We start from the raw sequence: 55,555 nt of genomic DNA on the forward strand, positions 1-55,555 counted from the left end.
TCGACGCCATCACGGCCAGCAGCACCTGGGCCGTGCAGATGTTCGAGGTGGCCTTCTCGCGGCGGATGTGCTGCTCGCGCGTCTGCAGCGCGAGCCGGTAGGCGGGCCGCCCCTCGGCATCCACCGAGACGCCGACCAGGCGCCCGGGGAGCTGGCGTTCGAGGCCCGTGCGCACGGCCATGTAGCCGGCGTGCGGGCCGCCGAAGCCGAGCGGCACGCCGAAGCGCTGCGTGGATCCCACGACGACGTCGGCGCCCAGCGATCCGGGCGACGCGATGAGGGTCAGGGCCATGAGGTCCGCCGCGACGACCGCCTGGCCGCCCGCGACGTGCACGGCGTCGATCACGCCCGACGGGTCCCAGACCCGGCCGGAGGCCCCGGGGTACTGGATGAGCGCGCCGAAGATCCCCTCCGGAAGAGCGGCGCCGCCCGCGAGGTCGAGCTCGACGAGCTCGATGCCGACGGCCTCGGCCCGGACGGCGAGCACTGCCTTGGTCTGCGGCAGCGCGTCGGCGTCGACGACGAAGACGTCGCCGCCGCCCCGCACCGCGCGGCGGGCCAGGAGCATGCCCTCGACGCCGGCGGTCGCCTCGTCGAGCATCGACGCGTTCGCGACGGGCAGCCCGGTGAGGTCGCCCACCATGGTCTGGAAGTTCAGCAGCGCCTCCAGGCGCCCCTGCGAGATCTCCGGCTGGTACGGCGTGTAGGCGGTGTACCAGGACGAGTTCTCGAGCACGTTGCGCTGGATCACCGACGGCGTGAGCGTGTCGCTGTAGCCCAGGCCGATCATGGGCGTGAGCACGCGGTTCTTCGCGGCCAGGATGCGCAGCTCGGCGAGCGCCTCGGCCTCCGAGACGCCCTCCTCCGGCAGCCGCCCCTCGCCCCTCGGCGACCCGGTGCGGATGACGGGCGGCACCGCCACGTCCATGAAGCGCTCGAGCGCGCGGCGGCGATCCGACCGGACGCCGATCGCCGCGGCCATCGCGTCGTGGTCGGCGGCCGACGTGCCGATGTGCCGCGCGGCGTAGTCGGTGCTCACTGGGCGTCGCCGCCCGTCAGCGCGACGTACGCCTCGCGGTCGAGCAGGTCCGAGGGCTCGGCCGTGATGCGCACGCGGACGAGCCACGCCGCGAACGCGTCGGCGTTCACGAGCGCGGGGTCGGCGTCCACGTCGCCGTTGACCTCGATGACCTCGCCGTCGACCGGCGCGTACAGCTCGGAGACCGACTTGGTCGACTCGATCTCGCCGAAGACCTGCCCGGCGGTGACGATCGTGCCGACGGCCGGCACGTCGACGTACACGACGTCGCCCAGCTGATCCGCGGCGAAGTCCGTGATCCCGACCGTGGCGACGTCGCCGTCCACGGCGATCCACTCGTGCTCGGCGGTGTACTTGAGGGCGTTGAGATCGGTCATGAGTTCCTCCGGTAGAAGGGCAGGGCGGCCACGGACGCCGGGATGCGCGTGCCGCGGATGTCGATGGTCAGGTCGGTGGCGTCGGCCGCGCTCGGCTCGACGAACGCCATGGCGACGGGATGCCCGAGCGTCGGGCTGAGCGCGCCGCTCGTGATCTCGCCGACGAGCTCGTCGCCGCGGTGCACGCCGTAGCCGGCGCGGCCCGCGCGGCGTCCCTCGGCGGTCAGGCCGATCAGGACGCGGGCGTCGGGACGCGGCTCGTGGGCGCCCACGAACCCGGTCTTGCCCGGGGGGATCACCCGCCCGAGCCCGGCCTGGGCGGGCACGATGTCCCGCGAGAGCTCGTGGCCGTACAGCGGCATGCCGGCCTCCAGGCGCAGCGTGTCGCGCGCGGCGAGGCCCGCGGGCACGAGGCCGTGCGGCTCGCCCGCCGCGAGCACCGCGCGCCACAGCGCGACGGCCCGTCCGACGGGCAGGAGCAGCTCGAAGCCGTCCTCGCCCGTGTAGCCCGTGCGGGCGATCAGCAGCGGCTCGCCCTCGAAGAACGCCGATCCCCATGCGTAGCTGCGGATGCCGTCGAGCGACGGCGACTGGTCGGAGACGCCCGCGACGGCGCCGAGGATCCGCTCGGCCGCCGGCCCCTGCAGCGCGATCAGCGCGTAGTCGTCGCTCTGGTCCTCGACCGTCGCGTCGAAGCCCGCGACGCGATGCGTCAGCTCGCGCGCGACCGTCTCGCGGTTGCCGGCGTTCGCGATCACGAGGAACACCTCGTCCTGCAGCCGGTACACGATGAGGTCGTCCACGATGCCGCCGTCGGGCGCGAGGATCATCGTGTACTTCGCCTTCCCGACGGGCACGGCCGAGATCGCGCCGGCGAGCGCGTGGTCGAGGAACTCCCCTGCCGCGGCGCCCTCCACGAGGATCTCGCCCATGTGCGAGATGTCGAACAGGCCGGCGGCCTGGCGCACGGCGTGGTGCTCGGCGAGGTCCGACGTGTAGCGGACCGGCATCAGCCAGCCGCCGAAGTCCGTGAACGAGGCGCCGAGGGCCTCGTGCTCGGCGCGCAACGGCGACTCGCGCGGCTCCTCCGCCGGATGGGTGTCGAGGGCGTCCATGAGTTCTCCTGTGCCCCGGATCTCGGATGAGACCCGGGAGAACTCCCCCTCTGTCATGGACCTGAGAGTTTCGGCGGCCGCACGCGGGAGCGCGCTGTCGTCTTTCACCGTCGGCGGGAGCATGGGCTCCGCTTTTCAGAGTGGCCCGATCCGCGCGGTACATGCACCTGAGAGATTGGCGGGGAGGCTTGCTCCTTCGGTGTCGCCGCGTCCGGATCCGTCTGGATCCGTCCGGCGACTCTCCCGCGCGGGTCATGGGGCCGTATTCGGTTGTGCCGCGCCGAGGGATGCGCGCGTGATGGGGTCAGCATATCGCGCGGGGCCCTCGCGCCACGGGGCACGGCGCGCCGCGGAGACGCGGACGGCCCCTCGCACGATGCGAGGGGCCGTCCGGATGACTCAGTCCTGCAGGTGGTGCGCCGACTGCGAGAGCCTGCCGAGCAGGCGCGTGAGGGTGGCGATGTCGGCGTCGTCCCACTCTCGGAACACGCGCCGATAACCCGCCCGCGCCGCCCGCTTCATGGCCGCCTGGCGCTCGAGCGCCTCGGCCGTCGGCTCCACGAGGAAGACCCGCGCATCCGAGTCCGAGCGTCGCAGCGTGACGAAGCCGTGCTCCTTCAGGTCGCGCAGCTGCCGCGAGACGACGGACTTGTCCAGCTGCGTCTCGGCGATGATCTCCGACACCGGAACCGGAGCGGCGGCTTTCCCCTGCGCCGAGGGCAGGACCGTGCGAAGCACGAGCCAGGCCCCCGGCCGCAGGTCGGGATGGAAGGAGGACGCGACCGAGTTGCGCCACGCCTTGATCAACGGCCCGAGCGACGCGAACGCCACCTCGAGCTCGTCGATCGACGCCTCAGCGCTCATTCTCCGGCGCCGTGGGCTCGTCGCCCTCGGGCTCCGCGGACGCTCCCGGCAGGCCGGTCAGCGCATCCATCGTGTCGTCGTGCCGGCGCTGTGCGGCGTCGAGCACGTCGCGGGCGTGCTCGGCCTGGCGACGGACCGCATCCTGCGTGCGCCGGTCGTACTCGGCGAGCTGGGACGCCGCCGCGGTGACCTGTCCCTCGACGTCGGCGAACGCGGCACGCGCACGCTCCAGCGCCGCCTGGGTGTCCGCCACGGCGAGCCGCGCGGAGGCCGCGGTGTCGGCGAGCGCATCGGCGGGACGATCCCCCGCGTCCACGCGCTCGGCGACCGCGACGGCCGAGTGGGCCGGCTCCTGCGCGTAGCGGTGGTCCGCGCGGCGCGTCCGGCGGGCACCGGTCTGCTCCTCGGGGGGCAGCACGATCGCACCGGTCTCGACCAGCTCGCGGAAGCCCGCGCCGCCCTTCTCGGCCGGCTCGAGCGCCGACAGCTCGGCGCCCAGCTCCTCCTCGATCTGCTGCGCGGCGGTCTTGCGCGACAGCGGCTTGTTCGGCAGGAAGATGACGCAGATCAGCGTGACCACCGCGAGCGGCACGACCAGGAAGAACAGGTTCGCGATCGAGTCGCCGTAGCCGCTCTCCACGACGGTGCGGACGGGCTCGCACAGGGCCGCGATGTCGGGCAGGTTGCCCGACTGCATCTGCTGCAGGCTGTCGGCGCACTCGGGGTTGTCCGCCAGCAGCTGCGGGACACCCAGGGTCGGGTCCATCTTCGCGACGAGCTGCTCGAGCCCGGTCTTGATCTTGTCGCCGACCTGGGTTCCCAGGATGGATCCGAGCACCGTCACGCCGACCGTGCCGCCGAGGCTGCGGAAGAACGTCACCGCGCCGCTGCCCGCGCCGAGCTGCGTGGCCGGGAGCGAGTTCTGCGTGACGAGCACGAGGTTCTGCATCAGGACGCCGGATCCGAGACCCAGCAGGAACATGTAGGCCCAGACGTCCCAGATGTTCGTGTCGTAGTGGATGGTCGACATGCCGGCGAGGCCCGCAGTCAGGACGACCGCGCCGATGATCACGAAGACCTTCCACTTGCCCGTGCGGGAGATCAGCTGGCCGACGACGACCGCGCCGGCCATGGATCCGATCACCATGGGAATGGTCGCGAGGCCCGCGTCCGTCGGCGTGAAGCCGCGCGCGTACTGCAGGTACTGGGCGAGGAACACCGAGGTGCCGAACATCGTGACACCGACCGAGACCGAGGCGATCGAGGCGAGGGCGAACGTGCGCTGCGCGAACAGGCGCAGCGGGATGATCGGCTCCTTCACGACGAACTCGGTGACGATCGCGAAGATCGTGAAGAGCGCGCCGGCGCCGCCCATGACGTAGCTGTCGATCGAATCCCACGCGAAACCGCCGGCATCCTCCGACTTCCCGGCCAGGCTGATCCAGATCAGGATCAGGCTGATGCCCGCGACGACGAAAGCCGCGCCGACGAGGTCGAGCTTGACCTCGCGACCCTGCCCGGGCGCCGGCTCGGGCGACGCCTTGGAGCGGAACTCGGTCACGATCGCGGCGAGGGAGAAGAACACGCCGAGGCCCACGACCATGTAGCTGGTCCAGGAGTCCCAGGCGAAGCCGCCCTCCTCGGGCCGGCCGCCGAAGAAGATCCACATCAGGATCAGGCCGATGCTCACCATCACGAAGCCGATGCCGAGGAAGTCGACGCGGACGGGACGACGGTGGTCGGAGACGCGCAGCGTCGCCTGCATCAGGATGAACGCGACCACGGCGATCGGGACGCCGACGAAGAAGCACCACTCCCAGCCCCAGGAGTCGGCGATCACGCCGCCGAGCAGCGGGCCGGCGATCTGGCCGACCGCCATCACGGCGCCCATGATGCCCATGTACTTGCCGCGCTCGCGCGGGGCGATGATGTCGGCGATGACCACCTGGCCGAGGGCCATGAGGCCACCGGTTCCCACCGCCTGCACGAAGCGCCAGCCGATCAGCCAGGACGCGCCGCCCTCGTCGAAGTTGCCCGCGAAGCCGGCGGCGACCGTGGCGATCACGAAGATCGCCAGGGCGATCTGCAGCAGCACCTTGCGGTTGAAGATGTCGGAGAGCTTGCCCCAGATGGGCGTCGTCACCGTCATGGTGAGGAACGCCGCGACGAGCACCCACGTGTACTCGGTGTTCGTGCCGCCCAGGTCGGCCATGATCTTCGGCATCGGCGTGGCGACGACCGTCGAGGAGATGAGGACGACGAACATCGCGGCCATCAGGCCGGAGATCGCCTGGATGACCTGCGCAGGGCGCATGACTGGATTGGACTGGGTATCGAGAGCCCCGGCATCAGTTGACATGCGTCAACGATCTCACAATCGTTGACTCAGGTCAAATTGTTGGGGACGGCGAACCCCTCGCGGCGCCCGGGCGCGGATGACGCGCGAAGTAGTCTCGAGGGCGTGAGCGACATCACCGGCCGGCCGCAGGACGAGATCCGCGTGGCGGTGTCGACCGTGATCTTCTCGCTGCGGCAGGATCCCGAGTCCGACCGGCTGATGATCCCGCTCGTGAAGCGCACGCGCGAGCCGCACGAGGGCATCTGGGCGCTGCCGGGCGGCTGGCTCGGCACGGCGGAGGGGCTGCACGGCGCGGCGTCCCGCACGCTCGCCGAGACCACCGCGCTCACGCCCAGCTTCCTCGAGCAGCTGTACACGTTCGGCGACGTCGACCGCTCCCCCACGCGCGTCGTCTCGGTCGTCTACTGGGCGCTGCTGCGCTCCGACCTCGTCGACGCGCAGCGCGCGGTCGCCGGCGCCCCCGAGAACGTCGAGTGGTTCGACGTCGACGCGCTGCCGCCACTCGCGTTCGACCACAACCGCATCGCGGAGTACGCGCTGTGGCGCCTGCGCAACAAGGTCGGCTACAGCCGGATCGCGGCGGGCCTGCTGCCCGACGAGTTCACGCTGACGGAGCTGCGCGAGGTGTACGAGACGGTGCTCGGGCGCCGACTGGATCCCTCGAACTTCCGCCGCCTGCTGGAGGGCTCGGAGGCGCTCGTGCCGACCGAGTCGTTCCGCACCGGGAAGCACCGTCCCGCCCGCCTGTTCCGCTACAACGCGGAGGCCGAGGGAGTCGGGCCGGAGCAGCCGACGGGCTGAGGCCGGCCCTCCCGATCCGGTCATAGGATCGCCAGGTGCCCGCCTCTGCGCTCGTGTCCGTCATCGTGCCGGGATGGAACGTCGCGGAGTACGCCGCGGAGGCGCTGACGTCCGTGCGGGCCCAGACGCTCGAACGGTGGCGCGCGATCCTGATCGACGACGGATCCGCGGACGGCACGAGCGACGTCTTCGCGGACTTCGCACGCACCGATCGGCGATTCACGCACGTGACGCATCCGGCGCAGCGCGGTCTCGGGGCGGCGCGCAACACCGGGCTCGAGCTCGTCGACACGCCCTACGTCGGATTCCTCGACGCCGACGACGTGATGCTGCCGCGCGCGCTCGAGCTGCTGGTCGGCTCGCTCGAGCGGACCGGGAGCGACGTCGCGGTGGGCCAGTACACGCGGCTCCGGCCCGCCGGCGACGGCTACGCGTCGTCGCCGGTGCAGCCCTGGGTCGTCGCCTCGACCGCACCCGCCCGCGCGGGAGTCACCCTGGCGGAGCACCCCGAGGTGACGGGCAACATCGTCGCGTGGTCGAAGGTCAGCCGCGCGTCGCTGTGGCGCGACCTGCGCTTCCCGCAGGGCTTGTACGAGGACCAGGCCGTCACGCAGACGCTGTACACCCGGGCGCGCGCGATCGACACCGTCGCCGAGCCGGTCGTGCACTGGCGCGTCCGCGCCGACGGCACCTCGATCACGCAGCACGAGGCCGATCCGCTCGTCCTGGCCGCCTGCCTCGACGCGCTGCGCGACGGTCTCGCCATCCTGCGTCGCGACGCCCCCGACGTCGCCCTGCGCGCCCGCATCCGCCAGATCCTCGAGATGGACCTCCCGCGCCTGCGCGCCCTCGACCTGCCCCCCGAGTCCCGCGCCGCGGTCGAGGAGCTCGCCGCCGAGCTCGCCGAGCGTCGACTTGCCTCGAACTGACGGCTTCTCGCCCGGATAGGCGTCAGTTCGCGGCAAGTGCCGCCCGCTGGCGCAGGATCGCGGCGCACAGGTCCGCCAGCAGCCGAGTGGGATCGTCGAGATCCGCCTGGGTGACGGTGATGTAGACCCAGCCGAGCGCCTCGAGGCGCCGCCGGCGCTGCAGGTCCTTCCGCCACTGGTCCTTGTCGCGGTGGTGATCGCCCTCGTACTCGATGTCGATCTTCAGGGCGCGCAGGATGAGGTCCCCGCGCGCCACGAACGTCCCCTCGTCGTCGCGGATCACGCCGTTCGCTTCCAGCCCGTCAACGCCGTGGTCGTGCAGGAGGACGCGCAGCTCGGACTCCTTGGGCGACTCGGCCCGGGGATCGAGCCGTGCCAGCGCGGCGCGCAGCAGGGCACGACGCTGCCGCCGGGGATACCGCTCGATCGCCGCCTCGATCTCCCGACGCATCCGGTCCGCTCCCCAGCGCCGCAGCATGTGATCGCCGACGCCGATCAGCTCGGACACGGTCAGCAGATCCGCCAGATCGCAGAACGTCCGTCCTCGCGAGGTGCAGCGCACTCCCGACCACGTCATGACGTCCTCGGCCGCCAGCCCGCGCTGGTGGCCGATGACACCGCGTCCGCGCCGGGCGCGGGTGCCGACGGGGCTCGTGAGGTGGATGTCCGCCCCCTCCTTGAGTCGGCGGGGCAACGGGATCTTCATCAGCAGACCCGCCGTGCCGTGGCTGTACACGGTGCCGGAGGGAAGCATCAGCGCGCGAGCGCGGAGCTCGGACACGAGATCGGTCGCCTCCGACGGAAGGCGGGTGCCATAGGCCGGACGCCGGAGATCTGCGCCCCGGCGGCGCCTCGCGGAGAGCCCCGAGTCCGCCACACGGAAGGCCCGGCGGCGGAGGTGCTCAGGAAGAGGAAGGTGCGGCATCTGCCGAGCATCCCGCCGCGCGTCCCCGTCCAGCGCGTCATCCCCAGCCCTCACGTCGCCCGCACCAAGTCCTGACCCTGTGGACGAGCCACCCAGCACGGACTTGCCTCTCACTGACGCCGCTGAGGCCCGATCGACGTCACTTAGGGGCAAGCGACCCGAGACCTCAGGCCTCCGGCACCCCCGGCACGGGCCCCTCGACCAGCACGGCCGGGGCCACCGGCAGGGGGCGGTCGTCGACCGGCGGGCGGTCGGCGCGGCGCGTGCGCAGCTCGGGGTCCTCGTCCGCGGGCACCTCGGCCTCCAGCACCCGCGAGGCCGCCAGCTGCTCCTCTGCCAGCTCCGCGTACAGCCCGCCGAGGGCCAGCAGCTCGGAGTGCGTGCCTGACTCGACGATCCGGCCCGCGTCGATCACGTGGATCACGTCGGCGTCGATCACGGTCGACAGGCGGTGCGCGATCGACAGCGTCGTGCGGCCCGCGGCGGCGGTCTCGAGCGCCTCCTGCACGATCCGCTCCGACACCGTGTCGAGCGCGCTGGTCGCCTCGTCCAGCAGCAGGACGGGCGGGTCCTTCAGCAGCACGCGCGCGATGGCGACCCGCTGCTTCTCCCCGCCCGAGAGCCGGTAGCCGCGCTCGCCCACGACCGTGTCGTAGCCGTCCTCGAAGCCCGCGATGATGTGGTGGATGTTGGCCTTGCGGCAGGCGTCCTCGATCTCGGCGTCGCTCGCCTCGGGCTTGGCGTAGCGGAGGTTCTCGCGGATCGTCGCGTGGAACAGGTACGTCTCCTGCGACACGATCCCGACGTGGTCGATGATCGACTCGTGCGTCAGGCGACGCACGTCCTCCCCCGCGAACAGCACCTCGCCCGCCGAGGCCTCGTACAGCCGGGGCGTCAGGTACAGCACGGTCGTCTTGCCCGCGCCCGAGGGGCCGACGAACGCGATCTGCTGGCCGGGCTCGGCGACGAAGGACACGCCCTGCAGCGTCGGCCGGGTCCCGGCGGACGCGTCCGGGTACTTGAACGACACGTCGCGGAACTCGATGCGCCCGACCGGACCGGGCGCATCCGCCACCGACACCGCATCCGGCGCGTCCTGGATCGCGGGCTTCAGGTCGAGGTACTCGAAGATGCGGGCGAACAGCGCGGCGGACGTCTGCACGTCGAGCGCGACGCGCATCAGCCCGATGAGCGGCTGCAGCAGCCGCGCCTGCACCGTGGTGAAGGCCACGACGGTGCCGGCCGTGATGATGCCCGGGTCGTTCACCAGCAGGATGCCCGCGAACAGGTAGATGACCGCGGGGACGCTCGCCATCAGCACCATCACGACCGCGAAGAAGCCCTGGCCGCTCATCGCCTGGCGCACCTGCAGCCGGATCTGGTTCGCGTTCTCGTCCGCATAGCGCGCCGACTCCGTGCGCTGCCGGTTGAACGACTTCGACAGCAGGATGCCCGACACGCTCAGCGTCTCCTGCGTGATGGCGGTCAGCTCCGACAGGGACTGCTGCGTCTCGGCCGCGATCTTCGCGCGCACCTGCCCGACCTTCCGCTGCACGAGCACGAGGATCGGCATCAGCACGACCGCGATCAGCGTGAGCCGCCAGTCGATCAGGATCATCGCCACGAGCGAGGCGACCACGGTCACGGTGTTGCCCAGGATGCTCGCGACCGTGTTCGTCAGGACGCCCGAGACCCCGCCCACGTCGTTCTGCAGGCGGGACTGGATCACGCCGGTCTTCGTGCGCGTGAAGAAGCCGAGCTCCATCGCCTGCAGGTGCTCGAACATCCGCACCCGCAGGTCGCCCGTGACCCGGTTGCCGACGTTCGACGTGAACCACGTCTGCGCGACGCCCACCAGGGCGCTGACGATGTACAGCCCGACGATCAGCAGCACGAGCCGCACCAGCAGGTCCAGCTGCACGGCGCCGACGACGCCCGTGCTCCGGTCGGTGGGGAACAGCGCGTCGTCGAAGATGCGCTGGATCACCAGAGGCGGGATCGCGCCGAGCGCGGCCGCCACGACGACCAGCAGCCCGGTGACGACGATCCGCCTCAGGTACGGACGGAACAGCGCGACGACGCGCCGACGCAGGTCCGGGATCCGAGGGGCCTCGGCGTTCTGCCGGCGCAGGGCGTCCTCGTCGACCGCCCGGCCGCCGCCGCGGGCGCCGCCGCCCCGCATCCCCATGCTCACTTCGACTCACTCCGTCCGTTCAGCACACCGCACGACGCCTCACTCCGTCCGCTCAGCACACCGCACGCCGACTCACTTCGTCGCTCGGTGCACCGCATGCCGCCAGCCTAATGACGGCCCGCACGCGCGCCGCCCGTCCGCGGCGCGGATGAATCCGGGATGAATGTGCGCCGGATCGGGAATGCCGTGTCGGATGGCGCGGTTAGGCTGAGATGTCGGCGCGCAGACTCCTGCCCTCTGCCGGCCGACCCGCCTCTCTGCAGCAGCTCCGGCCGATGACGCTCCCGGGTGCTTCGCCCTTCCCGTCTCGAGGAGACCGATGACAGCCACCGACTCCAGCCCCCGCACGGGCTCCCAGCCGACGACCGCCGCGCCCGAGCTCGACAAGCCCGAGATCGACCCCAGGGGCATGCGCGTCGTCTGGCTGCTGCTGATCGCCGCGTTCGTCGCGATCCTCAACGAGACGACGATGAGCATCGCGATCCCGCATCTGAACGTCGACCTGGGCGTGCCGCCCGAGCTCGGCCAGTGGCTGACGAGCGCGTTCATGCTGACGATGGCCGTGGTCATCCCGACCACGGGCTTCCTGCTGCAGCGCCTCACCACGCGCCAGGCCTTCATCCTCGCGATGTCGCTGTTCACGGCGGGCACTCTGCTGTGCCTCGTGGCGCCCGGCTTCGAGGTGCTCCTGGGCGGCCGCATCGTGCAGGCCGCCGGAACCGCCATCGTCATGCCGCTGCTGATGACCACGGTCATGACCGTCGTTCCCGCGCACGCCCGCGGGCGCATCATGGGCCGCGTCGGCATCGTCATCTCGCTGGCCCCCGCCATCGGCCCGACCCTCGCCGGCGTGCTGCTCGACATCGCGAACTGGCGCTGGATCTTCGGCGTCGTGCTGCCGATCGCGATCGTCGCGCTCGCGGTGGGCGCGAAGCTCATGACGAACCTCGGCGAGACCCGCCGCGCGCCGCTCGACATCCTCTCGGTCGTGCTGTCGGCGCTCGCCTTCGGCGGTCTCGTGTTCGGCCTGAGCCAGGCCGGTGGATCGCACGGTGCCGACGCGACCGCCGCGATGCCGGCCGGCATGGCGATCGGCATCATCGTCGGCTCGGTCGTCGTGCTCGGCCTGTTCATCTGGCGTCAGCTGTCGCTGCAGAAGGTCGACGACGCGCTGCTGGACCTGCGCGTGTTCACCTCGCGCAACTTCACGTTCGCGATCGTCGTGATGGGCATCCTGTCGCTCGCGATGTTCGGGACGTTCACGGCGCTGCCGCTCTACATGCAGGATGTCGCGCAGCTCACCGCGACCGAGTCGGGCCTGGTCGTCCTGCCCGGCGCGGTCATGATGGGTCTGCTCGGACCGGTCATCGGCCGGATCTACGACGCGCGCGGCGCGCGCATCCTGCTGATCCCGGGCACCGCCCTCGTGGCCGCCGTGATGATCTTCTACGCGACGGCGCTGACGGAGTCGACGTCGGTGTGGGCGCTCGTGATCGCCCAGATCGCGATGTCGATCGGCATGGCGATGTCGTTCACGCCGCTGTTCTCGGCGTCGCTGGGCTCGCTGCAGCCGCGCCTGTACTCGCACGGCTCGGCCGTGCTGAACACGCTGCAGCAGGTCGCGGGCGCCGCCGGTGTCGCGGTGCTGATCACGACCATGGCGTCGGTGTCCGCGTCGCAGGAGGCCGCGGGCGTCGCGGAGCTCGCCGCGGGGGCCGTGGGCGCGCGCGCCGCGTTCCTGTTCTCCGCGATCGTCGCGGTGATCGCGGTCGTCGCCGCGTTCTTCGTCCGCAAGCCCGAGGACCAGCCCGAGGGATTCCACGGCGGTCACTGATCCCGCGGCCGGGCAGCCGGTCACGGACGAGTGACGCCGGGCGGGATCAGGTTCCGGGGAGGCGGCAGACGCCGTCGACGCAGATCGCCGCGTCCGGCTCGCCGAGCGCGACGAGCGGCAGCGGCGCCGGCGCGGCCTGAGCGTCGGCCGCGGTGTCGGCGGGGTGCGCGTCCTGCTGCGGTGCGTGCGAAGTCACGCGGGCCATCGTACGCCTGGGTCGGCCGCATGAGGGCCGTACGCGCGCCCCGGCCGGGCTGTCAAGGGACGTGCCCGCCGGCATCGTCGCCCGTAGCGTCGCGGATGCCGCCGCATCCGGAGAGAGGACGCCCCATGCCCACCGTCGTCGATCAGATCGTCCAGCGCCTCGCCGACTGGGGCGTGGGCCGCGTGTTCGGGTACAGCGGGGACGGGATCAACGGGGTGCTCGATGCGCTCCGCCGCTCGGACGCCGGGATCGAGTTCGTCCAGGCTCGCCACGAGGAGAACGCGGCCTTCATGGCCGTGGGCCAGGCGAAGTACGACGGCGGCGCCGGGGTCGTGATCTCGACGCAGGGCCCGGGCGCGATCCATCTGCTCAACGCGCTGTACGACGCCAAGCTCGACCACGTGCCGGTCGTCGCGCTGATCGGCCAGCAGCACCGCAGCACGCTCGGCTCGGGATACATGCAGGAGGTCGACCTGCACACCCTGTTCGCCGACGTCGCATCGGCGTACATCACGCAGGTCGTCGCGCCCGAGCAGGTGCCGCTCGCGATCGACCGCGCATTCCGCAACGCGCTCACCTCGCACGCGCCCGCCGTGGTGATCCTGCCGCACGACGTGCAGAGCGCGGAGGCCTCCGACGTCGACCAGTCGCACGGCGTCGTCCGCACGGGCGCCGTGTTCGAGCCGCCGATCGTCATGCCGTCACCGGATCGCCTCGACGAGGCCGCGGAGCTGCTCGCGCGCGCCCGGAAGCCGATGATCCTCGCCGGGCGCGGCGCCGCCGCCTGCGGCGACGAGCTCGCGGAGCTGGCGCGGCGGGTCCGCGCGGGTGTCGTCACGAGCCTGCTCGGCAAGCCGTACGTCGACGAGTCGCTGCCCCACGCGGCCGGCACCATGGGACACCTCGGCACCACGGCGAGCGCCGAGCTGCTCACCGCCTGCGACCTGCTGCTCATCGTCGGCTCGAACGACCCGTGGACCGAGTACTACCCCGCGCCGGGCCAGGCGGAGGTCGTCCAGATCGACCTGGATCCGCGGATGATCGGCAATCGCCTGCCGGTGGACGTCGGGATCGTCGGCGATGCCGGAGCCGCGGTGCGCGGCCTCGTGGAGCGCGTGGAGGATCGGCCCGAGGACGAGTGGTGGGCCACCGTGCTCGACGCGGTCGGGCGCTGGAGGGAGACCGCCGAGCGACGCGCGGCCGTGCCGGCCGAGCCGCTGAACCCCGAGGCCGCCGTACGGGCACTGAACGCCCACCTGCCGGCCGACGCCCGCGTCGCGATCGACGTGGGCAGCGTCGTGTACTGGTACGCCCGCCAGCTGCGCCTGCCGCGCGGCGTGCCCGCGCACGTGTCGGGCACCCTCGCGACCATGGGCTGCGGCGTGCCGTACGGCCTCGCGGCGAAGCTCGGCGCGCCCGCGCGCCCGGTCGTGGTGCTCGCGGGCGACGGCGGCACGCAGATGACCGGCGTCGCCGAGCTCATCACGGTGGCGGACCGCTGGCGCTCGTGGGCCGATCCGCGGTTCGTCGTCGCGGTCTTCGACAACGGCGACCTCGCCGAGGTGAGCTGGGAGCAGCGCGAGATGGAGGGCGCGCCGCGCTTTCCCGCCACGCAGGATCTGCCGGGCTTCCCGTATGCGGACTACGCGCGCCTGCTGGGCCTCGACGGAGAGACCGTGGCGTCGCCGGAGGAGCTGGACGCCGCGTGGGGCCGTGCGTTCGCGAGCGACCGCCCGTACGTGCTGCACCTGCGCACCGACCCGGCGGTGCCGCTGCTGCCGCCGGCGTCGTCGACGCCCGACGCGGCCGAGACCATGCGCACGGCACTCCGTGCCGAGGCCGCGGAGGGCGGCGAGCAGGCCGAGCGCGCGCTGCGGCTGATCGACGCGTACCTCGACATGCCCGCCACCTGAGCGGGACGCTGCGCCCGCGATCAGGAGGCCGGCGGCGGCGGATACGGCGCATCCTGCAGCAGCCGCGCGAGGTGCACCGCGTGGCGCGCGAGCGTGGCCGTCGTGCTCGCGACCTTCTCGGGCGTCTGGGTCAGGTCCTTGTAGTCGGTCGTCTGCATCGCCTCGCCGTTCCAGTACACGCCGCCCTGCGACGGGATCGTGAAGCCCACGTCGACGAGCGCCTGGTAGAGGTCGGCCGTGATGCCGTGCGCGCCGTCCTCGTTGCCGACGACGACCGTCACGGCGACCTTGCCCGCCAGGATCGGCCGGCCCGCGTCATCCGTCACGGACAGCTCGTTGTCGAGGCGCTCCAGCACGCGCTGCGCGACGCTCGACATGTGGCCCATCCACGTGGGCGTGCCGAACACGAGGATGCCGGCGTCGAGCACCTTCCGGCGCAGGGCCGGCCACTCGTCGCCGTTCCCCATGTCGTCGAGCACGCCGGGCCGGACGTCGTGATCCACGACCCGCACCTGCTCGCCCGTCACCCCGTGAGATGCGAGCGCCTCCAGCACCTGGCTGTTCAGCAGCGCGGTGCTGGACGGCTCGGGCGACGGCGTGAGCGTGCAGTTGAACGCGAGAGCGCGCATGCGGCTCCTCCTTCTTCGCGGGCGAGTGCCGATGCCTCATTCAATGCGTCGCGCCCCTCCCGCGCCCGGGGCTTGACACGCCGCGCTCGCGGCGCGCCGCGGGCGGCTCAGGGTCCCGGCAGGTTCGTCGCGACAGGATGGGTGGATGCGCACCCGCCGGATCGTGATCGCCGCCGCCGCGGCCGCCGTGCTCGCCGCCGGCGCCGCGGTCGCCGTCGTGTCGATCACGCGTGCGACGGCGGAGCCGCCCGGGTGCGACGACATCCGCGCGTACCAGGAGCGCTACGGCGAGATCGAGACGCTCGGCCACGGGCCGCGCGAGCTCACGGTGCTGGGCGACTCGTACTCGGCCGGCGACGCGCTGACCGACCGCGGCCAGCGGTGGACCGACTGGCTCGTCCAGCTCGACCCCGAGCTGACGGTCAGGCTCGACGCGATCCCGTTCACGGGCTTCGTGAACCGGGGCGCGTGCGGACCGAACGCCTTTCCCGACCGGATCGCGCGCGCGGTCGAGGCGGCCGACGACATCCTGATCGTCCAGGGCGGGCTGAACGACGTGTACGCCGAGCCCGAGAACGTCGCGCGGGCCGCCCGCGAGGTGCTCAAGGCGGCCGAGGGCGTGGATCACGTGGTCGTCGTCGGGCCGATCGACGCCCCCGGCCGGGAGGGCGAGCGCGAGGTGGACACCGTGCTCCAGCGCGAGGCCGCGGCGCGCGGGCTGACCTACGTCTCGACCCTGGACTGGGAGCTGCCGTTCGGCCGCGACCGGGTGCACCCGACGGCCGAGGGGCACCGGATCTACGCGCAGAAGGTGCTCGACGCCCTGGCCGGGGCCGAGATCCTCTGATCGGGCTGCGCCGTCACATCCAGCGGCGCCACTTGAAGATGCCGTACAGGCCGACGGCGGTCAGGGCCATGAGGCCGATCGCCATCGGGTAGCCCCACGCCCACGACAGCTCGGGCATGTGGTGGAAGTTCATGCCGTAGACGCCGGCGACGAGGCTGGGCCCGAACAGGACGGCGGCCCATCCGGAGATCGTCTTGACCTGCTCGTTCTGCGCGAGCGCCGTCTCGGTCTGACGCTGCGTCACGAGCGTCGAGTTCACGGTCAGCGCGTTGTCGAGGATCACGCGGAAGGCGCCGAGCTTGTCGGAGATCCGGATCGTGTGGTCCAGCACGTCGCGCAGCGAGCGCTGCAGCTCGATGTGGACGCCGTACCGGTCGGCGCCGCGCAGCAGCCCCTCGAGCATGGAGCTGAGCGGATCGACCGCGCGCTGGAAGCCGATGACCTCGCGCGAGAGCAGATAGATGCGCTGCGAGAGCTCCGCGCCCTCCGAGCCGAACAGCGCGTCCTCGATCTCGTCGATGTCGTTCTGCAGGCCCGCGACCACGGGCTCGTACTCGTCGACCACCTCGTCGAGCACGGCGTACAGCACCGCCTCCGGCCCATAGCCGAGCAGCTCCTGCTGGCCCTCCATCCGGCGGCGCACGCGGGCCAGATCCGGGGACTCCGCGTGGCGGATCGTCACGACGAAGTCCGGGCCGACGAAGACGTGCAGCTCGCCGAACTCGACCGTCTCCTCCCGCTCGAGGTAGCGCGCCGGCAGCAGCACGGCGAACAGCGTGTCTCCGTAGCGCTCGAGCTTGGCGCGCTGGTGGCCCTGGAGGGCGTCCTCGACGGCCAGGGTGTGCAGCGAGAACTCCGCGGAGACCTTGTCGATCTCCTCCCGCGTCGGCCGGAACAGCCCGATCCAGGCCATGCCGCCCTTGGCCCGCATGTACTCGAAGGTCTCCTCGAGGCTCGCGGGGTTCTCGATCCGGCGGCCGCCGACGTACACGGCGTTGTCGATGATGGGCACGGCTTCATTGTGGTCGCGGTCGGTCGCCGCGCCGGGCAGGCGCGCGCCTCTCGCCGCGATAGCGAGCCGCGCCGGAGAGCGCAAGCGGGGTGACGGCGGATGCTCCGGTTCGTACCGTGGAAGCCGACCCCGTAGAAGCAACGAAGGAGATATCGATGTCCGAACTCACCGGCAAGCGCGTCGCATTCCTGCTGACCGACGGATTCGAGGACAGCGAGCTCACGAGCCCCTGGGAGGCCGTGACCGCGGCCGGCGCCGAGGCCGTGCTGGTCTCGCCCGCCGACGGCGAGGTCACGGGCAAGAACGGCCACAAGCAGTCCGTCGACCTCGCGGCGTCCGCCGCGGCGAGCGCCGACTTCGACGGCCTCGTCCTGCCGGGCGGCGTCGTGAACGCCGACCACCTGCGCATGGACGGCGCCTCGGTCGAGCTGGCGCGGTCGTTCTTCGCCGAGCACAAGCCCGTGTCGGTGATCTGCCACGGCGCGTGGATCCTGATCGAGGCCGACGTCGTGCGCGACCGCAAGCTCACGAGCTACCCCAGCCTGAAGACGGACCTGCGCAACGCCGGCGCCGACTGGGTCGACGAGGAGGTCGTGGTGGACGCGGGCCTCGTCTCGAGCCGCACCCCCGATGACCTGCCCGCCTTCAATGCCAAGACCGTCGAGGAGCTCGCCGAGGGCAAGCACGCCGAGCAGCACGCCTGAGCGATCGCCTTCGGGAACCGGCCGCCGCTGAGCCGCGGCCCCGCTGTCGGCGAGCGACGGCGGGGCCGCGGCTCAGCGCGCGCCGGGGATAATCGAGCGATGGACGGATCGCGCTTCGCCCGCGCCGCGCTGGCGGCGACGCTCGCCGTGGGTGTCGTGCTGTCCGCCACGGGGTGCGGTGCCGCATCCGCCGCCGCCTCGCGTCCGCTCGTCGTCGTGTCCCTCGGGCAGTCGAACGCCGTGGGGACGAACGCCGACTGGGACCCCGACGCTGACGCCCCGGACCCGCACGTGAAGGTGTGGGGGACGAATCCGGAGGCCGCCGCGTACCACGAGCTCGTCCCGAGCTCCGCGGCACCCGGCGGCATGCGCAGCACCGCGACCGCCCTCGACGGTCTGCCCGCGAGCCTCGGCCTCGCGAACCGGATCGCCGAGGAGACCGGACGCGATGTGATCGTCGTCCCCGCCGCGGTCGCGGGAGCGGGCTTCCGCTCCTGGACCGCGTTCCCCGCCGCCTGGGACGTCGACGGCGTGGGCGGCGCGCTGAACCTGGCGGAGCAGGCGATCTCCGAGGTGGAGGCCGCCCTCGCCGCTTCGGGCGGCGAGCTGCACGCGCTCGTGTGGCAGCAGGGCGAGACCGACGCGATCGCCGGCATGAGCAGCGCCGAGTACACGGCCGAGCTCACGGCGCTGGTCGCGCGCGTGCAGGAGCGCATCCCGGGCGCGCGCGATGCGCGCTGGCTCTTCACGAGCCTCATCCCCGAGTCGCACGCGCGCCTTCCCGGGGCCGCCGCGATCGACGCCGCGCTCGCGGACATGCCGGCGCACGTCGACGGCTCCGCCTACGTGCCGATCCCGCCGGGCCACAACGCGTCGGGCGACGGCCTGCACCTGGACGCGTCCGGCGCGCGGCTCGTCGGCGCCCTGCTGGCCGACGCGGCCGAGCTGGCATCGCCCGAGACCTGACGCGCCGGCGCCCTGTCATCAGCCCAGGTCGATCCAGTACCGGCGCAGCACGTCGTCGCCGTTGCGGCGGATGTCCTCGAGGACGCCGCCGTTCTTCTCGATCGTGCGGGCCGAGGCGGCGTTGTGATCGTGGCAGACGACGAGCACGCGGGGATATCCCCGCTCGCGCGCGAGATCGAGCGTGCGGGCCAGCGCCCACGTGGCGAGGCCGCGGCGTCTCGCCGACGGGCGGATGCCGTAGCCGATGTGCCCGCCGAAGTTCCGCAGGTAGTCGGTGAGCTCGTGCCGGAACGAGATGGATCCGAGGTACTCGTCTCCCTCGACGATCCAGCGGTAGGTGTCGGTGACGAGCCCCGCCCGGCGCGGGGTCGTCTCGGCTGCCACGAGGGAGGCGACGAAGCGCCCGAAGCCGTCGGGCGTGATCACGTCGTCTCCCTCGTGGATGCCCGCGCCGTCCTGCACCGCTCCCGCCCACTCCGCGTTCGAGGCGACGAAGGACGCGTGGAACCGGGCGTGAGGTGCGACGAGCTCGGGCACCCCCCGATGATGCCATGGGCATTGCACCGGCTCCGCGGCGCCGCTAGACACGAGGCATGACCCGAGCACAGGACTGGCTGGACGGCTACATCCGCGCGTGGCGCTCCTACGACGAGGCGGACGTCCGCGCGATCTTCGCGGACGACGCCGAGTACTGGTTCCGCCCGAACGACCCGCAGCCGACGCGTGGCATCGACGCGATCCTCGAGATGTGGGACTCGGACCGCGACGACGACCCGCAGCACGAGCTCGAGGTGCTGATCGAGGACGACCGGCTCGCGATCATCAAGGGGCACGTCAGCTACGACGACAAGCACTACTCGAACATCTGGGAGGTCTGGTTCGCCCCGGACGGTCGCGCCCAGAAGTTCGTCGAGTGGTGGATGCTCCCCCGCAAGCGCGACGCCGGCTGATCCGGATCACCAGGGCGCGGGACGGTCCGGATCGCGCGTCGCGTCGTCGGGGAGGTGCGGCAGCTGCTCGCCGCCCGCCCGGATGCAGAACCAGCGCATCGGCTCCGGGCTGTCGGGCAGCGCGCGCCAGGTGCGCCAGACGCCCTGCCCGACGCGCACCGCGGATCCGGGACCGACGTCCACGACCTCGTCGTCCAGGCCCATCTGCCCGCGGCCGGTGAGGAAGACGTAGAGCTCCTCGACCTTCGCGTGGCTGTGCCAGTAGCCGGCCTCCTCGCCGGGCTCGAACACGTTCGCGGTCATGCCGATGTACTGCATGGTCAGCTCGTGGTCCACGACCCGGCGCCCGTCACGCGACGTCTCCGGGCGGAATCCGCCGTAGTGGTCGCGCCATTCGTCGAACGCGCCCAGCTGAGTCACCTCGTAGTCGCTCATGTCACCACACGCTAGCGACCGCGGGAGGGATCGCCGCACGTGTCGCACGGTCATGCCAGGATGACGACGTGCTCCCCGCTTCTCCCGCGCGACGGTCCCGCTCCCCTCGATTCGGCGCCGGCGTCGCGCTGCTCGCGCTCCTGCTGCCGCTGTCCGCCTGCACCGACGCGAGCGAGGAGGCGACCCGCACGCTCGCGGACGACCTCGCCGCGGCCCTCTCCACCCACTCGCTCGGGAGCGTCGCCCTGACCGACCCCTCCGCCGCCGCGGCGTTCGAGGAGCAGGCCGCGCCGCTGGCCGACTACGACGTGAAGGTCACGGCGGACGAGGTCGAGCGGGAGGACGGGAAGGGGACCGTCGTCCTGCACTGGGCCTGGGATGTCGAGGGCCACGAGTGGGCGTACGACACGACCGCGGCGCTCGTCGAGGGCCCTTCTGGAGACGGCGGCGAGCAGGAGTGGGCGGTCGACTGGACGCCCGCGACGTTCCTCCCCGAGCTCGGCGCGGACGAGCGGATCGAGATCCAGCGCGAGTACGGGCCGCGCGCCGACGTGGTCGACACCGCAGACCGGCCGATCGTGACGCAGCGCCCGGTGGGACGGTACGGCCTCGACAAGGCGAACACCCCGCCGGATCAGGTCGGCGCGTCGGCGGAGGCGATCGCCACGGCGGTCGGGATCGACCCGGCCGCCTTCCGCGCAACGGCGGAGGCCGCCGGCGCGGAGGCCTTCGTGGAGGCGCTCGCCATCCGGCAGGGCGAGGAGGCGCAGCACGTCACGGGCGACTTCGCGAGCATCCCCGGGGCGCTCATCGTCTCCGACGAGATGACGCTCGCGCCGACCCGGGCCTTCGCGCGCGAGATCCTCGGCTACGTCGGCGAGGCGACCGCCGAGGTCGTCGAGAAGTCGGAGGGCGCCATCCGTCCGGGCGACCAGGTCGGGCTCGCCGGTCTGCTCGCGACGTACGACGGCGAGCTGCGCGGCACGCCGACCCTGCGGATCGACGCGGTCGGCCCCGACGACGCCCGCCGCACGATCCAGGAGTGGGCCGGCGAGCCGGGCACGCCCCTCGCGCTGACCCTCGATCAGGAGATGCAGCTCGAGGCCGAGCGGATCCTGTCGCAGTTCGCGGGCGACGGCGCACCGGCGAGCGCGATCGTCGCGATCCGGCCCTCGAGCGGGGAGATCCTCGCGGCCGCGAACGGTCCGGCAAACGGGGGCATGAACGCGGCCACCGCCGGGATGTACGCGCCGGGATCGACCTTCAAGCTCGTCACGTCGCTCGCGCTCCTGCGCTCGGGCGCCACGCTCGACGACATCCTGACCTGCCCGGAGACGCTCGACGTGGATGGCTACACGTTCCACAACTTCGACGACTACCCGGCCTCCGCGCTCGGCGACGTGACGTTCCGCACGGCCGTCGCCAACTCCTGCAACACGGCGCTCATCGGCGCGCGCGACCGGATCGACGAGGGCGCGCTCGCGTCGGCGGCCCAGACGCTGGGCCTCGGCGCCGAGCTCGACCTCGGATACCCCGCGGCGCTCGGCACGGTGCCGGATCCCGAGAGCGAGACCGAGAAGGCCGCGGACCTGATCGGCCAGGGCCGCGTCGAGGCCTCGCCCCTCGGCATGGCGACGGTCGCCGCCTCGATCCAGGCCGGGCACACGGTCGTGCCGCACCTGATCGCGGATCGTGCGGGTGAGGCCGCGCCGGATCAGCCACTCACCGAGGAGGAGGCTGCCGCGCTGCGCGAGCTGATGCGGGCCGTCGTGACCGAGGGTTCCGCCACGTTCCTGGGTGCGATCCCGGGCGAGCCCGTCGGCGCCAAGACCGGCACGGCCGAGTACGGCGAGCGCGGCGCGGACGGCTACCCCAAGCACAGCTGGATGATCGGCACGCACGGCGACCTCGCGGTCGCGGTCTTCGTCGAGACGGGCACGTCGGGCGCGATCACGGCCGGCCCGCTGCTGCAGGCGATGTTCGAGAAGTGGTGACCGCATGGCGTGGGAGTTCGAGGCCGAGCTGATCGAGTGGCGCGGGCCCGCGCCGTTCGTCTTCGCTCCCCTGCCGGTCGAGCTCTTCGCCGAGGTCAAGGAGGCCGCGCGCGGCCTCATGTACTGGGGTCAGATCCCGGTGATCGCGACGATCGGCGGCACCGAGTTCGACACCGCGATGTGGCCGAAGGACGGCCGCTTCCTGCTGCCGATCAAGGTCGCCGTGCAGCGCGCCGAGCGCATCGACGTCGGCGACGTCGTCATCGCGCGGGTGCGGCTGCCGGACGAGCGCGACTGATCCGGATCCGCCCTAGGCCGACGCGCCCCCGCTGCCGAACAGCGGATAAGCCGAGACCGTGACCGCGATCACTGCGGCGGCGGCCACGATGAGCAGGATCTCGATCGCGGCCGGCCGTCGACGGACGAGCTGCACGACGACGGCCGCCCCGACGATCGTGGCCCACACCACGAGCACCCAGCCGAGGATGAATCCCAGTGTCACGAGCTCATCGGCGTTCGCGTGGAGATTCAGGACGTTCGCGATCGTGAGCGACAGCGCGGCGCCCGTGGCGAGTGCGAGCGCGGCCCAGCCGGCGACCGCGGTCGACTCCGGCTCCGTGCGCACGGTCTCCATGACGCGAACGCTAGACCCGGCGGTCGCGGCGAGCAACGCCCGGGGCAGCCGGCGTGTGATCAGCTTCGCTCGATCGGCAGCCACAGTTCACACGTCGCCGTGCGGAACTCGTCCGAGAGGTCGAGGACCGCGACGATGGACGGGCCGGGGCGCAGCCGCCAGGAGTTGGACGGGAGCCACTAGGTCGCCGTCGCCGCCCACTCGGACGGTCCGATGCGATCGGATCCCGTCATCCCAGCAGGCGGCGACTCTCGTTCGCTCGGATATCCGAGCCAGGCTTCTCTGTGATGCGCGAGGCGATGATCCTCAACCCAGCGCGTCGAGGAGCGCCTGAGCGAGGCTGCGTGACGATCGAGGGTTCTGTCCCGTGTAGAGGTTGCCGTCGACGACGACGTACGGCAGCAGCGGGATCGGGCCCTTGCTGTAGTCGACGCCGATCTCCCTGAGCTTGTCCTCGAGCAGCCACGGGGCCTTGCGAGCGAAGGCGTTGAGCCGCTCCTCGCGGTTGGACAGTCCGGTCATCCTCCTCCCCGCGAAGACGGAGCGGCCGGCCTCATCGACCGTCGCGGCGATCGCGGCCGGAGCGTGGCACAGAAGCGCGAGCGGCCTGCCCGACTCGAGGCGCTGGGCGAGCAGCCTGCCGGAGAACCGGTCGTAGGCGAGGTCTTCCATGGGGCCGTGGCCGCCCGGATAGAACACGAGGTCGTACTCGTCGGCGTCGGCGTCGTACAGGTCGCCCGGGTTCTCGATCACCGCGCGGAGGCTCTGCAGCCGGGCGCGCAGCTGCTTCGTCGTGCGAGGCAGGCCACCCGCGAGGCCGAGGCTGAGCTCATCGACGACCGGCACACGGCCGCCTGGCGTGACCACCGTAACCTCCCATCCCGCGTCGACGAAGGCCGTGTACGGCACGACGAACTCCTCGGCCCAGAACCCCGTGGGGTGTTCCGTCCCGTCGTCGAGGGTCCACACGCGCGCGGCGGTGAGGACCATGAGAACCCTGGTCATCGGGATCCTTCCTGTCGGTGGCCGAGCGCGAGGAGCGCCGCGACGGACGAGCGCACGCGTTCGACGACTTCGGCGACGGGCTCGGACGGGTAGTTGCCGTCCAGGTGCAGGAAGGCGAGGCCGTGTGCGACGCCCCACAGGGCCCGCGACAGGGCCGGGGAGGACGCCCCGGGGAACAGCCCATCGAGGACCTCGCCCAGCACGTCGTGCAGTTGCTGCGACGCCTGCACCCGATCGTCGTCGGACTCGCCGCCGTACTCCTCGCCGAACATCAGCCGGAACACGGCCGGACGACGCAACGCGAACAGGACGTAGGCGATCCCGAGTTCCGAGAGCACCTCCGTCGAGTTCCCGGTGGGTACGCGACGGAGAGCCTCGGCGAGCGCCCTCCGAAGATCCTCGAAGCCCCCGACCGCCACCGCGGTGTCCAACCTGCCGCGATCGGCGAAGTGCCGATACGGCGCGGCCGGCGAGACGCCGGCCCGGCGGGCCACCGCGCGCAGCGAGTACGCGTCGCCCTCTTCGAGGATCTCGTTCGCCGCCGCCACGAGGGCGGCCCGCAGGTCGCCGTGGTGGTACGCCCTCGTCGATGTTGACGCCGTCAACTTCGCCTCCTACGCTTGATGTGAACACTGTAAACATACCGCGCGGAGAGGCGGACGTCGAGCATGCAGACCATCCTGGGAGCGAACGGCCAGATCGCGACCGAGCTGGCCCGGGAACTGAGCCACGCGCACACCCGTGAGCTGCGCCTCGTCAGCCGGAATCCACGCAAGGTCAACGACACGGATGTGCTCGCGCGCGCCGATCTTCTCGACGCCGAACAGACGCGGGAGGCGGTCGAGGGCAGCGAGGTCGTGTACTTCACCGCCGGGCTGCCCGCCGACACCGCCCTCTGGGAGGAGCGGTTCCCACAGATGCTCCGCAATGCGCTGGATGCCGCGAGGGCCGCGAGGGCGAAGTTCGCGTACTTCGACAACACCTACATGTATCCGCAGGACGGCCGAGTTCAGACGGAGGAGACGCCGTTCGAGCCGGTCGGACGCAAAGGCCGGGTGCGGTCGGCGATGGCCTCGATGGTGCTCGAGGAGATGGCACGAGGCGACATCCCCGTCCTGATCGCCCGGGCACCGGAGTTCTACGGCCCGGGCCGCACTCAGAGCTTCACGAACGCCCTGGTCATCGACAGGCTCACCGCGGGCCGCAGGCCCCTCGTCCCGGTCCGGGACGACCGACGGCGCACGCTCATCTGGACCCCGGATGCGAGCCGCGCACTGGCCGCCCTGGGCAACGCGCCGGATGCCTTCGGTCAGACATGGCACCTGCCCGTGGACGGCGACCGTCCGACCTACCGCGACTTCGTGGCCATGGCCGGGGCGGCCTTCGGCCGGGACGCCCGCTACACCGTCGTCCCCAAGTGGGCGCTGACCGCCGCGGGCGTGGTCTCACCGCAGGTGCGCGAGCTCAGGGAACTGCTCCCGCGCTACGAGCACGACAACCTCTTCGACTCCGCGAAGTTCACGGACGCCTTCCCCGACTTCGATGTGACGACGTACCGCGCCGGGCTCGACGACATCCGTCGCGCAGCGGGAGCCCCGCCCGTCACAAGGTGAAGCGGCGCTCCACCGCGTTCCGCGGCCGATCGGCCTCTGATGCGAGATCTGCGCGGAGTTCGTCGTGCGTATCGTTCAACGCGTGCCGCTCGTCTCGCCAGTGGTCCGGTGAGCACTTGTATCCCGCGTCACGGCACCAGTCTGGCGGTTCACGGGGCACGAACTCCGGAGATCTCGCCTTCTCAGGAGCGAATCGAGCGGATCGATCCGGAGAACGCGGAATCTCCGGAGAACCCGTGGAAAGAGGTCGTTGAAGCGGAACTCCACCACTCCGTACCTCTCCGTGCCGTGTGGGATGAGCGAGGACAAACAGCTTCTGAGCGACCGCGCCGCCTCCTCTCTTCATCGAGCGAGAATCGAGCGACGCTCTTCACGGATCGCATCTTCGAATGCGTGCAACCAGGCAATGGCGGCCCTGCGCCGTTCATCGACTCGAGCCGTCTCGTTCATGAGACGCGACAAGAACAGAACGCCGACGGTGACTCCGACGATGATGGCCGCGGCGGTGAGAACGCCTGGAGGAAGGGCCGCAAGCATCGCAGTGAACAGCGCGACGAAGATGGCAGCAACTGCCCAAAAGGAGTTCAACTCGACGACGGCGTAACGCCGGAGCCCGGTCAAGACAGCCAGGCGCAAATCGGGTCGTCGACGCGTGCTCCGGAGGAAGCGGCTCACCTCCGGTGTTGTCGGCCATCGTCCGAGATCCGGCCAATAGTGGATCGCTCCCCGAGGAAGATCGGCGGGCACCTCCGTCGATGGTCGTCTCTTCACTTGCGGTTCCTCTCAAGCGCTGGTCGCAGCGACAGGTTAGACCGCGTCTCCGACATCACGACTCAGGTGGGCCAAGACCTGGCGCCCGAGTCGGTCGCTACGGACACGCGAACCCCGCGCCCACGAGACCATCCGCCAGCCCGCCCAAGCGTCGCTCTGGTACTCGAACACGTGATCGTTTCGGTACACAACGCCGAAGGCATCTCGAAGCCAACAGCCCGCTTGGCCAGTCGTGCCTCTAACCTGCGGCTGCACCAATTGGTTCCGTCTGATCACCGTCGCCGATGTTCAATGTCGGTGGCCGACGACACACTCCAAGCACAGCGTTCAAGCACAGAACCGAGGAGATGGACATGCCCCAGCCCGACCGTTACGTCAGCGTAAAGATCGAGTGCAGTTCTGGCCATCTCCACGACATCTGCGTCGAAATCGACCGTCAGGTTCCGCCTGAACTCCGCTGCGAGCCCACTTCGGGACCGGGGTACTCGAAAGGCGGTGGGGGAACCTGCACCATCCCCTCACCCGGCGAGCTCGCAGAAGCGACAAAGCGGGAACTTCGGGACAACTTCCAGGAGTCCAAGCGTCGCGGGCACGTACTCGTTCGTCGTTGAAGCCGGGAGCAGCGTACCGCCGCGCAATCCGCGAGAGTTTCGGTCGCCGTACGCCGCGCGGGCCGGCGTCACACGTTGAAGCGGAACTCCACCACGTCGCCGTCGGCCATGACGTAGTCCTTGCCCTCGATGCGGACGCGGCCCTTCGACTTCGCGTCGGCCATCGATCCGGCCTCGTCGAGATCGGCGAACGAGACGACCTCGGCCTTGATGAAGCCGCGCTCGAAGTCCGAGTGGATGACGCCGGCGGCCTGCGGGGCCGTCCAGCCCTTGCGGATCGTCCAGGCGCGGGACTCCTTCGGGCCCGCCGTGAGGTAGGTCTGCAACCCCAGCGTCTCGAAGCCGACGCGGGCGAGCTGGTCGAGGCCCGACTCCTGCTGGCCGAGCGACTGCAGCAGCTCGAGCGCCTCGTCGGGGTCGAGGTCGATGAGCTCCGACTCGACCTTCGCGTCCAGGAACACGGCCTTGGCCGGCGCGACGAGCGCGGCGAGCTCATCCATCCGCTCCGGGGAGGTCAGCACGCCTTCGTCCACGTTGAACACGAACAGCGTCGGCTTGGCGGTCAGCAGTCCGAGCTCGCGGATCGGCGAGATGTCGAAGCCGGCCTGGAACAGCGTCTTGCCCGAGTCGAGCACCGCCTTCGCGTCCTGCGCGGCCGCGAGCACACCGGCATCCGCCTTCTTGCCCTTGACCTCCTTCTCGAGGCGCGGGATCGCCTTCTCGAGGGTCTGCAGGTCGGCGAGGATCAGCTCGGTGTTGATCGTCTCCATGTCGGACGCGGGGTCGACCTTGCCGTCGACATGCACGACGTCCGCGTCGGCGAAGCCGCGCACGACCTGCGCGATCGCGTCGGCCTCGCGGATGTTCGCGAGGAACTGGTTGCCGAGGCCCTCGCCCTCGCTCGCGCCGCGGACGATGCCGGCGATGTCGACGAACGACACGGGAGCGGGAAGGATCCGCGCGGATCCGAAGATCTCCGCCAGCCGGTTCAGCCGCGGGTCGGGCAGCTCCACCACGCCCACGTTGGGCTCGATCGTCGCGAACGGGTAGTTCGCGGCGAGCACCGTGTTCTTGGTCAGGGCGTTGAAGAGGGTCGACTTGCCGACATTGGGAAGGCCGACGATTCCGATGGTAAGAGCCACGGGAGTCCAGTCTACGCGGGCCGGATCGGGCGGCTCGGATCAAGGCTTCCGTTCGAGCGTGCTGCGGAGTTGCGCCAACTCGTCGGCGAGGCGTGCAGTCTCGTCGGTCTTCTGCTGCTCACCGACCTTCTCGACGATCCACGAGGCGAGAGTCGCCGTGACGACGCCGATCAGCGCGATGCCGCCGATCATGAGGCCTGCGGCGACGGCCCTTCCGACGAGAGTCACCGGGAAATAATCGCCGTATCCGACCGTGGTGACGGTCACCAGCGCCCACCAGAGCGCATCTCCAAACGTGCTGATCGGTCCGCCCTGCCCTCGTTCGGCATCGAGGACGGCGAGCGCGGCGACGTAGATCAGCAGAATCGACGCGCCCGAGACGTAGATGATGATCCGGCCGCGAAGAGCAGTCCCGGCGGTGCGCTGCAGAACCGCCAAGATCGTCACGAGTCGGAGCAGCCGCAGCGGGCGCAGCATTGGCAACACCACGATCAGCAGGTCGAAGAGATGCCGCGCGAACCACCTTCCCCGGTTCGCTGCGAGGTACAGGTTCGCCACGTAGTCCACCAGGAACAAGCCCCACGTGGCCCAGATCACGGTCTCGGCGACGATGCCGGCCGCGTCCGTCGGGTTGGCGAGAACCTCCATGGAGTACGCGACGAGGTAGGCGAGGGCGGCGATCGTGAGCGGCCAGTCGGCGAGCCTCGCCCAGCGCTCGGTGGTCATGCGCGAGAGTATGGCAGAAGCCCCGGGCGCGATGGGCCGATGGTCTTGCGACCGCTGACGGCACCGTGACCTCGTCCCGGCCCGCCCCCTGTCCTTGCACCGGGGATCCCGAGTAACGCGCTGACGAGCGGGCACAGTGCGCGTCGTGAAGAGAATGCGCGGCGCATCTCCACCGCCAACACACGATTCGAGACGGCGCCCGTCCCTCCGCCCCCTTCTTGGCGATCTCGTCCCGATTGTGCGACCTACGGTCGAGCGGCGACGCCGGGCGGTGCGCCTGCCAAGCGCCCTGCGGCTCCGAGGATCCGTGGAGGTGAGGATGCGACGCTGGAATGATGACCTCCGCACCACCCGAGACGACAGCGACCCCCTCCGCCGACCGGCGGTTCTTCGGACACCCCCTCGGGCTGCTGACGCTCTTCACGACCGAGATGTGGGAGCGCTTCAGCTTCTACGGCATGCGCGCCATCCTGCTGCTCTTCCTCACGGCCGAGCTCGCGGAGGGCGGCCTCGCGCTCGACGAGACCACCGGCCAGGCGCTCGTCGCGATCTACGGCACCGGCGTCTACCTGCTGACGATCGTCGGCGGCTGGCTCGCCGACCGGATCATGGGATCCCGCCGCGCCACGCTCTACGGCGGCATCGTGATCGCCGCGGGTCACGTGAGCCTCGCCCTCCCGGGCGGCGCGTTCACGTACCTCGGCATGATCCTGGTCGCCGTCGGCACGGGCCTGCTGAAGTCGAACGTGTCGACCATGGTCGGCGACCTCTACGCCCGCGACGACGCCCGCCGCCAGTCGGCGTTCTCCATCTTCTACATGGGCATCAACCTCGGCTCGTTCTTCTCGCCGCTGATCATCGCCCTGGTGCGCATGGCGTTCGGCTTCCACGCCGGCTTCCTGGTCGCCGCGATAGGCATGGCCTTCGCGGTCGTCTTCTTCATCGGCGGCCGCCGCCTGCTCTCCGCCGAGGGCGATGTCGTGGCGAACCCGATCCCGCGCGACGAGCTGCCGAAGGTGATCCGGATGATCGCCCTCGTCCTCGCGGGCGTCGCGGTGATCGCGCTCATCGCCTCGCTGCTGCAGGGCGGCTGGGGTATGGACGCGATGATCGACACGCTCAGCTACGTCGGCCTGATCGCGCCGGTGGTCGCGTTCGTCCTGATGTACCGCTCCCCCAAGGTCACGGCGCCCGAGCGCAGCCGCCTGCTGGCCTACATCCCGCTGTTCATCGCGGCCATGCTGTTCTGGATGATCCTGGACCAGGCGGCGACCACCATGACGACGTTCGCCGATCAGCGCACCGACCTGAACGTGTTCGGTCTGCAGATCGGCGCCGAGATGTTCCAGTCGATCAACCCGTTCGTGATCTTCGTGTTCGCGCCCGTGTTCGCGTGGATCTGGGTCAAGACCGACGACCGCCCCGCCGTGCCGTACAAGTTCGCGATCGGCCTGTCGCTCGCGGCCGTGTCGTTCGTGGTGCTGGCGGGCGGCGCGTGGCTCGCGGGCGACGGCAAGGCGCCCGCCGTCCTGCTGATCGCGGTCTACGTGATCCAGACGATCGGCGAGCTGTTCCTCTCCCCCGTGGGCCTCGCGGCCACCACGCTGCTGGCGCCGAGGGCGTTCCGCGGCCAGGCGATGGGCCTGTGGTTCCTCGCGCCGGCGGCCGGATCCGCCATCACGGCGCAGGTCGTGCAGGCGACCGAGGGCGCCTCGGATGTGGCGTACTTCGGCTGGACCGGAGTGGTCGCGGCGGTCTTCGCGGTCGCGCTGTTCGCGGTGAGCCCGTGGGTGCGCCGCCTCATCCACCAGGCCGACCAGGCCGAGGGCGTGCACACCTCCGGCGACTGACGCCCCTCTCGATCGAAGCCCCGGCGGCGCGCCTGCCGGGGCTTCGTCGTGCCGCCGCGGAGACTCGATCCGTGGCTCTGGACTTCACGGCGATCGACTTCGAGACGGCGAACGGATCGCGCGCCTCGGCGTGCCAGGTCGGGCTCACGAAGGTGCGGGACGGCAAGGTCGTCGAGACGGCCGGATGGCTCATCCGCCCGCCCGCCGGACACGACGCGTTCCTGGAGTGGAACACCCGGATCCACGGCATCACGGAAGAGGACGTCGTCGACGCCCTCGGCTGGGACGAGCAGATCGAGGATCTGATCGGATTCGCGGGCGAAGACGTGCTCGTCGCGCACAACGCGAGCTTCGACATGGGCGTGCTGCGCGCCGCGTGCGAGGTCACGCGCTACGACCTGCCCGCGTACCGCTACGCGTGCACGCTGCAGGTCGCCCGCAAGGTGTATCGCCTGCCGTCCTACCGGCTCCCGGTCGCCGCGGAGGCCGCGGGCTTCTCCGGCTTCGCCCACCACGACGCGATCGCCGACGCGCTCGCGTGCGCGCACATCCTGATCGACGCCGCGCGCCGCTCGGGCGCCGACGACGTCGACGCCCTCGCCGGCCTGATCGGCACCCGGATCGGCCGGATCGCGCCGGCGGTCATCGCGGCCTGACGCCGCGCGGCGCCGACGTCCCCGACACGACGCAGGACCGGATCCGCGCACCGGGCACGTCGCCCTCGGCAACACGCGGATCGGCCGCGCGGAGCGGCCGGTGGTTCCTGCGTTGTGCACGCGCCGAGCGCCGCGCGCGGCGATGTCGGTGGCCCCGGCGATGATCGGCGCATGGACGCACTCGCCCTTCTGCTCATGATCGTCGCCCTCGCCGCGGGCGCGGCGATCGGCTGGTTCGCGCGCGCCACGCGATCGGCCCGCGACACCACCGCGCTCGCTGCTCGCGAGGCCGAGGTCGCCGGGCTGCGCGAGGCGCTCGAGCGGGAGCAGGATCTGCGACACGACGCGATCGCGCACGCGCAGGCCGAGCGCGCCGAGGCCGACGAGCGCGCGCGGCGCGAGAGCGCGGTGCTCACCGCCCTCTCCCCCGTGCGCGAGAGCCTGCACCGCATGCAGCAGCGCGTGGACGAGATGGAGCGCGAGCGGCACAGCCAGTTCGGCACGATCGCCGAGCAGCTGCGCCGCGCACAGGCGTCCGACGAGGCGCTGCGGACCACGACCGAGTCGCTCGCGGGAGCGCTGCGCTCGACGACCGCGCGCGGCGTGTGGGGCGAGACGCAGCTGCGCCGCGTCGTGGAGTCGGCGGGGCTCGTCCGGCACGTCGACTTCGACACGCAGGCCACCCTGACCGGCGACGACGTCTCGGGCCGCCCGGACATGGTCGTGCGCCTGCCCGGCGACAAGGCCATCGCGATCGATGCCAAGGCGCCCCTCGACGCGTTCCTCGACGCCGCCGCGATCCCGGACTCCGCGGCGGGCGACGACGCGCGGCGCCGCCGCGAGCTGCTGAAGCAGCACGTCAAGGCCGTTCGCGGCCACGTCGACGCGCTGGCCCGCAAGGCGTACTGGACCGGGCTCGCCTCGAGCCCCGAGTTCGTCGTGTGCTTCCTGCCGAGCGAGTCGATCCTCGCCGTGGCTCTCGACGAGGACCCGACGCTGCTGGAGTACGCGTTCTCGAAGCGCGTCGCCCTGGCCTCCCCCGTCAACCTCTGGGCGGTGCTGAAGACCGTCGCCTACGCGTGGACGCAGCAGGAGGTCTCCGACGAGGCGCGCACGCTGTTCACGCTCGGCAACCAGCTGTACGAGCGGCTCGGCACGCTCGCCCAGCACGCCGACAGCCTGCGCCGCGCGATCGAGCGCACGGTCGACAGCTACAACAGGTTCGCCGGATCGCTCGAGTCGCGTGTGCTGGTCACGGCGCGTCAGTTCCCGGGGATCGACGAGACGAAGCTCGCCGCCACCCCCGAACCGCGCCCGCTGCACGCGACCACGCGGCGCATGGCGGCGCCCGAGCTCATCGGCGCGCTCGAAGACGCGCCCGTGACCGAGTCGATCGCGACGCGCCTGGATCAGTCGCGCCTGGCACCCGTGGATGCCGACGAGGAGGCGATCAGCCGGGGATGAAGCTCAGCAGCGCCGTGACGGCGCCGGAGAACCCCACGAAGGCGCCGACGAACCACCACGCGCTGGGTTCCTGACCGGGTGCGCGACGCACGCGCAGAAGCACATCCGGACGACGTGCCGGGTCGGTGAACACCGGCTGCGGAGCGCTCTGGTCCGAGACGTGCTGAACCGGCGCGTGCTGTACTGACATGCCTTCGCCCCCTGCTGTGTCGGACATTCCGCCTCGCCCATTCTTCCAGACGCAACCTCGGAAGACGGTCACAGCTCCATCACGCGCGCCGCGCGCCGCGGGATCAGGTGCGGATCAGAGCCACTTCGAGACGGGGTGGTCCGAAGAGATCCGGCGCAGCGTGCCCGAGTGGCTGCGCAGCACGACGCTCTCCGTGTACACGAAGTCCCCCTCGCGGCGCACACCCGCGACCAGCTGGCCGTCGGTGACGCCCGTCGCGACGAACAGCGTGTTGTTGCCGGCGACGAGCTCATCGGCCTCGTAGACGTAGTCCATCTTGAGCCCCGCATCCAGGCCCTTCTGGCGCTCCTCGTCGTCGCGCGGCCACAGTCGGCCCTGGATGTGGCCGCCGAGCGCCTTGATGGCGCACGCCGTGACGATGCCCTCGGGACTGCCGCCCACGCCCACGCACATGTCGGTGCGCGCATCGTGGCGTGCCGCGTTGATGCCGCCGGCGACATCGCCGTCGCTCATGAGGCGGGTTCCAGCGCCCGCCTCGCGGATCTCGTCGATGAGCTTCTCGTGGCGCGGGCGGTTCAGCACCGACACGACCATCTCGTCGACGGGCTTGCCGAGCGCCTTCGCCAGGCGGTGGATGTTCTCCGCGATGGGGAGGCGGATGTCGACGACGCCCACGCCGGCGGGGCCCGTCACGAGCTTGTCCATGTAGAACACGCTCGACGCATCCAGCATCGTGCCGCGGTCGGACATGGCGATCACGGACAGCGCGTTCTGGCGACCGGCGGCCGTGAGCGACGTGCCGTCGATCGGGTCCACCGCGATGTCGTACGAGCGCCCGTTGCCGGTCCCCACGTGCTCGCCGTTGAACAGCATCGGGGCGTTGTCCTTCTCGCCCTCGCCGATCACCACGACGCCGTCGAAGTCGACCGTCGACAGGAACGCCCGCATGCCGTCGACGGCGGCGCCGTCCGCCGCCTCCTTCGCCCCGCGACCGATGAACGGCACGGCTCGGATCGCGGCGGCCTCCGTGGCGCGCACGAGCTCGAGGGCGATGTTCCGGTCGGGGTGGAGGGGAGACATGTCGGAGGTCTGCATGCTCCGAGCGTATTGGGATGCCGTCTCGGATTTCCGGCGCGTCGCGCCGGAGGAAGCCGAGTTCTTTCGAAAACCGCAAAGGTGCACGCTCCGCGCGCCGGCCCGACGGCATGAACCGATGACTTTCCCTAGACTGGCGGCGAATCATCGCCCACTTCCAAGGAGCAGATATGGCCTTCGCCACCCCGGATCAGTACGCAGAGATGCTCGACCGCGCGAAGGCCGGCGGCTTCGCGTATCCGGCGATCAACGTCTCGAGCTCGCAGACGATCAACGCGGTGCTCCAGGGCCTCCAGGAGGCCGGCAGCGACGGCATCCTGCAGGTGACCACGGGCGGTGCCGACTACTTCGCGGGCCACACGATCAAGAACCGTGCGATCGGCGCCATCGCCATGGCCGAGTACGTCAAGCGCGTCGCCGCGTCGTACGACATCACCGTCGCCGTGCACACCGACCACTGCCCGAAGGACGCGCTCGACAGCTTCCTGCTGCCGATCCTGGCGGCCTCGGAGGAGCAGGTGAGGGCCGGCGGCGCGCCCATCTTCCACTCGCACATGTGGGACGGATCGGCCGTGCCGCTGGACGAGAACATCCAGATCGCGAGCGAGCTGCTCCCCCGCCTGCACAACATCAACGCGATCCTCGAGATCGAGGTCGGTGTGGTCGGCGGCGAGGAGGACGGCGTCAAGCACGAGGGCTCCAACGAGGCGCTGTACACGACCGTCGCCGACGTCGCGAAGGCCGTCGAGACGCTCGGCCTGGGCGAGAAGGGCCGCTACATCTCGGCCCTCACGTTCGGCAACGTGCACGGCGTCTACAAGCCGGGCAACGTCAAGCTCCGCCCCGAGCTGCTCGGCGAGATCCAGGAGGGCATCAAGGCGCAGTTCGGCACCGGCGACAAGCCGCTCGACCTCGTGTTCCACGGCGGCAGCGGCTCGACCGACGAGGAGATCGCCACGGCGGTGTCCAACGGCGTCATCAAGATGAACATCGACACCGATACGCAGTACGCCTTCACACGCTCGGTCGCCGGCTACATGCTCGGCAACTACGAGGGCGTCCTGAAGATCGACGGCGAGGTCGGCAACAAGAAGCAGTACGACCCGCGCGCGTGGGGCAAGGTCGCCGAGACGGCGATGGCCGCCCGCGTCGTCGAGGCCACCAAGCAGCTCGGCTCGGCGGGCCGGTCGCAGAAGGCCTGAGTCCCGTACTCCACGAACCGCCTCGGCGCCGCTCCCGCGGGCCGGGGCGGTTCGCGCGTTCCGGGCCGGGGCGGGGTCGGCGGGTCAGCCCGCCGCGGTGAGCTGCGCCGCGACCGCGTCGTACAGCGCGCGCGACGCGACGAATCGCGCCTCGTCATCCGCCTGCGACAGCACGACCGCGTACACGCGCACGGTCCTGTCGCCGACGACGATGTCCTTGGCCGACAGCAGGTTGCTGCCGTCGAGCGTGCCGGTCTTGATCCCGACCACGCCCGGATCCGCCAGCAGGTCGTTCGTGTTCTCCACGTGTCCCGCGCCGGGAAGCTCCACCTCGGACGTGGCGACGATCTCGGCGATCACCCGGTCCTCGAGCGCCTGTCGCCCGAGTTCGATGAGCGCCGACGGCGTGGCCGTGTTCGTGGGGTCGATGCCGGTGGGCTCGACCACCGAGATGCCGTCCAGGCCGCGCGCAGCGAGGAACTCCCCCGCGGCCTGCGCATAGGCGGCGTCGTCGCCCCAGATGTCGGTCACCAGGATGTCCGCGTAGTTGCACGCCGAGCCGAGCAGCATGCCCTGCAGCAGCTGGTACTGCGTGAGCGAGCCGCCCACCGGGACCGGCAGCGCCGACTCGTCGCGGTAGAGGTCTCCTCGTACGAGTCGTTCCACTTCTCCACGAAGTGGTAGTCGGGCCCGGACTCGCCGGCCGCGAGGGGCTTGGCCTCGAGCACCATCATCGCCGTGAGCAGCTTCGTGACGCTCGCCATGGCGTGCGGCTCGTCCGACGGCGTGAGCGTCTCGCCGTCCCCGATCGCGACAGCGGCCGCCCCCTCGCGAGGCCAGGGGATGTCGGAGGCGTCGAGCGCGGGAAGCGCCGCCGCCTCCGCGGCCGCCTGCTCCTCGGCCACGGCGCGGGGCGCGTCGCGCGCTCCCACGGCGGAGTCGGCGAAAGTCGTGATGCCCGCGCCGAGTCCGACGGCCAACGCGACGAACAGCCCGAAGCGCGCGAGGCGCAGGCGTCGTTTCCGGCTGAGGGGGCTCATCGCCCCTCAGTCTGACCCACGCGGCGGCGCTTTCTCGGCAGACCCGCCCCGGATTCCTACCCTGATCCGCCCCTGACCGGACCCGGACCGGCGTCAGCCGCCGGCCTGGCGCAGCACCGCGTCGAAGATCGCGGGGTCCGACAGCAGGGCGAACGTCACGAGCGCGCCGGAGATCGCGTTGAACACGACGCCGCCCGCCAGCGGGACCCAGAATAGGATCCATCCGCGCCGGTGCGCAAGCCACGTCAGCCAGGCGGTGACGATCCACCCGACGACGAGCACGACGGCCGCCGCGATGCCCCATCCGCCCACGCTCGTGACGTCGAAGTCGTCCGCGTCGAGGCCCAGCGCGGTCAGCAGGGACGCCGGCTCCAGGATCGCGGGGATCGCGTTCACGAAGCTCAGCAACCCGTAGACGAGCAGCGCGACGGCCGTGGCCCGGTCGAGGATCCGGCCCGGCGACAGGGCCGCGCGCGCCACGGCGGCGGTCGCCGGCGCGGCTTCCGACCGCGCGACGGGCGGCGGCACGGGAAGCGGGTGGCGGATGCGGGCGGCCTGCTCCTCCGGCGTCGCGTACTCGCCGTACTGAGGGCGCGGGCGGTCGCCCGGGACGGCGTCGGTCACGCGCGTCCCCGGCCGCCGATCGCGCGGGCGTCGCGGCGGCCGGTGGCGTCCTGGCGAAGCTCCTTCGGCAGCGAGAACATCAGGTCCTCCTCGGCCGTGCGCACCTCCTCGACGTCGCGGTAGCCGGCACCGGAGAGCTCGGAGAGCACCTCCTGCACCAGGACCTCGGGCACCGAGGCGCCGCTCGTGACGCCGACGGTCTCGACGCCGTCGAGCCACTCCTGGCGCACCTCGTCGGCGTAGTCGACGCGGTACGCGGCCTTGGCGCCGTGCTCGAGCGCGACCTCGACCAGGCGGACGCTGTTGGACGAGTTCGCGGATCCGACCACGATCACGAGGTCGGCGCCCTTCGCGACCTTCTTGATCGCCACCTGGCGGTTCTGCGTGGCGTAACAGATGTCGTCGGACGGCGGATCCTGCAGCTCGGGGAAGCGCACGCGCAGGCGCCGCACGGTCTCCATGGTCTCGTCGACCGAGAGCGTGGTCTGCGAGAGCCACACGACCCTGCTGGGGTCGGCGACGTCGACGGTGTCGGCCTCCTCCGGCGAGTTCACGATCGTGACGTGATCGGGAGCCTCTCCCGCGGTGCCCTCGACCTCCTCGTGACCGGCGTGGCCGATCAGCAGGATGTGCCGGTCGTCGCGGGCGAAGCGGACGGCCTCGCGGTGCACCTTCGTCACGAGCGGGCACGTGGCGTCGATCGCCTGCAGCCCGCGATCGGCCGCGGCGTTCACGACCGCCGGCGAGACGCCGTGCGCGCTGAACACGACGTGCGCGCCCGGAGGCACCTCGTCGACTTCGTCGACGAAGATCGCGCCCTTGGCCTCGAGCTCGGTCACGACGTGGATGTTGTGCACGATCTGCTTGCGCACGTACACGGGCGAGCCGTAGCGCTCGAGGGCCTTCTCGACGGCGATGACCGCGCGGTCGACGCCCGCGCAGTATCCGCGGGGGGCCGCCAGCAGCACCCGCTTGTGTCCGGGCACCGGGATATCCTGAAGGGGCTCGGTTCGGACCTGCGCACGACGCGCCGGAACGGCGGGCACGGGCAGCGAGATGGCGGTGGCGCTCACGTCTCGAGTCTACGGTGGGCCCCCTGGATGCGGCCCGAGCGCCGCCAGGAAGCAGGGATCGCCTGCGGCCCATGACCGACCGAAGGGAGCCGAGGTGACGTCGTTCCAGCCCGTCGCGGTGCCGGGCGACGCTCCGCCGCCCGACAGCGTGGCTCCCCGCGACTCGACGCCCGACGCCCCCACGTCGATCCACCGCCTGAATCAGACCATCAAGGGCTTCATCGAGCGCTGGGGCTCGGTCTGGGTCGAGGGCGAGATCACGTCGTGGAACGTGCGCGCCGGCGCCGTGTACGCGCGACTGAAGGACGTCCAGGGGGACGCGCAGATCTCCATCCGGATCTGGTCGAGCGCCCGGAACCGGATGCCCGCAGACCTGAAGGTCGGCGACCACGTCGTCGCGTGCGTCAAGGCCGACTTCTATCCGCGCGGCGGCGACTTCTCCTTCCAGGTCTCCGCGATGCGGCACGTCGGCCTCGGCGAGCAGCTGGAGCGGCTGGAGCGGCTGCGCGCGCAGCTGCGGTCGGAGGGACTGTTCGACGCCGCGCGCAAGAAGGCGCTGCCGTTTCTGCCCCACTGCATCGGCCTGATCACGGGCGAGCGCAGCGACGCCGAGAAGGACGTGCACCGCAACGCCGAGCTGCGCTGGCCGCAGGTGCGCTTCCGCACCGAGTACGCGGCCGTGCAGGGCGACCGGTGCGTGCCGGAGACGCTCGCGGCGCTGCAGCGGCTGGATGCCGATCCCGAGGTCGACGTGATCGTGATCGCGCGCGGCGGCGGCGATCCGCAGACCCTGCTGGGCTTCAGCGACGAGCGCCTGCTGCGTGCGGTCGCGGCGGCGCGGACGCCGATCGTGAGCGCGATCGGGCACGAGAACGACCATCCGCTGCTGGACGACGTCGCCGACCTGCGCGCCTCGACGCCCACGGACGCCGCCAAGCGGGTGGTGCCCGACGTGGGCGAGCAGCGCGCGATCGTCGCGCAGCTGCGCTCGCGGCTGACGATGCGCCTCACGCAGCGCATCTCGCACGACATGGCCCAGCTCGAGCAGCTGCGCTCGCGTCCCGCCCTGCGCTCCCCCGAGCACCTCATCCGGACCCGCACGCAGGACGTGTGGCAGCTCGTGACCCGCGGCCGCGACCTCGCCGAGCGACGCGTCGAGCAGGGTCAGCGGCGCACCGCCGAGCTGCGCGCCTCGCTGCGCGCCCTGTCCCCCGCGGCGACGCTCGCGCGCGGCTACGCGATCGCGCACGCGGACGGCGGCGTGATCCTGCGCGACGCCGCGCAGGCGCCGTCGGGCACCCGGATCGTCGTGACGCTGGAGCGCGGATCGGTGGGAGCCACGTCCACGGGCGAGCTCCCGGAGGGGCCGACGACCGCCGCGTCCGAGACGTCGGACCCCGGAAAGTAGGATGGATCCCGTGACTTCGGACACCGCCCTCGACGGAGCAGCACTCCCGGACGTCGCGACGCTCTCGTTCGAGCAGGCGCGCGACGAGCTGGTGCGCGTGGTCGGCGAGCTCGAGCAGGGCGCGCCCACGCTCGAGCACTCGCTCGCCCTGTGGGAGCGCGGCGAGGCCCTCGCGGCGCGCTGCGACGAGTGGCTGCGCGGGGCCAAGCGCCGGCTCGAGGCGGCCCAGGCCGCGGGCGACGCCGGAGACGACGCCTGATGGCCCGCGAGCCCCGCATCGTCGCCGAGCTCGGACGTCCGGAGACGTCCGAGGAGACGGCGGTCCGCAAGGCGGCCAACACCAGGGCCTACCGCGAGAGCCAGAACTTCCGGAACCTGATCGTCGCGCTGCTCGCGACGCTCGCGATCGTCGTGGTGATCTTCCTGGTCGTGCCGCGCGGCGGGCCCGGCGCGCACCGCAGCATCGATCCGGCCGCCGCCGCGCAGGCCGCCGAGGGGGCGTACGGCCGCAGCGTGATCGTGCCGCACGTGCCCGAACCCGAGGGCGATCGGGGCAACGGCTGGTTCGTGAACGACGCGCGCGTCGTGGACGGCGAGATCGCACAGTGGGAGGTGCTCTACGTCCCCGGAGACAGCAGCTTCCTCCGGTTCGTGCAGGGCTTCGACGGCGACGCGACGTGGGCCGCGCAGCAGCTCGGTGGCACGGCCCCGTCGGGCGAGGTCGAGATCGCGGGTGTCGTGTGGCAGACGTACGACGTCGATCCCTCCGCCAACAAGAACGTGACCTACGCGCTCGGCACGCAGGCCGGCGCCGATCACCTCCTGCTGTACGGCACGTCCAGCCCCGACAAGACCGCGGAGGTCGCGGAGATGATCGCGCCGCAGGTGCGTGCGCTGACCGAGGAGAGCGAATGACGCATGTGACCCCCGACGAGGCCTGGGCGAGCATGGTCGCGGGCAACGCCCGGTTCGTCGCCGGCGAGCCCGAGCACCCGCACCAGGACGTCCAGCGTCGCAGCGAGATCGCCGCCGCGCAGACGCCGCGCGCCGCGCTGTTCGGCTGCTCCGACTCCCGCCTCTCCGCCGAGATCATCTTCGACATGGGCCTGGGCGACCTGTTCGTCGTGCGCAACGCGGGCCAGGTGGCGGGCGACTCGATCGTCGGCAGCCTCGAGTACGCCGTCGAGGTGCTGAAGGTGCCGCTGATCGTGGTGCTCGGCCACGACGAGTGCGGCGCCGTGCGCGCCGCGATCGAGAGCACGCACGCGGATGCGCCCGTCCTGCCGCCGACGATCTGGCGCCTGATCGCTCCGATCGTCCCCGCCGTGCGCCGCGTCCTGCGCGCCGGCGCCGACGCGGGCGTCACGCCGGAGACCGTCGACGCCGACCGCGTCGGCCGCGAGCACCTGCGCGACACCGTCACGGCGCTGCTGCAGCGCTCCGAGCTGATCAGCACGGCCGTCGCCGAGCGCCGCCTGGCGATCGTGGGCGCGAACTACCGGCTCGCGGAGGGCACCGTGGTGCCCGACGTCATCCTGGGCACGCAGCAGCACGACGCCGCCTGACCAGGCCCCCACCCGAACCCGATCCCAACCGGAGGAACGACGAAGTGACCGAGATCGAGTACCGCATCGAGCACGACACCATGGGCGAGGTGCGGGTCCCCGCGTCCGCGCTGTACCGGGCGCAGACGCAGCGCGCCGTGGAGAACTTCCCGATCTCGGGCAAGGGCCTGGAGTCGTCGCAGATCGCCGCGCTCGCGCGCATCAAGAAGGCCGCCGCGCTCGCCAACAAGGAGCTCGGCACGCTCGACGGCGCCATCGCCGATGCGATCGCCGCCGCCGCGGACGAGGTCGTCACGGGCGCGCACGACGCGCACTTCCCCGTCGACACGTACCAGACCGGATCCGGCACGTCGTCGAACATGAACATGAATGAGGTGCTCGCCACCCTCGCAACGCAGAAGCTCGGCGCGGACGTGCACCCCAACGACCACGTCAACGCGTCGCAGTCCTCCAACGACGTGTTCCCGACGTCGGTGCACGTCGCCGTGACGCAGGCCCTCATCGAGGACCTCGTGCCCGCACTCGACCACCTCGCGAAGGCGTTCGAGGCGAAGGCCGAGCTGTGGAAGGACGCCGTCAAGTCGGGCCGCACGCACCTGATGGACGCCACGCCCGTCACGCTCGGCCAGGAGTTCGGCGGCTACGCCCGCCAGATGCGCCTCGGCATCGAGCGCGTCGAGGCGGCGCTGCCCCGCGTGGCCGAGGTGCCGCTCGGCGGCACCGCCGTCGGCACGGGCATCAACACGCCCCTCGGCTTCCCGCAGAAGGTCATCGAGCTGCTCGCGGCCGAGACCGGCCTGCCGATCACCGAGGCGAAGGACCACTTCGAGGCGCAGGCCAACCGCGACGGTCTCGTCGAGGCCTCCGGCGCGCTGCGCACGATCGCGGTGTCGCTCACCAAGATCAACAACGACCTGCGCTGGATGGGCTCGGGCCCGAACACGGGCCTCGGGGAGCTGCACATCCCCGACCTGCAGCCCGGCTCCTCGATCATGCCCGGCAAGGTCAACCCGGTCGTGCCCGAGGCCGTGCTGATGGTCTCCGCGCGCGTGATCGGCAACGACGCCACGGTCGCCTGGGCCGGCGCGTCGGGCGCGTTCGAGCTGAACGTGGCGATCCCAGTGATGGGCACCGCGCTGCTCGAGTCGATCCGCCTGCTCGCGAATGCCACGCGCGTGCTCGCCGACAAGACGGTCGACGGCCTGCAGGCCAACCTCGAGCGCGCTGCGGCCTTCGCCGGCATGAGCCCGTCGATCGTCACGCCGCTGAACAAGCTGATCGGCTACGAGGCCGCGGCGAAGATCGCCAAGCACTCGGTCGCCAAGGGCATCACGGTGCGCGAGGCCGTGATCGACCTCGGCTACGTCGAGCGCGGCGAGCTCACCGAGGCGCAGCTCGACGAGAAGCTCGACCTGCTCTCGATGACGCACGCGGGCTGATCCGGCCGCACGCGACAGAGGTCCGGGGGACGTCGTCCCCCGGACCTCTGTCGCGTCTCCCCCGGACCGGCGGCCGTGAAGCCCTCATCGGACGTTCTCCCGCTCGTCACCCTGACGCTCTAACGTCGGTGCTCCGCGTACGACGACGTCACAGAGGAGCACCGATGCCCTTGCGCCCCCACACCCGCGGCCTGATCGCGGCCGCCGCGGCCGCCGCTCTCGCCCTCGGCACCGCCACGCCGGCGCTGGCGAGCCCGCCCGCGTCCGCGTCCCGCCACGAGGAGGGACGCGGCCACGGTCAGGACCACGGCCGCCAGGACGACCGGCGCCACGACCGCGGCGGCAGCCTGCGGGTCGCGACGTACAACCTGTCGCTCAACCGCCTCGCGGCCGGGCAGCTGGTGACCGACCTGTCCACCGGCGCCGATACGCAGGCGCGCACGGTCGCCGAGGTCATCCAGCGCGCCGCGCCCGATGTCGTGCTGCTCAACGAGTTCGACTACGTCGAGGGCAACGTCGCGGCCGACCTGTTCCGCGAGAACTACCTCGAGGTCAGCCAGAACGGCGCGCCCGCCGCCGAGTACCCCTACGCCTTCGTCGCGCCGTCGAACACGGGCGTCCCCAGCGGATTCGACCTCAACAACAACGGCGCCGTCGGCGGTGGCGACGACGCGCTGGGCTTCGGCGACTTCCCCGGGCAGTACGGCATGCTCGTGCTCTCCAAGTACCCGATCGCGACCGGCCAGGCGCGCACCTTCCAGCACTTCCTGTGGAAGGACATGCCGGGCGCGCTGCTGCCCGACGATCCGGCCACGGCCGCGCCCGCCGACTGGTACACGCCGGACGAGCTCGCGGTGTTCCCGCTGTCGAGCAAGTCGCACTGGGACGTGCCCGTGCGCGTCGGCCGCGAGACCGTGCACGTGCTGGCCGCGCATCCCACGCCTCCGACGTTCGACGGCGCCGAGGACCGCAACGGCACGCGCAACCACGACGAGATCCGCTTCTGGGCCGACTACGTCACGCCCGGCGCCGGACGCTACATCTACGACGACAAGGGACGCCGCGGCGGTCTCTCGCCGTCCGAGTCGTTCGTGATCGTCGGCGACCAGAACGCTGATCCCCTCGACGGCGACTCCGTCGCCGCGGCGATCGACCAGCTGCTCGACAACCGCCGCGTCCAGGATCCGAAGCCGACGTCGAAGGGCGCCGTCGAGGCGGCCGCGCTGCAGGCCGGCGCGAACACGAGCCACCGCGGCGACCCGCGCTACGACACGGCCGACTTCGCCGACACCGCGCCGGGCAATCTCCGCGCCGACTACGTGCTGCCCTCGCGCGACCTCCGCGTGACCGGCTCGGGCGTGTTCTGGCCGGTGCAGGCCGACCCCTTGTCGCGACTGACCGGGGTCTACCCGTTCCCGTCCAGCGACCACCGACTGGTCTGGGTCGACCTCGCCCTGAAGCACGCGAAGCGCTGACCCCGGAGCCGGAGGGGCTGGGAGGGACGATCCTCCCGGCCCCTCCGCTCCGGTCGCTCACCAGGGCAGCGATCCGTCCTCGTCCTGGTAGGTGCCCGTGGGGCCGTCGGCGCCGAGCGTCGCGAAGCGCGCGACGAACCGCGCGCTCTCCGCCGCCGGTCGGCCGATGCCGTACGCGGCCGTGAAGTCCGTCGCCGTGGCGCCCGGCTCCACCGCGTTGAACCGGATCGTCGGATGCGTCTTGGCGTACTGCACGGTGATCATGGTCGCCGCCGCCTTGGACGCGGAGTACAGCATCAGGCTCATGCCGGACTCGGGGCGCTCGGGGTCGTTCACGATCGCGAACGACCCCAGGCTGCTCGAGACGTTGACGACGCGCGGGTCCTCCGACTCGCGCAGCAGCGGCAGCGCCGCCTCCGTGACGCGCACGATGCCCACCGCGTTGGTGTCGAATGCCCGCAGGGCCGCCGGTCCGTCGACGACCCCGTCGGCCAGGATGCCCGCGTTGTTCACCAGCACGTCCAGCCGGCCCTCCGCAGCCGCGATCGTCCCGAGAGCGCTCGCCACCGACGCGTCGTCGGTCACGTCGAGCTGCACGAAGCGCGCGCCGAGCTCGGCCGCCGCCTTCTCGCCTCGCCCGGCGTGGCGCGCGCCGAGGTACACGTCGTGGCCCCGGGCGATCAGCTGGCGGGCGGTCTCGTAGCCGATGCCCTTGTTGGCGCCGGTGATCAATGTGACGGTCATGCGTCCCTCTCTCGAATAGAAAGCCCGAGTGGGCCGTTGAAGGACGCTATGGACGTCCGGACCCCGCACCCAGAGCCCTCTCGAGCCAGGGGTGCGGCAGAGCCCCCTCTCGCCGGATACGCCGCCGGCACCGCGGCCTACGGTCGTCCCATGGCAGAAGCGGCGAACTCCCTGGGCGCCTTCCTGCGCGCCCGCCGCGAGCTGGTGACCCCCGCCGAGGCGGGCGTCCCCGAGTACGGGGTGCGGCGCGTCCCGGGACTGCGGCGCGAGGAGGTGGCGCTGCTCGCCGGCATCAGCGCCGACTACTACCTGCGCCTCGAGCGCGGCCGCGACCGACGGCCGTCCGTGCAGGTGCTGGAGTCCATCGCGCGCGTGCTGCGCCTCGACGACGAGCACCTTGCCCACCTGCTGTCGCTCGCGGCGGACGCTCCGCGCCGGCGCCGGGCCCGCCCGCGCCGGGAGACGGTGCCGGCGCGTCTGCGGACGCTCGTGGACTCGCTCGCTCAGCCCGCCTTCGTGGAGGGGCGGTACTTCGACGTGCTCGCCTCCAACCGCCTGGGTCGGGCGCTGTCGCCCGGCATGACCCCCGGCCGCAACCAGCTGCGAGACCTGTTCCTGGACCCGGTCGCACGGGACCTGCATCCGGACTGGGAGGCGATGACCGAGTGCTTCGTCGCGAGCCTGCGCCAGGTCGTGGGCGCGGACGTGGACGATCCGCGGTTCATCGACCTCATCGGGGAGCTGTGCCTGGCGAGCCCGCGGTTCAGCCGGCTCTGGGGGCGGCACGAGGTGCGCGGCCAGTACGGCACGCCGATCCGGTTCGATCATCCGCAGGTCGGGCCGCTGACGCTGAACCGCGAGCGGATGGCCGTCGGCGGCGCGGACGGTCTCATGCTCGTCGTGTACCACGCGGATCCCGGATCGGCGGACGCCGACCGGCTCGCGATGCTCGCGTCCGCCGACCTTCCGTCGGCCGCCCTCGCGGAGACCCGCGCATGACGACCATCGGCGTCCTGGGCGCCGGTCAGACCGGTACGACGATCGCGCGCGCCGCGATCGCGCGGGGCCACGACGTCGTGATCGCCAGCACCCGCGATCCCCGGTCCCTCGCGGGCCTCGTCGACGACCTCGGCCCGCGGGCGCGGGCGGCGACCGCCGGGGACGCCGCCGAGGCGGGCGACTTCGCGATCCTCGCGTTCCGTTACACGCCCGCCGACGTGCTGCCCGTCGAACAGCTGTCAGGCAAGGTCGTCCTCGACACGAACAACTACATGCCGTGGCGGGACGGCATCTACCCCGAGGTCGCGTCCGGGCGGCGGACCGTGCACGAGCTGCGCCAGCGGCAGCTGCCGCGCTCGATGATCGCCAAGGCCTTCACGCACATCCAGCATCACGCGCGCCCCGAGATCCGTGTGCCCAGCGACGCGCTTCCGGGGCTGTTCCGCCTCGCGCGGCCCGCTGGCGCGCCGGACCGGAGGGCGCTGGTCGTCTCGAGCGACCATCCCGAGGCCGTGGACCTCGTCACGCGCCTCTACGACGAGCTGGGCTTCGACACGGTCGACAACAGCCCGCTGAGCGAGTCGTGGCGCAGCGCCCCGGGCACGCCCATGTGGCGCCACTCCACCGACGGCCAGACGCGCGACGAGCTCATCCGCCGCCTGGCGCAGGCGGTCCGCCCCTCGGCGTGAGGACGGGAACGGGCCCGGAGGATCACCCCCGGGCCCGTTGCACGGCATCGCGCCGCGCCGCGTCAGCAGCAGCGCGCGCCGGGGTTCGCGTCCTGCTCGCTGTACACGCACCGCCAGTACTCGCGCGGCGCCATGGGCTCGCGATCCGGATGCGCGGCGCGCTCGTGCGCGACGTAGGCGTCGTACCTCGACTCCCCCGTCACGCCCCTGACGTACCAGACGATGGCGCGCCAGGCCCGGCCCGGCGCCCCGAGGGCGCCGGACCGGGACTCGGCGACGGTGTCAGTGACCACGGGTCGGCTGCAGCTCCGCGGGAAGCGCGTCCCACTCCTTCTCGAGCGCGCGCTCCTCGGCCGAGGCGAACAAGCCGGCCGGGGCGAACCGCTTCGACGGCACGGCCGCGTCCTCGTTGTCGATGATCTCGGTCGCGCGGAACGCCTTGACCACCTGGATGATCGCCACCGTGACCACGATCGCGGTCAGCGCCAGGAAGACGATCGACAGCGTGCCCTGGATGAACGAGTTGCGCACGGTCGCCTCCGCCGCCGCGAGCTTGGCCGCGTCGTCCGCACCCGGCGCGAAGTCGACGTACGTGCCGTTCGCCAGACCGTCGCGGAACTTCACGTGGTTCGCCCAGTAGCCCACCGCCGGGGTCGGCGAGAAGATCTTCAGGAACGAGGCGGTGAAGGTCACGACCGTGACGAACGCCAGCGGCAGCGCGACGACCCACAGCCCCTTGAAGGTGCGGCGGCGCGCGATGATCGTCATCACGATCGCGAGCGCGATCGCGGCGAGCAGCTGGTTCGAGATGCCGAACAGCGGGAACAGCGTGTTGATGCCGCCGAGCGGGTCGGTGACGCCCATCAGCAGCACGGCGCCCCAGCCGGCGACCATGATCGCCGTGCAGATCCAGGCGCCCACGCGCCAGGAGGTGTCCTTGAACCGCGGGATCAGGTTGCCGATCGAGTCCTGCAGCATGAACCGCGCGACGCGCGTGCCGGCGTCGACCGCGGTCAGGATGAACAGCGCCTCGAACATGATCGCGAAGTGGTACCAGAAGCCCAGCCACGCGGTGCCGCCCACCCACTGGTGCAGGATGTTCGCCAGGCCCATGGCCAGCGTGGGCGCGCCGCCGGTGCGGGAGATGATCGACTCCTCGCCGACACCCGCCGCCGCGCTGTTCAGCATCTCCGGGGTGACGTTCACGCCGGTGAGCCCCAGGCTGTTGACGAACGCGACCGCGCCCTCGACTGTGCCGCCGGTGGCGGCCACGGACGAGTTCATGGCGTAGTACAGGCCCTGGTCGATCGAGATCGCGGCGACCAGCGCCATGATCGCGACGAACGACTCCATGAGCATGCCGCCGTAGCCGAGGAAGCGCGTCTGCTTCTCCTTCTCGACCATCTTCGGCGTGGTGCCCGACGAGATCAGCGCGTGGAATCCCGACAGGGCGCCGCACGCGATCGTGACGAACAGGAACGGGAAGAGGCTGCCGGGCCACACCGGGCCGGTCTCGCCGCCGGCGAAGATGCTGAACGCCGGGACCTCGATCTCGGGACGGACGAAGACGATCGCGACCGCGAGCAGCAGGATCACGCCGATCTTCATGAACGTCGACAGGTAGTCGCGCGGGGCGAGCAGCATCCACACGGGCAGCACCGCGGCGATGAAGCCGTAGATGATGATGCACCACGCGATGGTCGTGCGGTCGAGCCCGAAGATCGCCTGGCCCCAGTCGCTCGCGCCGACGTACTGTCCGGCGACGATCGCGGCCATCAGCAGCACGAAGCCGATGAGCGAGACCTCGGCGATCTTGCCGGGCCGGATCCAGCGCAGGTACGCGCCCATGAACAGGGCGATCGGGATGGTCATCGCCACCGAGAAGACGCCCCACGGGCTCTCGCCGAGGGCGTTGACGACGACAAGCGCGAGGATCGCCGTGATGATGATCATGATGAGCAGCGTCGCGAGGATCGCGGCGGCGCCGCCGAAGCGGCCCAGCTCGTCCTTGGCCATCTGACCGAGCGAGCGGCCGCCGCGACGCATCGAGAAGAACATCACCAGGTAGTCCTGGACCGCGCCCGCGAGCACGACGCCCACGATGATCCAGATCGTGCCGGGCAGGTAGCCCATCTGCGCCGCGAGCACCGGGCCGGTCAGCGGGCCGGCGCCGGCGATGGCGGCGAAGTGATGGCCGAAGAGCACGCGGCGGTCGGTCGGGACGTAGTCCTTGCCGTCGGCCTTGTACTCCGCGGGCGTCGCGCGGCGGTCATCGGGCCGCGTGATCAGGCGCTCGATGTACTTCGAATAGAAGCGGTAGAAGATCAGGTAGGTCGCGACGGCGGCGAACACGAACCAGATCGCGTTCACGGTCTCGCCGCGCACGATCGCGAGCATCGTCCAACCGAGGCCGCCGAGCAGCGCCACGACCACCCAGATCACGACCTTGAGCGGTGTCCACTTCGGCTTCTCGTCGACCGCGACGGGCGGAAGCGCCCGCTCTCGGGTCCGTGCTGTGGTGTCAGACATGTGCGCAGGCTCCTTCGTCGTGGGCACAGGAAAGCGGCCAGGATCGCCGACCGCGGTTTCTGTGATTTTACTGAGTGAGCCGTCGGATGTCCGGTCGGAACACGCAGTGCGGCCCGGGGTCGTCCCCGGGCCGCACGCGTCTCGGGCTGCGTCAGGCGAGCTCGCCGATCTCCAGCAGGTCGGTGACGAGGGCCGCGATCGCCGAGCGCTCCGAGCGCGTCAGGGTCACGTGGCCGAACAGCCCGTGCCCCTTCAGCGTCTCGATCACGCTGGCGATCCCGTCGTGGCGGCCGACGCGCAGGTTGTCGCGCTGCGCGACGTCGTGCGTCAGCACCACGCGCGAGTTCTGCCCCATGCGGCTGAGCACCGTCAGCAGGACGTTGCGCTCGAGCGACTGCGCCTCGTCCACGATCACGAACGCATCGTGCAGCGAGCGGCCGCGGATGTGCGTGAGCGGCATCACCTCGAGCAGGCCGCGCTGCACGACCTCGTCGAGCACGTTCGACGACACGACCGAGCCGAGCGTGTCGTAGACCGCCTGGCCCCACGGGTTCATCTTCTCGGACTGGTCGCCGGGCAGGTAGCCGAGCTCCTGGCCGCCGACCGCGAACAGCGGGCGGAAGACGATGATCTTCTTCTGCTGCTGACGCTCGAGCACCGCCTCGAGGCCCGCGCACAGGGCGAGCGCCGACTTACCGGTGCCGGCGCGTCCGCCGAGCGACACGATGCCGACCTCGGGGTCGAGCAGCAGGTCGATCGCGATGCGCTGCTCCGCCGAGCGGCCGTGCAGGCCGAACACGTCGCGGTCGCCGCGGACCAGCCGCAGCTCGGCGTCGCCGGTCACGCGGCCGAGCGCCGAGCCGCGCTCCGAGTGGATCACGAGCCCGGTGTTCACCGGCAGCCCGCGCACGTCGTCGTGGGAGGCGACCTCGCTCTCGTACAGGTCGGCCATGTCGTCGCCCGAGAGGTGCAACGCGGCGATCCCGGTCCAGCCCGAGTCGACGGCCTGTTCGGCGAGATACTCCTCCGCGGAGATGCCGAGGGAGGCCGCCTTGACGCGCATCGGCAGGTCCTTCGAGATCACGGTGACCTCCTGACCGTCCTGCGCCAGGTGCATCGCGACCGCGAGGATGCGCGTGTCGTTGTCGCCGAGGCGGATGCCGCTCGGCAGCACGTTCGGGTCGGTGTTGTTGAGCTCGACGCGCAGCGTCCCGCCCTCGCCGACGGGCACCGGGAAGTCGAGCCGGCCGTGCTCGACCCGCAGCTCGTCGAGGTGACGCAGGGCCTGGCGGGCGAAGTAGCCGAGCTCGGGATCGTGCCGCTTGCCCTCGAGCTCGCTGATCACCACGACCGGGATCACGACCGAGTGCTCGGCGAAGCGGAAGAACGCGCGCGGATCGCTGAGCAGCACGGACGTGTCGAGCACGTATGTGCGCAGGGTCTGCGCGCTGTCGCTGGGTGAGGCCTCTCGCGCAGCGATCTCGCGATCAGTGCTGCTGGTGCTGCGACGGCTGGCCTGCTGAGTTGTGCTGGTGGTCACGCCCCACTCCCGACCCGGGAACCTTGCCCGGCTACAGCGAGTCGACCTGGGGGCCACGAGTCGCGATCCTGAATGGCCGACCCGAACGGACACCTTGTCCGATGCGGCCAAGCTACGACTTCGGGCACCGGATGCGCCACGAATTACAGGCGTGTCGTTCGTTACGATCGCGTGAACTTCCGGCGGATCTCCCACACGTCAGGAGCGCTGCTGCGCGAACGCCGCGCAGGCCTCGTCGAACAGGCCGATCGTCTCGTCGTCCGTGCCGACATGCGGCGCGATGCGCACCGTGCTGTAGCGCGTCGTGGCGGTCACGCCGCGGTTGGCGAGCTCGGCGCCCAGCGCCGCGACGTTGTCGGGGGCGAGCGCCACGATCCCGGCGCGCCGGCGCGGATCCAGCGGAGTGACGATCCGGATGCCGTGCCGCTGCGCGATCTCGATGACGCGCCCGGTGCGCTCGGCGAGCGCCTCCTCGATCGCGGCGGCGCCCACCGCGGCGACCTCGCCGACGGCGGCGGCCAGGCGCGCGGCCGCGAGCGGGTCGGGGCCGCTCACCGTGTAGGCCTGCGAGGACACCGCGGGCGCCGGCACTGCGTCGACCGTCGTGCCGCCCTCGGCGCCGTGGAATCCCGACAGCACGGGTGCGATCACGTTGCGCGCCCGCGCGTTGAACCACGCGAACCCCGTGCCGCGTCCCGCGCGCAGCCACTTGTAGCCGTTGCCGCACACGACGTCCGCGGCCTCCCAGTCGGCGTCGACCATGCCGAAGCCCTGCACGGCGTCGACGATCAGCAGCCGGTCGGGGCCGATGACGTCGCGCAGCGCGGCGAGGTCGGCACGGTATCCGGTGCGGAAGTCGACCAGGCTCACGGCGAGCGCCGTGGTGTCGTCCTCGATCGCGTCGGCGACCACCTCGGGCGTGACGAATCCGTCCCGCGGCGCCAGCCACTGCGGCCGCACCTGCCCGAACGCGTCCGCGGCGCGCGTGAGCGCGGTCGGGATGGTCGGGAACTCGGCCGGCGAGGCGAGCACGCCGCCCGCGAGGCCGTACACGGCGTGCATGATGCCGTAGGTCGTGGAGGGCTGCAGCGTGACCTCATCGGGCGCGGCGCGCAGGATCTCGGCCAGCAGCGCGCGGGCCTCGCCCTCGCGCTCGGCCACGTGGGCGATGCTGCTCGCGCGGCCCGTGCCCAGCATCCCGAGGTCGGCCACGACCTCATCCCGGACCGATGCGCAGAGCGGGCCGAACGACGCCCAGTTCAGGTACCCGGGTTCGCCGTCGAACGTCGAGCGGTAGTCGTCGATGGTGCTGGTCACACGGTCATTCTCGCAGGAAGCCCCGCGCGACGCCGCGCCGTGCCGCTCAGCTGCCGAAGCGCCGGTCGCGCGTGGCGTAATCACGGATCGCGCGCAGGAAGTCCACCTCGCGCAGATCCGGTCCGAGCGCCTCGACGAAGTAGAACTCGCTGTGCGCGCTCTGCCAGACCAGGAAGTCGCTCAGTCGCTGCTCTCCGCTCGTGCGGATGACGAGATCCGGATCCGGCTGTCCCCCGGTGTAGAGATGCTCGCCGATCGATTCGGGCGTGAGGTTCTCGGCCAGCTCCTCGAGCGTGCCGCCCTTCTCGCCGTGGCGCGCGATGATGCGGCGCACGGCATCGACGATCTCGTGGCGACCGCCGTAGCCGACGGCGAGGTTCACGTGCAGGCCGGTGTGCGAGCGCGTGCTCTCCTCGGCCTCGCGCAGAGCACCGGACAGGCTCTCCGGCAGCAGCTCGGCGCGGCCCACGTGCTGCACCCGCCAGTCGCCGTCTCCCGCGAGCTCCCCCGCCAGGTCGGCGATGATCTCGATCAGGTCGGCGAGCTCGCGCTCGTCGCGCTTGCGGAGGTTGTCGTTCGAGAGCAGGTAGAGCGAGACGACCTTGATCCCCAGCTCGTCGCACCAGCCGAGGAACTCGATGATCTTGGCCGCCCCGGCGCGGTGGCCGTGCGCGGCGGTCTCGTAGCCGAGCTGGCGGGCCCAGCGCCGGTTGCCGTCGATGACCATCGCGACGTGATGCGGAACGCCGGCGGGACTGATCTGGCGCCGCAGCCTCGAGCTGTACAGCCGGTACAGCGGGCCGCGGCCCTCGGCCTGACGCATGGTTCGCACGCCCATACGCTACTCCGCGCGTCCTGATCCCCCGCGTCGCACGCACCGGGGACGTCCGACGCGTGCCACGGGCGGCATGGATCGGGACGTACCCTCGGAGCATGACGCACGTGCCTGACGACGACCCGATCTCCGAAGACGGTGTGCCCCAGCTGCCGCTCCTCGACGCGGCCGATCACGACGCGAGCGTCGAGATCAAGCCGACGTGGCGCGGCTGGATCCATGCCGTCACGTTCCCCGTGGCCGTCGTGGCCGGCATTGTGCTGATCAGCCTCGCTCAGGGAGCGCCCGCGAAGTGGGCCTCGGCCGTGTTCGTGGTGTCGTCGCTGCTGCTGTTCGGCAACTCCGCGGTCTATCACCGCTTCGACTGGAACCCGACCACCAAGGCCGTCCTGCGCCGCATCGACCACGCCAACATCCTGCTGCTGATCGCGGGCACCTACACGCCGCTGGCCGTGCTCGCCCTTCCGCCGTCGAAGGGGACCCTGCTGCTCGTGCTGGTGTGGAGCGGCGCGATCCTGGGCATCCTGTTCCGTGTCTTCTGGCTGGGGGCTCCGCGGTGGCTGTACGTGGCGCTGTATCTGCTGCTCGGCTGGGCGGCCGTGATGTACATCGCCGACCTCACGCTGGCGAACGTCGCGATGATGGTGCTCGTGATCGTGGGCGGGCTGCTCTACTCCGCCGGCGCCGCGGTCTACGCGCTCAAGCGCCCGAATCCGTGGCCCGGCCGGTTCGGCTTCCACGAGATCTTCCACGCGTGCACGGTCCTGGCCTTCCTGTGCCACTGGACCGCGGCGCTGCTGATCGTCCTGGAACCCGCGTACAACGGGCGGATCTGATCGGTTCGGATCAGCGCTGCGGCGCGTCGTCCTCGGGGCGCGGCTCTCCGCCGCCCGTCGAGGCATCCGGCGTCTCGCCTGCGGCGTCCGCCTCGGTCTGCTCGCCGCGCGCGGCCGCCTCCTCGGCGTCCAGCGCCTCGTTCGCCTCGGCGCGATAGCGCGTGCGGCGCACCCGGCGCAGCATGTCCATCACCAGCAGCGCGACGAGCACGACCAGGATCGCGATGACCGTGAAGCCCTCGGGCCCCGGGCTCACCGCCGTCGGGTCGACGGGGGGCGTGGGGGTGGGCGTCGCCGCGAGAGCGTGCATGGAGGGCTCCTGTTCTAGCCTGGAATCCCAGCCTAACTTTCGACGAGGGCGCCCCTCATCCGACGGAGACCGATGACCACGCAGGCCGAGCTCGACGACCGGTACGGCCGCACCCGCGATCCGGTGCGCCGGCGGATCGTGTGGGGCGCCGTGATCGCGGTCGCCGCGCTCGGGGTCGGCTGGCTCGGCTGGACCGCCGTGTCCGGCTCGATCGACGCCGTATCGGTCGACGGCCTGGGCTACGAGGTGCGGGACGCGCACTCCGTCGAGGTCTCGTTCCAGTTCACCGCGCCGGCCGGCCGCTCGGTCGCGTGCGCGGTGCAGGCGCTCGACGAGCAGTTCGGCGTCGTGGGATGGAAGATCGTGGAGTACGAGGGCGCCGCGGATCATCGCACGCGCCGGACGGAGACCGTCCCGACGGTCGCGGAGGCGACGACGGGTTTGGTCGAATCCTGCTGGGTCACGTAGTCTGACACGCAGATCTCATCGACGCCCCGGCTGTACGCCGGGGCGTCTTGCACTATCACCGTCCATTCGAAGGAGCCCATCGTGTCGAACGACGCTCAGGTCACTTTCCTCACGCAGGAGGCGCACGACCGCCTCGCCGCCGAGCTCGAGGAGCTCTCGACGACCGGTCGCGAGGAGATCGCCAAGCGCATCGAGATCGCCCGCGAGGAGGGCGACCTCAAGGAGAACGGCGGCTACCACGCCGCGAAGGACGAGCAGGGCAAGATCGAGATGCGCATCCGCAACCTGCAGGCGCTGCTCAAGGGCGCCGTCGTGGGCGAGGCCCCGCAGTCCGACGGCACCGTGCAGTCCGGCACCGTCGTGACCGCGCTGGTGCTCGGCGACGAGGAGCGCTTCCTGCTGGGCAGCCGCGAGATCGCGGGCGGCACCGAGCTCGACGTCTACAGCGAGCAGTCCCCGCTGGGCGCCGCGATCCTCGGCCTCAAGGAGGGCGAGAAGACCTCCTACAAGGCCCCCAACGGCAAGGACATCGCCGTCGAGATCGTCAAGGTCGAGACCTTCACCGGCTAATCCGGCAGGACCTCCGGCCGGAAGCCCGCGTCGCGCAGGATCTGGAGGGTCAGCTCGCGGTGCTCCTGGCCGCGGGTCTCGACCGAGATCTGCAGCACGACCTCGCTGATCTGCAGGCCCTGACCGTGCCGGGTGTGCAGCACCTCGATGACGTTCGCGCCGGCCTCGGCAAGCAGCTCCGAGACGCGCGCGAGCTGGCCCGGCCGGTCGGGCAGCGGGATCCGGATCGTCATGTAGCGTCCCGACGCCGCGAGGCCGTGCGAGACGACGCGCTGCAGCAGGAGCGGGTCGATGTTGCCGCCCGACAGCACGGCGACCGTGGGACCCGTCGCGGTGACCTTGCCCGCGAGGATCGCCGCGACACCGGCGGCGCCTGCGGGTTCCACGACGACCTTGGCGCGTTCGAGCAGCACGAGCAGGGCCCGCGCGATGTCGTCGTCCGTCACCGTGACGACCTCGTCCACGAGCTCGCGGATCACCGCGAACGGCACGTCTCCGGGACGGTCGACGAGGATGCCGTCGGCGATCGTGGGCTGCGTCGTCACGCGCACGGGATGCCCCGCCTGGAGCGAGGGCGGATAGGGCGCGGCGTTCTCCGCCTGCACGCCGATGATCCGCACCTCTCGGCCGTCGATCGCGGCGCGCGCCTTGGCGGCCGCCGCGACGCCCGCGATCAGGCCGCCGCCGCCGATCCCGACGACGATGGTCGTGACATCCGGGACGTCGTCCATGATCTCGAGGCCCAGCGTGCCCTGGCCGATCACGATGTCGCGGTGGTCGTATGGCGGGATGAACACGGCCCCGGTGCGCGCCGCGTGCTCGGCCGCCCGCTCGAGGCCGACAGCGACCGTGGCGCCCTCGAGCACGACCTCGGCGCCGTAGCCGCGTGTCGCGAGCAGCTTCGGCACCGGCACACCCAGCGGCATGTAGATGGTCGCCGGGATGCCGAGGCGCTGCGCGGCGAGGGCGACGCCCTGCGCGTGATTGCCGGCGGACGCGGCCACGACGCCGCGCGCGCGCTCCTCGGCCGTGAGCTGCGCGAG

General features: G+C 71.5%; 57 protein-coding genes, 1 pseudogene and 2 riboswitches (2 of these 60 running past the window's edge). Of the genes and pseudogenes, 26 read left to right on the top strand and 32 right to left on the bottom strand.

What is annotated here, in order from left to right; all coding sequences use genetic code 11:
- The 5 genes from gcvP to AAD528_RS05050 form a co-directional block, all read right to left on the bottom strand.
- Window positions 1-982 carry the beginning of an aminomethyl-transferring glycine dehydrogenase gene (gcvP, locus tag AAD528_RS05030; protein WP_375339592.1) on the bottom strand. Its footprint begins 1,826 nt before the window's first position, so 982 of the gene's 2,808 nt are visible here — the first part of the coding sequence; its start codon is at window positions 980-982; the stop codon falls past the left edge of the window.
- A gap of 53 nt (window positions 983-1,035) precedes the next feature.
- On the bottom strand, window positions 1,036-1,416 hold the full coding sequence (gene gcvH, locus AAD528_RS05035) for a glycine cleavage system protein GcvH (RefSeq protein ID WP_345750956.1): 381 nt from the start codon (window positions 1,414-1,416) through the stop codon (window positions 1,036-1,038).
- Window positions 1,413-2,531 carry a glycine cleavage system aminomethyltransferase GcvT gene (gene gcvT / locus AAD528_RS05040; protein ID WP_345750957.1) on the bottom strand — a complete coding sequence of 373 codons (1,119 nt, stop codon included), beginning with the start codon at window positions 2,529-2,531 and terminating at the stop codon, window positions 1,413-1,415. The genes gcvH and gcvT overlap by 4 nt, the downstream gene beginning before the upstream one ends.
- A 40-nt stretch (window positions 2,532-2,571) precedes the next feature.
- Window positions 2,572-2,676: riboswitch (glycine riboswitch) on the bottom strand.
- A riboswitch (glycine riboswitch) is annotated at window positions 2,677-2,787 on the bottom strand.
- A gap of 143 nt (window positions 2,788-2,930) precedes the next feature.
- Window positions 2,931-3,395: a MarR family winged helix-turn-helix transcriptional regulator gene (locus AAD528_RS05045; RefSeq protein ID WP_345750958.1), complete on the bottom strand. Its 465-nt coding sequence runs from the start codon at window positions 3,393-3,395 to the stop codon at window positions 2,931-2,933.
- Window positions 3,385-5,709, bottom strand: coding sequence for an MFS transporter (locus tag AAD528_RS05050; protein WP_345750959.1), 2,325 nt, complete (start codon window positions 5,707-5,709; stop codon window positions 3,385-3,387). Before AAD528_RS05050 ends, AAD528_RS05045 begins: the two co-directional genes overlap by 11 nt.
- Before the next feature lie 192 nt (window positions 5,710-5,901).
- Here AAD528_RS05050 and AAD528_RS05055 point away from each other — a divergent pair, with 192 nt between their 5' ends.
- On the top strand, window positions 5,902-6,555 hold the full coding sequence (locus AAD528_RS05055; protein WP_345751256.1) for an NUDIX hydrolase: 654 nt from the start codon (window positions 5,902-5,904) through the stop codon (window positions 6,553-6,555).
- Window positions 6,556-6,590: 35 nt separating this feature from the next.
- A complete protein-coding gene (locus tag AAD528_RS05060) occupies window positions 6,591-7,484 on the top strand; it encodes a glycosyltransferase family 2 protein (protein WP_345750960.1) in 894 nt (297 codons plus the stop codon).
- A gap of 22 nt (window positions 7,485-7,506) precedes the next feature.
- Here AAD528_RS05060 and AAD528_RS05065 read toward each other — a convergent pair whose 3' ends face one another.
- The gene (locus tag AAD528_RS05065) at window positions 7,507-8,265 is read right to left on the bottom strand and encodes a putative endonuclease domain-containing protein (protein ID WP_345750961.1); all 759 of its coding nucleotides are present in this window, start codon (window positions 8,263-8,265) and stop codon (window positions 7,507-7,509) included.
- Window positions 8,266-8,575: 310 nt separating this feature from the next.
- A complete protein-coding gene (locus AAD528_RS05070) occupies window positions 8,576-10,597 on the bottom strand; it encodes an ABC transporter ATP-binding protein (RefSeq protein ID WP_345750962.1) in 2,022 nt (673 codons plus the stop codon).
- Window positions 10,598-10,922: 325 nt separating this feature from the next.
- Between AAD528_RS05070 and AAD528_RS05075 the strand changes: the two genes are divergently transcribed.
- Window positions 10,923-12,437, top strand: a complete 1,515-nt coding sequence (locus tag AAD528_RS05075) for a DHA2 family efflux MFS transporter permease subunit (protein ID WP_345750963.1) — start codon at window positions 10,923-10,925, stop codon at window positions 12,435-12,437.
- A 46-nt stretch (window positions 12,438-12,483) separates the two neighbouring features.
- On the opposite strand, the gene AAD528_RS05080 is transcribed toward AAD528_RS05075, so the two are convergent.
- Window positions 12,484-12,633: a hypothetical protein gene (locus AAD528_RS05080; RefSeq protein WP_345750964.1), complete on the bottom strand. Its 150-nt coding sequence runs from the start codon at window positions 12,631-12,633 to the stop codon at window positions 12,484-12,486.
- A 134-nt stretch (window positions 12,634-12,767) separates the two neighbouring features.
- Here AAD528_RS05080 and AAD528_RS05085 point away from each other — a divergent pair, with 134 nt between their 5' ends.
- On the top strand, window positions 12,768-14,555 hold the full coding sequence (locus tag AAD528_RS05085; protein ID WP_345750965.1) for a thiamine pyrophosphate-requiring protein: 1,788 nt from the start codon (window positions 12,768-12,770) through the stop codon (window positions 14,553-14,555).
- A gap of 20 nt (window positions 14,556-14,575) precedes the next feature.
- Here AAD528_RS05085 and AAD528_RS05090 read toward each other — a convergent pair whose 3' ends face one another.
- Window positions 14,576-15,184: a flavodoxin family protein gene (locus tag AAD528_RS05090; RefSeq protein ID WP_345750966.1), complete on the bottom strand. Its 609-nt coding sequence runs from the start codon at window positions 15,182-15,184 to the stop codon at window positions 14,576-14,578.
- A 145-nt stretch (window positions 15,185-15,329) separates the two neighbouring features.
- Here AAD528_RS05090 and AAD528_RS05095 point away from each other — a divergent pair, with 145 nt between their 5' ends.
- The gene (locus AAD528_RS05095; protein WP_345750967.1) at window positions 15,330-16,031 is read left to right on the top strand and encodes an SGNH/GDSL hydrolase family protein; all 702 of its coding nucleotides are present in this window, start codon (window positions 15,330-15,332) and stop codon (window positions 16,029-16,031) included.
- 13 nt (window positions 16,032-16,044) lie between these two features.
- On the opposite strand, the gene AAD528_RS05100 is transcribed toward AAD528_RS05095, so the two are convergent.
- Window positions 16,045-17,043 (bottom strand): magnesium and cobalt transport protein CorA, encoded by a 999-nt coding sequence (locus tag AAD528_RS05100; RefSeq protein ID WP_345750968.1) that lies wholly within the window; start codon window positions 17,041-17,043, stop codon window positions 16,045-16,047.
- A 155-nt stretch (window positions 17,044-17,198) separates the two neighbouring features.
- Between AAD528_RS05100 and AAD528_RS05105 the strand changes: the two genes are divergently transcribed.
- Together AAD528_RS05105 and AAD528_RS05110 are read left to right on the top strand one after the other, a co-directional pair.
- Window positions 17,199-17,747, top strand: a complete 549-nt coding sequence (locus AAD528_RS05105; protein ID WP_345750969.1) for a type 1 glutamine amidotransferase domain-containing protein — start codon at window positions 17,199-17,201, stop codon at window positions 17,745-17,747.
- A gap of 99 nt (window positions 17,748-17,846) precedes the next feature.
- Complete coding sequence (locus AAD528_RS05110; protein WP_345750970.1) at window positions 17,847-18,713, top strand: sialate O-acetylesterase; 867 nt, start codon at window positions 17,847-17,849, stop codon at window positions 18,711-18,713.
- Window positions 18,714-18,731: 18 nt separating this feature from the next.
- Here the strand turns inward: AAD528_RS05110 and AAD528_RS05115 are convergent, their stop codons facing one another.
- The gene (locus AAD528_RS05115) at window positions 18,732-19,250 is read right to left on the bottom strand and encodes a GNAT family N-acetyltransferase (protein WP_345750971.1); all 519 of its coding nucleotides are present in this window, start codon (window positions 19,248-19,250) and stop codon (window positions 18,732-18,734) included.
- Window positions 19,251-19,306: 56 nt separating this feature from the next.
- Here AAD528_RS05115 and AAD528_RS05120 point away from each other — a divergent pair, with 56 nt between their 5' ends.
- Window positions 19,307-19,663 (top strand): nuclear transport factor 2 family protein, encoded by a 357-nt coding sequence (locus AAD528_RS05120; protein ID WP_345750972.1) that lies wholly within the window; start codon window positions 19,307-19,309, stop codon window positions 19,661-19,663.
- A gap of 6 nt (window positions 19,664-19,669) precedes the next feature.
- On the opposite strand, the gene AAD528_RS05125 is transcribed toward AAD528_RS05120, so the two are convergent.
- The gene (locus AAD528_RS05125) at window positions 19,670-20,098 is read right to left on the bottom strand and encodes a cupin domain-containing protein (protein WP_345750973.1); all 429 of its coding nucleotides are present in this window, start codon (window positions 20,096-20,098) and stop codon (window positions 19,670-19,672) included.
- A 68-nt stretch (window positions 20,099-20,166) separates the two neighbouring features.
- Here AAD528_RS05125 and AAD528_RS05130 point away from each other — a divergent pair, with 68 nt between their 5' ends.
- Window positions 20,167-22,092 carry a penicillin-binding transpeptidase domain-containing protein gene (locus AAD528_RS05130; protein WP_345750974.1) on the top strand — a complete coding sequence of 642 codons (1,926 nt, stop codon included), beginning with the start codon at window positions 20,167-20,169 and terminating at the stop codon, window positions 22,090-22,092.
- Between the two features lie 4 nt (window positions 22,093-22,096).
- Window positions 22,097-22,390, top strand: a complete 294-nt coding sequence (locus AAD528_RS05135) for a DUF1905 domain-containing protein (protein WP_345750975.1) — start codon at window positions 22,097-22,099, stop codon at window positions 22,388-22,390.
- A 12-nt stretch (window positions 22,391-22,402) separates the two neighbouring features.
- On the opposite strand, the gene AAD528_RS05140 is transcribed toward AAD528_RS05135, so the two are convergent.
- The 4 genes and pseudogenes from AAD528_RS05140 to AAD528_RS05155 form a co-directional block, all read right to left on the bottom strand.
- On the bottom strand, window positions 22,403-22,726 hold the full coding sequence (locus tag AAD528_RS05140; protein WP_345750976.1) for a hypothetical protein: 324 nt from the start codon (window positions 22,724-22,726) through the stop codon (window positions 22,403-22,405).
- 59 nt (window positions 22,727-22,785) lie between these two features.
- Window positions 22,786-22,932, bottom strand: a pseudogene (locus AAD528_RS05145) (AraC family transcriptional regulator); the annotation flags it as partial.
- 100 nt (window positions 22,933-23,032) lie between these two features.
- Window positions 23,033-23,731 carry a type 1 glutamine amidotransferase domain-containing protein gene (locus AAD528_RS05150; RefSeq protein ID WP_345750977.1) on the bottom strand — a complete coding sequence of 233 codons (699 nt, stop codon included), beginning with the start codon at window positions 23,729-23,731 and terminating at the stop codon, window positions 23,033-23,035.
- The gene (locus AAD528_RS05155) at window positions 23,728-24,336 is read right to left on the bottom strand and encodes a TetR/AcrR family transcriptional regulator (protein WP_345750978.1); all 609 of its coding nucleotides are present in this window, start codon (window positions 24,334-24,336) and stop codon (window positions 23,728-23,730) included. The genes AAD528_RS05150 and AAD528_RS05155 overlap by 4 nt, the downstream gene beginning before the upstream one ends.
- 63 nt (window positions 24,337-24,399) lie before the next feature.
- Between AAD528_RS05155 and AAD528_RS05160 the strand changes: the two genes are divergently transcribed.
- The gene (locus AAD528_RS05160) at window positions 24,400-25,344 is read left to right on the top strand and encodes an NAD-dependent epimerase/dehydratase family protein (protein WP_345750979.1); all 945 of its coding nucleotides are present in this window, start codon (window positions 24,400-24,402) and stop codon (window positions 25,342-25,344) included.
- 342 nt (window positions 25,345-25,686) lie between these two features.
- Here AAD528_RS05160 and AAD528_RS05165 read toward each other — a convergent pair whose 3' ends face one another.
- The 3 genes from AAD528_RS05165 to AAD528_RS05175 all read right to left on the bottom strand — a co-directional run bounded on the left by AAD528_RS05165 (window position 25,687) and on the right by AAD528_RS05175 (window position 28,594).
- A complete protein-coding gene (locus AAD528_RS05165; protein ID WP_345750980.1) occupies window positions 25,687-26,019 on the bottom strand; it encodes a hypothetical protein in 333 nt (110 codons plus the stop codon).
- Window positions 26,020-26,794: 775 nt separating this feature from the next.
- Window positions 26,795-27,868, bottom strand: coding sequence for a redox-regulated ATPase YchF (ychF, locus tag AAD528_RS05170; protein WP_345750981.1), 1,074 nt, complete (start codon window positions 27,866-27,868; stop codon window positions 26,795-26,797).
- Window positions 27,869-27,907: 39 nt separating this feature from the next.
- The gene (locus tag AAD528_RS05175; RefSeq protein ID WP_345750982.1) at window positions 27,908-28,594 is read right to left on the bottom strand and encodes a potassium channel family protein; all 687 of its coding nucleotides are present in this window, start codon (window positions 28,592-28,594) and stop codon (window positions 27,908-27,910) included.
- 335 nt (window positions 28,595-28,929) lie between these two features.
- Between AAD528_RS05175 and AAD528_RS05180 the strand changes: the two genes are divergently transcribed.
- The 3 genes from AAD528_RS05180 to AAD528_RS05190 all read left to right on the top strand — a co-directional run bounded on the left by AAD528_RS05180 (window position 28,930) and on the right by AAD528_RS05190 (window position 32,564).
- Window positions 28,930-30,444, top strand: a complete 1,515-nt coding sequence (locus AAD528_RS05180; protein ID WP_345750983.1) for a peptide MFS transporter — start codon at window positions 28,930-28,932, stop codon at window positions 30,442-30,444.
- Window positions 30,445-30,515: 71 nt separating this feature from the next.
- Window positions 30,516-31,100, top strand: a complete 585-nt coding sequence (locus AAD528_RS05185; RefSeq protein WP_345750984.1) for a 3'-5' exonuclease — start codon at window positions 30,516-30,518, stop codon at window positions 31,098-31,100.
- A gap of 171 nt (window positions 31,101-31,271) precedes the next feature.
- Complete coding sequence (locus tag AAD528_RS05190; protein WP_345750985.1) at window positions 31,272-32,564, top strand: DNA recombination protein RmuC; 1,293 nt, start codon at window positions 31,272-31,274, stop codon at window positions 32,562-32,564.
- Here AAD528_RS05190 and AAD528_RS05195 read toward each other — a convergent pair.
- Window positions 32,551-32,754: a UDP-N-acetylmuramyl pentapeptide phosphotransferase gene (locus tag AAD528_RS05195; RefSeq protein WP_345750986.1), complete on the bottom strand. Its 204-nt coding sequence runs from the start codon at window positions 32,752-32,754 to the stop codon at window positions 32,551-32,553. The two genes, AAD528_RS05190 and AAD528_RS05195, sit on opposite strands and share 14 nt — an antisense overlap.
- Window positions 32,755-32,868: 114 nt before the next feature.
- Window positions 32,869-33,849, bottom strand: coding sequence for a class II fructose-bisphosphatase (glpX, locus tag AAD528_RS05200; RefSeq protein ID WP_345750987.1), 981 nt, complete (start codon window positions 33,847-33,849; stop codon window positions 32,869-32,871).
- A gap of 170 nt (window positions 33,850-34,019) precedes the next feature.
- On the opposite strand from glpX, the gene fbaA reads away from it, so the two are divergent.
- Window positions 34,020-35,051: a class II fructose-bisphosphate aldolase gene (gene fbaA, locus AAD528_RS05205; protein ID WP_345750988.1), complete on the top strand. Its 1,032-nt coding sequence runs from the start codon at window positions 34,020-34,022 to the stop codon at window positions 35,049-35,051.
- Window positions 35,052-35,135: 84 nt separating this feature from the next.
- Here the strand turns inward: fbaA and AAD528_RS05210 are convergent, their stop codons facing one another.
- From AAD528_RS05210 to AAD528_RS05220, 3 genes are all read right to left on the bottom strand, one after another.
- Window positions 35,136-35,717, bottom strand: coding sequence for a D-alanyl-D-alanine carboxypeptidase family protein (locus AAD528_RS05210; RefSeq protein WP_345750989.1), 582 nt, complete (start codon window positions 35,715-35,717; stop codon window positions 35,136-35,138).
- Between the two features lie 467 nt (window positions 35,718-36,184).
- Window positions 36,185-36,715 (bottom strand): DUF6264 family protein, encoded by a 531-nt coding sequence (locus tag AAD528_RS05215; protein ID WP_345750990.1) that lies wholly within the window; start codon window positions 36,713-36,715, stop codon window positions 36,185-36,187.
- A complete protein-coding gene (locus AAD528_RS05220; RefSeq protein WP_375339593.1) occupies window positions 36,712-37,761 on the bottom strand; it encodes a 4-hydroxy-3-methylbut-2-enyl diphosphate reductase in 1,050 nt (349 codons plus the stop codon). Before AAD528_RS05220 ends, AAD528_RS05215 begins: the two co-directional genes overlap by 4 nt.
- Window positions 37,762-37,882: 121 nt before the next feature.
- Between AAD528_RS05220 and xseA the strand changes: the two genes are divergently transcribed.
- From xseA to AAD528_RS05250, 6 genes are all read left to right on the top strand, one after another.
- Window positions 37,883-39,196, top strand: a complete 1,314-nt coding sequence (xseA, locus tag AAD528_RS05225) for an exodeoxyribonuclease VII large subunit (RefSeq protein ID WP_345750991.1) — start codon at window positions 37,883-37,885, stop codon at window positions 39,194-39,196.
- A 1-nt stretch (window position 39,197) separates the two neighbouring features.
- Complete coding sequence (locus AAD528_RS05230; protein WP_345750992.1) at window positions 39,198-39,455, top strand: exodeoxyribonuclease VII small subunit; 258 nt, start codon at window positions 39,198-39,200, stop codon at window positions 39,453-39,455.
- Window positions 39,455-40,111 carry a DUF4245 family protein gene (locus tag AAD528_RS05235; RefSeq protein WP_345750993.1) on the top strand — a complete coding sequence of 219 codons (657 nt, stop codon included), beginning with the start codon at window positions 39,455-39,457 and terminating at the stop codon, window positions 40,109-40,111. Before AAD528_RS05230 ends, AAD528_RS05235 begins: the two co-directional genes overlap by 1 nt.
- Window positions 40,108-40,761, top strand: coding sequence for a carbonic anhydrase (locus AAD528_RS05240; RefSeq protein ID WP_345750994.1), 654 nt, complete (start codon window positions 40,108-40,110; stop codon window positions 40,759-40,761). Before AAD528_RS05235 ends, AAD528_RS05240 begins: the two co-directional genes overlap by 4 nt.
- Before the next feature lie 44 nt (window positions 40,762-40,805).
- Entirely contained in the window at window positions 40,806-42,200 is a 1,395-nt protein-coding gene (locus AAD528_RS05245) for a class II fumarate hydratase (protein ID WP_345750995.1), read from the top strand.
- Window positions 42,201-42,364: 164 nt separating this feature from the next.
- Window positions 42,365-43,675 carry an endonuclease/exonuclease/phosphatase family protein gene (locus AAD528_RS05250; RefSeq protein WP_345750996.1) on the top strand — a complete coding sequence of 437 codons (1,311 nt, stop codon included), beginning with the start codon at window positions 42,365-42,367 and terminating at the stop codon, window positions 43,673-43,675.
- Between the two features lie 57 nt (window positions 43,676-43,732).
- Here AAD528_RS05250 and AAD528_RS05255 read toward each other — a convergent pair whose 3' ends face one another.
- Complete coding sequence (locus AAD528_RS05255; RefSeq protein WP_345750997.1) at window positions 43,733-44,419, bottom strand: SDR family NAD(P)-dependent oxidoreductase; 687 nt, start codon at window positions 44,417-44,419, stop codon at window positions 43,733-43,735.
- 150 nt (window positions 44,420-44,569) lie between these two features.
- Here AAD528_RS05255 and AAD528_RS05260 point away from each other — a divergent pair, with 150 nt between their 5' ends.
- On the top strand, window positions 44,570-45,418 hold the full coding sequence (locus tag AAD528_RS05260) for a helix-turn-helix domain-containing protein (RefSeq protein ID WP_345750998.1): 849 nt from the start codon (window positions 44,570-44,572) through the stop codon (window positions 45,416-45,418).
- Window positions 45,415-46,107 carry an NADPH-dependent F420 reductase gene (locus AAD528_RS05265; RefSeq protein ID WP_345750999.1) on the top strand — a complete coding sequence of 231 codons (693 nt, stop codon included), beginning with the start codon at window positions 45,415-45,417 and terminating at the stop codon, window positions 46,105-46,107. The genes AAD528_RS05260 and AAD528_RS05265 overlap by 4 nt, the downstream gene beginning before the upstream one ends.
- A 62-nt stretch (window positions 46,108-46,169) precedes the next feature.
- On the opposite strand, the gene AAD528_RS05270 is transcribed toward AAD528_RS05265, so the two are convergent.
- The 5 genes from AAD528_RS05270 to AAD528_RS05290 all read right to left on the bottom strand — a co-directional run bounded on the left by AAD528_RS05270 (window position 46,170) and on the right by AAD528_RS05290 (window position 52,316).
- Window positions 46,170-46,400 (bottom strand): YbdD/YjiX family protein, encoded by a 231-nt coding sequence (locus AAD528_RS05270; protein ID WP_345751000.1) that lies wholly within the window; start codon window positions 46,398-46,400, stop codon window positions 46,170-46,172.
- Complete coding sequence (locus AAD528_RS05275) at window positions 46,390-48,636, bottom strand: carbon starvation CstA family protein (RefSeq protein WP_345751001.1); 2,247 nt, start codon at window positions 48,634-48,636, stop codon at window positions 46,390-46,392. The genes AAD528_RS05270 and AAD528_RS05275 overlap by 11 nt, the downstream gene beginning before the upstream one ends.
- A 151-nt stretch (window positions 48,637-48,787) precedes the next feature.
- Window positions 48,788-50,116: an RNA 5'-3' helicase PhoH2 gene (gene phoH2, locus AAD528_RS05280; RefSeq protein ID WP_345751258.1), complete on the bottom strand. Its 1,329-nt coding sequence runs from the start codon at window positions 50,114-50,116 to the stop codon at window positions 48,788-48,790.
- Window positions 50,117-50,374: 258 nt separating this feature from the next.
- Window positions 50,375-51,493, bottom strand: coding sequence for an aminotransferase class V-fold PLP-dependent enzyme (locus AAD528_RS05285; RefSeq protein ID WP_345751002.1), 1,119 nt, complete (start codon window positions 51,491-51,493; stop codon window positions 50,375-50,377).
- 46 nt (window positions 51,494-51,539) lie between these two features.
- A complete protein-coding gene (locus AAD528_RS05290; protein WP_345751259.1) occupies window positions 51,540-52,316 on the bottom strand; it encodes an isoprenyl transferase in 777 nt (258 codons plus the stop codon).
- 110 nt (window positions 52,317-52,426) lie between these two features.
- On the opposite strand from AAD528_RS05290, the gene trhA reads away from it, so the two are divergent.
- Window positions 52,427-53,164 carry a PAQR family membrane homeostasis protein TrhA gene (gene trhA / locus AAD528_RS05295; RefSeq protein ID WP_345751003.1) on the top strand — a complete coding sequence of 246 codons (738 nt, stop codon included), beginning with the start codon at window positions 52,427-52,429 and terminating at the stop codon, window positions 53,162-53,164.
- A 10-nt stretch (window positions 53,165-53,174) separates the two neighbouring features.
- On the opposite strand, the gene AAD528_RS05300 is transcribed toward trhA, so the two are convergent.
- Complete coding sequence (locus AAD528_RS05300) at window positions 53,175-53,474, bottom strand: hypothetical protein (protein WP_345751004.1); 300 nt, start codon at window positions 53,472-53,474, stop codon at window positions 53,175-53,177.
- Window positions 53,475-53,546: 72 nt separating this feature from the next.
- Between AAD528_RS05300 and AAD528_RS05305 the strand changes: the two genes are divergently transcribed.
- Complete coding sequence (locus tag AAD528_RS05305) at window positions 53,547-53,942, top strand: DUF4307 domain-containing protein (RefSeq protein ID WP_345751005.1); 396 nt, start codon at window positions 53,547-53,549, stop codon at window positions 53,940-53,942.
- An 81-nt stretch (window positions 53,943-54,023) separates the two neighbouring features.
- Entirely contained in the window at window positions 54,024-54,512 is a 489-nt protein-coding gene (gene greA, locus AAD528_RS05310; protein WP_345751006.1) for a transcription elongation factor GreA, read from the top strand.
- Here the strand turns inward: greA and ilvA are convergent.
- Window positions 54,509-55,555 carry the 3' portion of a threonine ammonia-lyase gene (gene ilvA / locus AAD528_RS05315; protein WP_345751260.1) on the bottom strand. The gene runs 183 nt beyond the window's last position, so the window shows 1,047 of its 1,230 coding nt (coding positions 184-1,230); its start codon lies beyond the right edge, outside the window; the stop codon is at window positions 54,509-54,511. The genes greA and ilvA overlap by 4 nt on opposite strands.

The organism is Microbacterium rhizophilum (genome assembly GCF_039605615.1).
GTDB classification, from domain to species: Bacteria; Actinomycetota; Actinomycetes; order Actinomycetales; family Microbacteriaceae; genus Microbacterium; species Microbacterium rhizophilus.

Coding starts and splice junctions, on each gene's coding strand:
- AAD528_RS05085 (WP_345750965.1), top strand. CDS start 12,768: ATGCCCACCGTCGTCGATCAGATCGTCCAGCGCCTCGCCGACTGGGGC.
- AAD528_RS05075 (WP_345750963.1), top strand. CDS start 10,923: ATGACAGCCACCGACTCCAGCCCCCGCACGGGCTCCCAGCCGACGACC.
- AAD528_RS05050 (WP_345750959.1), bottom strand. CDS start 5,709: ATGCGCCCTGCGCAGGTCATCCAGGCGATCTCCGGCCTGATGGCCGCG.
- AAD528_RS05160 (WP_345750979.1), top strand. CDS start 24,400: ATGCAGACCATCCTGGGAGCGAACGGCCAGATCGCGACCGAGCTGGCC.
- gcvH (WP_345750956.1), bottom strand. CDS start 1,416: ATGACCGATCTCAACGCCCTCAAGTACACCGCCGAGCACGAGTGGATC.
- AAD528_RS05095 (WP_345750967.1), top strand. CDS start 15,330: ATGCGCACCCGCCGGATCGTGATCGCCGCCGCCGCGGCCGCCGTGCTC.
- AAD528_RS05230 (WP_345750992.1), top strand. CDS start 39,198: ATGGATCCCGTGACTTCGGACACCGCCCTCGACGGAGCAGCACTCCCG.
- AAD528_RS05265 (WP_345750999.1), top strand. CDS start 45,415: ATGACGACCATCGGCGTCCTGGGCGCCGGTCAGACCGGTACGACGATC.
- glpX (WP_345750987.1), bottom strand. CDS start 33,849: ATGCAGACCTCCGACATGTCTCCCCTCCACCCCGACCGGAACATCGCC.
- AAD528_RS05250 (WP_345750996.1), top strand. CDS start 42,365: ATGCCCTTGCGCCCCCACACCCGCGGCCTGATCGCGGCCGCCGCGGCC.
- AAD528_RS05260 (WP_345750998.1), top strand. CDS start 44,570: ATGGCAGAAGCGGCGAACTCCCTGGGCGCCTTCCTGCGCGCCCGCCGC.
- AAD528_RS05195 (WP_345750986.1), bottom strand. CDS start 32,754: ATGTCAGTACAGCACGCGCCGGTTCAGCACGTCTCGGACCAGAGCGCT.
- AAD528_RS05125 (WP_345750973.1), bottom strand. CDS start 20,098: ATGAGCGACTACGAGGTGACTCAGCTGGGCGCGTTCGACGAATGGCGC.
- AAD528_RS05120 (WP_345750972.1), top strand. CDS start 19,307: ATGACCCGAGCACAGGACTGGCTGGACGGCTACATCCGCGCGTGGCGC.
- AAD528_RS05300 (WP_345751004.1), bottom strand. CDS start 53,474: ATGCACGCTCTCGCGGCGACGCCCACCCCCACGCCCCCCGTCGACCCG.
- AAD528_RS05255 (WP_345750997.1), bottom strand. CDS start 44,419: ATGACCGTCACATTGATCACCGGCGCCAACAAGGGCATCGGCTACGAG.
- AAD528_RS05140 (WP_345750976.1), bottom strand. CDS start 22,726: ATGGAGACCGTGCGCACGGAGCCGGAGTCGACCGCGGTCGCCGGCTGG.
- fbaA (WP_345750988.1), top strand. CDS start 34,020: ATGGCCTTCGCCACCCCGGATCAGTACGCAGAGATGCTCGACCGCGCG.
- AAD528_RS05070 (WP_345750962.1), bottom strand. CDS start 10,597: ATGGGGATGCGGGGCGGCGGCGCCCGCGGCGGCGGCCGGGCGGTCGAC.
- AAD528_RS05175 (WP_345750982.1), bottom strand. CDS start 28,594: ATGACCACCGAGCGCTGGGCGAGGCTCGCCGACTGGCCGCTCACGATC.
- AAD528_RS05090 (WP_345750966.1), bottom strand. CDS start 15,184: ATGCGCGCTCTCGCGTTCAACTGCACGCTCACGCCGTCGCCCGAGCCG.
- AAD528_RS05235 (WP_345750993.1), top strand. CDS start 39,455: ATGGCCCGCGAGCCCCGCATCGTCGCCGAGCTCGGACGTCCGGAGACG.
- AAD528_RS05135 (WP_345750975.1), top strand. CDS start 22,097: ATGGCGTGGGAGTTCGAGGCCGAGCTGATCGAGTGGCGCGGGCCCGCG.
- trhA (WP_345751003.1), top strand. CDS start 52,427: ATGACGCACGTGCCTGACGACGACCCGATCTCCGAAGACGGTGTGCCC.
- AAD528_RS05240 (WP_345750994.1), top strand. CDS start 40,108: ATGACGCATGTGACCCCCGACGAGGCCTGGGCGAGCATGGTCGCGGGC.
- AAD528_RS05150 (WP_345750977.1), bottom strand. CDS start 23,731: ATGACCAGGGTTCTCATGGTCCTCACCGCCGCGCGCGTGTGGACCCTC.
- AAD528_RS05290 (WP_345751259.1), bottom strand. CDS start 52,316: ATGCGTCAGGCCGAGGGCCGCGGCCCGCTGTACCGGCTGTACAGCTCG.
- AAD528_RS05305 (WP_345751005.1), top strand. CDS start 53,547: ATGACCACGCAGGCCGAGCTCGACGACCGGTACGGCCGCACCCGCGAT.
- AAD528_RS05180 (WP_345750983.1), top strand. CDS start 28,930: ATGACCTCCGCACCACCCGAGACGACAGCGACCCCCTCCGCCGACCGG.
- AAD528_RS05105 (WP_345750969.1), top strand. CDS start 17,199: ATGTCCGAACTCACCGGCAAGCGCGTCGCATTCCTGCTGACCGACGGA.
- gcvT (WP_345750957.1), bottom strand. CDS start 2,531: ATGGACGCCCTCGACACCCATCCGGCGGAGGAGCCGCGCGAGTCGCCG.
- AAD528_RS05045 (WP_345750958.1), bottom strand. CDS start 3,395: ATGAGCGCTGAGGCGTCGATCGACGAGCTCGAGGTGGCGTTCGCGTCG.
- AAD528_RS05110 (WP_345750970.1), top strand. CDS start 17,847: ATGGACGGATCGCGCTTCGCCCGCGCCGCGCTGGCGGCGACGCTCGCC.
- AAD528_RS05190 (WP_345750985.1), top strand. CDS start 31,272: ATGGACGCACTCGCCCTTCTGCTCATGATCGTCGCCCTCGCCGCGGGC.
- AAD528_RS05275 (WP_345751001.1), bottom strand. CDS start 48,636: ATGTCTGACACCACAGCACGGACCCGAGAGCGGGCGCTTCCGCCCGTC.